Annotated in this window: 52 protein-coding genes and 4 tRNA genes (2 of these 56 running past the window's edge); 26 read left to right on the top strand and 30 right to left on the bottom strand. The window is 63.8% G+C overall.

The window, feature by feature from the left end; genetic code table 11:
* The 4 genes in view from ASE85_RS00280 to ASE85_RS00295 are tightly spaced (at most 20 nt apart) and all read left to right on the top strand, a layout consistent with a single transcriptional unit that may run on beyond the window.
* On the top strand, positions 1-1,293 hold the 3' portion of the coding sequence (locus tag ASE85_RS00280; RefSeq protein WP_056681784.1) for an aspartate kinase. Its footprint begins 147 nt before the window's first position; 1,293 of the gene's 1,440 nt are visible here — the last part of the coding sequence; the start codon falls outside the window, past its left edge; the stop codon is at positions 1,291-1,293.
* Between the two features lie 20 nt (positions 1,294-1,313).
* Complete coding sequence (locus tag ASE85_RS00285) at positions 1,314-2,549, top strand: MFS transporter (protein WP_056681787.1); 1,236 nt, start codon at positions 1,314-1,316, stop codon at positions 2,547-2,549.
* On the top strand, positions 2,546-3,877 hold the full coding sequence (locus tag ASE85_RS00290) for an MFS transporter (protein ID WP_056681790.1): 1,332 nt from the start codon (positions 2,546-2,548) through the stop codon (positions 3,875-3,877). Before ASE85_RS00285 ends, ASE85_RS00290 begins: the two co-directional genes overlap by 4 nt.
* The gene (locus ASE85_RS00295; protein ID WP_156358144.1) at positions 3,874-5,172 is read left to right on the top strand and encodes a mechanosensitive ion channel family protein; all 1,299 of its coding nucleotides are present in this window, start codon (positions 3,874-3,876) and stop codon (positions 5,170-5,172) included. The genes ASE85_RS00290 and ASE85_RS00295 overlap by 4 nt, the downstream gene beginning before the upstream one ends.
* Before the next feature lie 51 nt (positions 5,173-5,223).
* On the opposite strand, the gene ASE85_RS00300 is transcribed toward ASE85_RS00295, so the two are convergent.
* From ASE85_RS00300 to ASE85_RS00345, 12 genes are all read right to left on the bottom strand, one after another.
* Positions 5,224-6,633 (bottom strand): DUF2254 domain-containing protein, encoded by a 1,410-nt coding sequence (locus tag ASE85_RS00300; protein WP_056681794.1) that lies wholly within the window; start codon positions 6,631-6,633, stop codon positions 5,224-5,226.
* A complete protein-coding gene (locus tag ASE85_RS00305; protein WP_235523119.1) occupies positions 6,630-6,824 on the bottom strand; it encodes a cation:proton antiporter domain-containing protein in 195 nt (64 codons plus the stop codon). The genes ASE85_RS00300 and ASE85_RS00305 overlap by 4 nt, the downstream gene beginning before the upstream one ends.
* Complete coding sequence (locus ASE85_RS00310) at positions 6,821-7,726, bottom strand: alpha/beta hydrolase (RefSeq protein ID WP_056681800.1); 906 nt, start codon at positions 7,724-7,726, stop codon at positions 6,821-6,823. Before ASE85_RS00310 ends, ASE85_RS00305 begins: the two co-directional genes overlap by 4 nt.
* Positions 7,723-9,261, bottom strand: a complete 1,539-nt coding sequence (locus ASE85_RS00315) for an FMN-binding glutamate synthase family protein (protein WP_443018469.1) — start codon at positions 9,259-9,261, stop codon at positions 7,723-7,725. Before ASE85_RS00315 ends, ASE85_RS00310 begins: the two co-directional genes overlap by 4 nt.
* 95 nt (positions 9,262-9,356) lie before the next feature.
* Positions 9,357-11,066: a thiamine pyrophosphate-dependent enzyme gene (locus tag ASE85_RS00320; RefSeq protein WP_056684106.1), complete on the bottom strand. Its 1,710-nt coding sequence runs from the start codon at positions 11,064-11,066 to the stop codon at positions 9,357-9,359.
* A gap of 119 nt (positions 11,067-11,185) precedes the next feature.
* The gene (locus ASE85_RS23645; protein WP_235523121.1) at positions 11,186-12,091 is read right to left on the bottom strand and encodes a hypothetical protein; all 906 of its coding nucleotides are present in this window, start codon (positions 12,089-12,091) and stop codon (positions 11,186-11,188) included.
* A 2-nt stretch (positions 12,092-12,093) separates the two neighbouring features.
* Positions 12,094-12,741 (bottom strand): DUF389 domain-containing protein, encoded by a 648-nt coding sequence (locus tag ASE85_RS23650; RefSeq protein WP_235523129.1) that lies wholly within the window; start codon positions 12,739-12,741, stop codon positions 12,094-12,096.
* Positions 12,742-12,757: 16 nt separating this feature from the next.
* Positions 12,758-13,201 (bottom strand): SLC13 family permease, encoded by a 444-nt coding sequence (locus tag ASE85_RS00330; RefSeq protein WP_056681806.1) that lies wholly within the window; start codon positions 13,199-13,201, stop codon positions 12,758-12,760.
* Positions 13,177-13,302 carry a hypothetical protein gene (locus tag ASE85_RS24170; protein ID WP_268795110.1) on the bottom strand — a complete coding sequence of 42 codons (126 nt, stop codon included), beginning with the start codon at positions 13,300-13,302 and terminating at the stop codon, positions 13,177-13,179. The genes ASE85_RS00330 and ASE85_RS24170 overlap by 25 nt, the downstream gene beginning before the upstream one ends.
* Positions 13,303-13,573: 271 nt before the next feature.
* Positions 13,574-13,650: transfer RNA gene (locus tag ASE85_RS00335), tRNA-Ile, on the bottom strand.
* 25 nt (positions 13,651-13,675) lie between these two features.
* Complete coding sequence (locus ASE85_RS00340) at positions 13,676-14,713, bottom strand: polysaccharide deacetylase family protein (RefSeq protein ID WP_056681810.1); 1,038 nt, start codon at positions 14,711-14,713, stop codon at positions 13,676-13,678.
* Between the two features lie 46 nt (positions 14,714-14,759).
* Positions 14,760-16,541, bottom strand: a complete 1,782-nt coding sequence (locus ASE85_RS00345) for a sensor histidine kinase (RefSeq protein WP_056681813.1) — start codon at positions 16,539-16,541, stop codon at positions 14,760-14,762.
* Positions 16,542-16,743: 202 nt separating this feature from the next.
* On the opposite strand from ASE85_RS00345, the gene ASE85_RS00350 reads away from it, so the two are divergent.
* Positions 16,744-17,217: an Lrp/AsnC family transcriptional regulator gene (locus ASE85_RS00350; protein WP_056681816.1), complete on the top strand. Its 474-nt coding sequence runs from the start codon at positions 16,744-16,746 to the stop codon at positions 17,215-17,217.
* 30 nt (positions 17,218-17,247) lie between these two features.
* Here the strand turns inward: ASE85_RS00350 and ASE85_RS00355 are convergent, their stop codons facing one another.
* The gene (locus ASE85_RS00355) at positions 17,248-18,495 is read right to left on the bottom strand and encodes a hypothetical protein (protein ID WP_056684109.1); all 1,248 of its coding nucleotides are present in this window, start codon (positions 18,493-18,495) and stop codon (positions 17,248-17,250) included.
* Positions 18,496-18,592: 97 nt separating this feature from the next.
* Entirely contained in the window at positions 18,593-19,867 is a 1,275-nt protein-coding gene (locus ASE85_RS00360) for a hypothetical protein (RefSeq protein ID WP_056684113.1), read from the bottom strand.
* A 288-nt stretch (positions 19,868-20,155) separates the two neighbouring features.
* On the opposite strand from ASE85_RS00360, the gene gyrA reads away from it, so the two are divergent.
* The gene (gyrA, locus tag ASE85_RS00365) at positions 20,156-22,852 is read left to right on the top strand and encodes a DNA gyrase subunit A (protein ID WP_056681818.1); all 2,697 of its coding nucleotides are present in this window, start codon (positions 20,156-20,158) and stop codon (positions 22,850-22,852) included.
* Complete coding sequence (locus ASE85_RS00370) at positions 22,849-23,196, top strand: DUF952 domain-containing protein (protein ID WP_056681821.1); 348 nt, start codon at positions 22,849-22,851, stop codon at positions 23,194-23,196. Before gyrA ends, ASE85_RS00370 begins: the two co-directional genes overlap by 4 nt.
* Positions 23,197-23,494: 298 nt before the next feature.
* On the opposite strand, the gene ASE85_RS00375 is transcribed toward ASE85_RS00370, so the two are convergent.
* Entirely contained in the window at positions 23,495-24,610 is a 1,116-nt protein-coding gene (locus ASE85_RS00375; RefSeq protein ID WP_056681824.1) for a glycosyltransferase, read from the bottom strand.
* Positions 24,611-24,665: 55 nt separating this feature from the next.
* Between ASE85_RS00375 and ASE85_RS00380 the strand changes: the two genes are divergently transcribed.
* The 7 genes from ASE85_RS00380 (at position 24,666) to ASE85_RS00415 (ending at position 31,271) form a co-directional block, all read left to right on the top strand.
* Positions 24,666-25,538: a lysophospholipid acyltransferase family protein gene (locus ASE85_RS00380; protein ID WP_056684116.1), complete on the top strand. Its 873-nt coding sequence runs from the start codon at positions 24,666-24,668 to the stop codon at positions 25,536-25,538.
* A gap of 32 nt (positions 25,539-25,570) precedes the next feature.
* Positions 25,571-26,212 carry a phosphoribosylanthranilate isomerase gene (locus ASE85_RS00385; protein WP_056681827.1) on the top strand — a complete coding sequence of 214 codons (642 nt, stop codon included), beginning with the start codon at positions 25,571-25,573 and terminating at the stop codon, positions 26,210-26,212.
* 99 nt (positions 26,213-26,311) lie between these two features.
* Positions 26,312-27,553, top strand: coding sequence for a tryptophan synthase subunit beta (gene trpB, locus ASE85_RS00390; protein WP_056681830.1), 1,242 nt, complete (start codon positions 26,312-26,314; stop codon positions 27,551-27,553).
* A 180-nt stretch (positions 27,554-27,733) separates the two neighbouring features.
* The gene (trpA, locus tag ASE85_RS00400; RefSeq protein ID WP_056681836.1) at positions 27,734-28,546 is read left to right on the top strand and encodes a tryptophan synthase subunit alpha; all 813 of its coding nucleotides are present in this window, start codon (positions 27,734-27,736) and stop codon (positions 28,544-28,546) included.
* Positions 28,543-29,391, top strand: a complete 849-nt coding sequence (gene accD, locus ASE85_RS00405; RefSeq protein ID WP_056681839.1) for an acetyl-CoA carboxylase, carboxyltransferase subunit beta — start codon at positions 28,543-28,545, stop codon at positions 29,389-29,391. Before trpA ends, accD begins: the two co-directional genes overlap by 4 nt.
* A 37-nt stretch (positions 29,392-29,428) precedes the next feature.
* Positions 29,429-30,763, top strand: coding sequence for a bifunctional folylpolyglutamate synthase/dihydrofolate synthase (locus tag ASE85_RS00410; protein ID WP_056681841.1), 1,335 nt, complete (start codon positions 29,429-29,431; stop codon positions 30,761-30,763).
* Positions 30,764-30,830: 67 nt separating this feature from the next.
* Positions 30,831-31,271, top strand: coding sequence for a DUF6628 family protein (locus ASE85_RS00415; protein ID WP_056681844.1), 441 nt, complete (start codon positions 30,831-30,833; stop codon positions 31,269-31,271).
* Positions 31,272-31,317: 46 nt separating this feature from the next.
* Here ASE85_RS00415 and ASE85_RS00420 read toward each other — a convergent pair whose 3' ends face one another.
* The 3 genes from ASE85_RS00420 to ASE85_RS00430 all read right to left on the bottom strand — a co-directional run bounded on the left by ASE85_RS00420 (position 31,318) and on the right by ASE85_RS00430 (position 33,924).
* Positions 31,318-32,067 (bottom strand): tetratricopeptide repeat protein, encoded by a 750-nt coding sequence (locus tag ASE85_RS00420; RefSeq protein ID WP_056681847.1) that lies wholly within the window; start codon positions 32,065-32,067, stop codon positions 31,318-31,320.
* The gene (locus ASE85_RS00425; protein WP_056681851.1) at positions 32,064-33,383 is read right to left on the bottom strand and encodes an AmpG family muropeptide MFS transporter; all 1,320 of its coding nucleotides are present in this window, start codon (positions 33,381-33,383) and stop codon (positions 32,064-32,066) included. Before ASE85_RS00425 ends, ASE85_RS00420 begins: the two co-directional genes overlap by 4 nt.
* Positions 33,384-33,465: 82 nt before the next feature.
* Positions 33,466-33,924, bottom strand: coding sequence for a response regulator (locus ASE85_RS00430; RefSeq protein WP_056681854.1), 459 nt, complete (start codon positions 33,922-33,924; stop codon positions 33,466-33,468).
* Between the two features lie 156 nt (positions 33,925-34,080).
* Here ASE85_RS00430 and ASE85_RS00435 point away from each other — a divergent pair, with 156 nt between their 5' ends.
* Together ASE85_RS00435 and rsmD are read left to right on the top strand one after the other, a co-directional pair.
* Complete coding sequence (locus ASE85_RS00435; protein ID WP_443018459.1) at positions 34,081-35,499, top strand: pseudouridine synthase; 1,419 nt, start codon at positions 34,081-34,083, stop codon at positions 35,497-35,499.
* The gene (rsmD, locus tag ASE85_RS00440; protein ID WP_056681857.1) at positions 35,496-36,035 is read left to right on the top strand and encodes a 16S rRNA (guanine(966)-N(2))-methyltransferase RsmD; all 540 of its coding nucleotides are present in this window, start codon (positions 35,496-35,498) and stop codon (positions 36,033-36,035) included. Before ASE85_RS00435 ends, rsmD begins: the two co-directional genes overlap by 4 nt.
* Before the next feature lie 18 nt (positions 36,036-36,053).
* Here rsmD and ASE85_RS00445 read toward each other — a convergent pair whose 3' ends face one another.
* Positions 36,054-36,500 (bottom strand): globin domain-containing protein, encoded by a 447-nt coding sequence (locus ASE85_RS00445; RefSeq protein ID WP_056681860.1) that lies wholly within the window; start codon positions 36,498-36,500, stop codon positions 36,054-36,056.
* Between the two features lie 109 nt (positions 36,501-36,609).
* On the opposite strand from ASE85_RS00445, the gene ASE85_RS00450 reads away from it, so the two are divergent.
* Positions 36,610-37,092: an Rrf2 family transcriptional regulator gene (locus ASE85_RS00450; protein WP_056681862.1), complete on the top strand. Its 483-nt coding sequence runs from the start codon at positions 36,610-36,612 to the stop codon at positions 37,090-37,092.
* On the opposite strand, the gene ASE85_RS00455 is transcribed toward ASE85_RS00450, so the two are convergent.
* Positions 37,055-37,567: a hypothetical protein gene (locus ASE85_RS00455; RefSeq protein ID WP_056684119.1), complete on the bottom strand. Its 513-nt coding sequence runs from the start codon at positions 37,565-37,567 to the stop codon at positions 37,055-37,057. The genes ASE85_RS00450 and ASE85_RS00455 overlap by 38 nt on opposite strands.
* A gap of 127 nt (positions 37,568-37,694) precedes the next feature.
* Positions 37,695-38,093, bottom strand: a complete 399-nt coding sequence (locus tag ASE85_RS00460) for a GFA family protein (RefSeq protein WP_056681865.1) — start codon at positions 38,091-38,093, stop codon at positions 37,695-37,697.
* A gap of 104 nt (positions 38,094-38,197) precedes the next feature.
* Between ASE85_RS00460 and ASE85_RS00465 the strand changes: the two genes are divergently transcribed.
* Positions 38,198-40,474, top strand: coding sequence for an ATP-dependent helicase (locus tag ASE85_RS00465; protein WP_056681868.1), 2,277 nt, complete (start codon positions 38,198-38,200; stop codon positions 40,472-40,474).
* 2 nt (positions 40,475-40,476) lie between these two features.
* Complete coding sequence (locus ASE85_RS22760) at positions 40,477-41,025, top strand: hypothetical protein (RefSeq protein ID WP_156358145.1); 549 nt, start codon at positions 40,477-40,479, stop codon at positions 41,023-41,025.
* Between the two features lie 34 nt (positions 41,026-41,059).
* Here ASE85_RS22760 and ASE85_RS00475 read toward each other — a convergent pair.
* From ASE85_RS00475 to ASE85_RS00485, 3 genes are all read right to left on the bottom strand, one after another.
* Positions 41,060-41,135 (bottom strand) — tRNA-Ala (locus ASE85_RS00475).
* A gap of 88 nt (positions 41,136-41,223) precedes the next feature.
* A tRNA-Ala gene (locus ASE85_RS00480) sits at positions 41,224-41,299 on the bottom strand.
* Between the two features lie 86 nt (positions 41,300-41,385).
* The gene (locus tag ASE85_RS00485) at positions 41,386-41,718 is read right to left on the bottom strand and encodes a TIGR02300 family protein (RefSeq protein WP_056681874.1); all 333 of its coding nucleotides are present in this window, start codon (positions 41,716-41,718) and stop codon (positions 41,386-41,388) included.
* Positions 41,719-41,865: 147 nt separating this feature from the next.
* On the opposite strand from ASE85_RS00485, the gene aroA reads away from it, so the two are divergent.
* The 6 genes from aroA to ASE85_RS00515 all read left to right on the top strand — a co-directional run bounded on the left by aroA (position 41,866) and on the right by ASE85_RS00515 (position 48,234).
* Positions 41,866-43,206: a 3-phosphoshikimate 1-carboxyvinyltransferase gene (gene aroA, locus ASE85_RS00490; protein WP_056681877.1), complete on the top strand. Its 1,341-nt coding sequence runs from the start codon at positions 41,866-41,868 to the stop codon at positions 43,204-43,206.
* Positions 43,203-43,832 (top strand): (d)CMP kinase, encoded by a 630-nt coding sequence (gene cmk, locus ASE85_RS00495; protein ID WP_056681880.1) that lies wholly within the window; start codon positions 43,203-43,205, stop codon positions 43,830-43,832. The genes aroA and cmk overlap by 4 nt, the downstream gene beginning before the upstream one ends.
* 177 nt (positions 43,833-44,009) lie before the next feature.
* Positions 44,010-45,722, top strand: a complete 1,713-nt coding sequence (gene rpsA, locus ASE85_RS00500; RefSeq protein ID WP_056684122.1) for a 30S ribosomal protein S1 — start codon at positions 44,010-44,012, stop codon at positions 45,720-45,722.
* Between the two features lie 179 nt (positions 45,723-45,901).
* Positions 45,902-46,189 carry an integration host factor subunit beta gene (locus ASE85_RS00505; RefSeq protein WP_056681883.1) on the top strand — a complete coding sequence of 96 codons (288 nt, stop codon included), beginning with the start codon at positions 45,902-45,904 and terminating at the stop codon, positions 46,187-46,189.
* A gap of 106 nt (positions 46,190-46,295) precedes the next feature.
* Positions 46,296-46,381, top strand: a tRNA-Leu gene (locus ASE85_RS00510).
* Between the two features lie 68 nt (positions 46,382-46,449).
* Positions 46,450-48,234, top strand: coding sequence for a cation:proton antiporter domain-containing protein (locus ASE85_RS00515; protein WP_056681886.1), 1,785 nt, complete (start codon positions 46,450-46,452; stop codon positions 48,232-48,234).
* On the opposite strand, the gene ASE85_RS00520 is transcribed toward ASE85_RS00515, so the two are convergent.
* From ASE85_RS00520 to ASE85_RS00540, 4 genes are all read right to left on the bottom strand, one after another.
* Positions 48,231-49,175, bottom strand: a complete 945-nt coding sequence (locus ASE85_RS00520; RefSeq protein WP_056681889.1) for a glutaminase — start codon at positions 49,173-49,175, stop codon at positions 48,231-48,233. The genes ASE85_RS00515 and ASE85_RS00520 overlap by 4 nt on opposite strands.
* A gap of 52 nt (positions 49,176-49,227) precedes the next feature.
* Positions 49,228-49,812 carry a nucleoside 2-deoxyribosyltransferase domain-containing protein gene (locus ASE85_RS00525; protein ID WP_235523139.1) on the bottom strand — a complete coding sequence of 195 codons (585 nt, stop codon included), beginning with the start codon at positions 49,810-49,812 and terminating at the stop codon, positions 49,228-49,230.
* The gene (alaS, locus tag ASE85_RS00530) at positions 49,813-52,488 is read right to left on the bottom strand and encodes an alanine--tRNA ligase (protein ID WP_056681891.1); all 2,676 of its coding nucleotides are present in this window, start codon (positions 52,486-52,488) and stop codon (positions 49,813-49,815) included.
* 504 nt (positions 52,489-52,992) lie between these two features.
* Complete coding sequence (locus ASE85_RS00540) at positions 52,993-54,264, bottom strand: M24 family metallopeptidase (protein ID WP_235523141.1); 1,272 nt, start codon at positions 54,262-54,264, stop codon at positions 52,993-52,995.
* A 173-nt stretch (positions 54,265-54,437) separates the two neighbouring features.
* Here ASE85_RS00540 and ASE85_RS00545 point away from each other — a divergent pair, with 173 nt between their 5' ends.
* Positions 54,438-55,484 carry a glycosyltransferase family 61 protein gene (locus ASE85_RS00545; protein WP_056681896.1) on the top strand — a complete coding sequence of 349 codons (1,047 nt, stop codon included), beginning with the start codon at positions 54,438-54,440 and terminating at the stop codon, positions 55,482-55,484.
* Positions 55,485-55,486: 2 nt separating this feature from the next.
* Here the strand turns inward: ASE85_RS00545 and ASE85_RS00550 are convergent, their stop codons facing one another.
* Positions 55,487-56,113 carry a glutathione S-transferase family protein gene (locus ASE85_RS00550; protein ID WP_056684131.1) on the bottom strand — a complete coding sequence of 209 codons (627 nt, stop codon included), beginning with the start codon at positions 56,111-56,113 and terminating at the stop codon, positions 55,487-55,489.
* Between the two features lie 138 nt (positions 56,114-56,251).
* A protein-coding gene (locus tag ASE85_RS00555; RefSeq protein ID WP_056681899.1) for a malate synthase G crosses the window boundary here: on the bottom strand, positions 56,252-57,671 show its 3' portion. The gene runs 692 nt beyond the window's last position; the window shows 1,420 of its 2,112 coding nt (coding positions 693-2,112); its start codon lies off the right edge, out of view — the gene reads right to left on this strand; the stop codon is at positions 56,252-56,254.

The following is a 57,671-nucleotide window of genomic DNA, read 5'->3' on the forward strand; positions in this document are numbered from 1 at the left end:
GACCTGCTGCTGGAGCATAAGAAAAGTGGCGAGCCGGGCGTTTATGCGCGCTTCGTTGCGGATGACAATATCCAGGGCTGGCGCCAGGCAATGGAAAGAGTGCGCCGCGCCATGCAGGATCGCAACGCCATGTTCGTGCGCGCCGACAGGCTGGCGGAGGCGAACGCCTTTGTCGATATACGGATCGACGCAGTCGCCGCGTGCCTGGACGATCTGGCCCGGCTGCGCAGCCATGGCCGTTTCTGCGTGAAGGAACAGTTGATGACGGTGCGCGAATTGCTCGCTGGCCTTGGCGAAGCGCACAGCGCCCATTCGACGGCGCTGTTGTTGCGCGATCGCGGCGTCAACGCGCAGTTCGTTGACCTGACTCTGTGGGACCAGCAGGACATGCGCGAACTGGACGAGCGGATAAGCGAGGTCTTCGCGCCGATCGACCTGGCCACCACCCTCCCGATCGTCACCGGCTATGCCGGATGCAGCGAAGGCATGGTGCGCCGTTATGCGCGCGGCTATTCCGAAATGACCTTTTCGCGCATTGCCGTACTGACCGGCGCGCGAGAGGCGATCATCCATAAGGAATTTCACCTGTCGAGCGCGGACCCGCGGCTTGTGGGCAAGCACAAGGCGCGCAAGATCGGCCGCACCAATTATGACGTGGCGGATCAGTTGGCGAATCTGGGCATGGAGGCGATTCATCCGGGTGCTGGCCGTGGATTGCGCCAGACGGATATTCCGTTGCGCGTGCGCAACACCTTCGACCGGGAAGATGGCGGGACGCTCATTTGCAGCGCTTATGTCTCCGACACGCCCCGCGTCGAGATCGTGACCGGGGTGCGCCATGCGCAGGCGCTGCAATTTTTCGAACAGGACATGGTCGGGGTGAAGGGCTATGACGCCGCCATCCTCGAAGCGCTAACCCAACATGGCGCCTGGATCGTCAGCAAGGCGTCCAACGCCAATACCATCACCCATTATCTGTCGGCGGATGCGGCGACGGTGAAACGGGTGATCGCCGATCTTCAGGCGCGTTATCCCGATGCGGCTGTCTCGGCCCAGCCGGTGGCGATCGTGTCGGTGATCGGCAGCGACATATCGCGACCGGGGTTGATGACCGATGCGTTGCAGGCCCTGGCCGCCGCGCATGTGCCGATCATCGCGATGCAGCACCAAATCCGCAATGTCGATGTCCAGTTCATGGTGGACGTCGATCATTATGATGATGCGGTAGGCGCCCTGCACCATGTTCTGGTGGAAGATGGAACAAGCGAGGCGGAGGATCGGCGCGCGGCCTGATCCGCGTCCCGTCCGATACCATGTTCGCCGCAATCCATCCTGTCCGCAGCCTGCTGCTCGCCATCTTCATGTTGATGGCGGGCAGCGGCTTCCTGTCCACGCTGATCGGCCTTCGGCTGGAGCGGGCGGGGGCTGGCACCATGGCAATCGGCGCAGTCGCCACCGCCTATTTCGGCGGGCTGGTGTTGGGCGCTTTGCGTGCGGGCGACATCGTGCGGCAGGCCGGGCATATCCGCGCCTTCGCCGCCTTCGTCTCGCTGTTGTCGGCCAGTACGCTCGCATATGCATTGCTCCACCACCCGTTATTCTGGACGATGTTGCGGCTGATCGACGGTATCTGCGTCGCCGGCGTGTTCATTTGCCTGGAAAGCTGGCTCAATGACCGGGCCGAGGCGGAAACACGCGGCAGCGTACTCGCCGCTTATATGGTAGCGCTCTATTCTGGGCAAGCGGTCGGGCAATTGCTGCTCGCGGCGAGCGGGGCGCTACCCGCCGTGCCGTTCCAACTGGCCTCCATCCTCATTTCCCTGGCGATCATTCCCCTTTGCCTGACCCGCAGCGCCGCGCCAGCACCGGTCGAGGCGCAGGCCTTTTCGATCCGCGCCCTCTATGCCGCATCGCCGCTCGGCACCTTTGGTGCTGTCACGACCGGACTGATGCTGGGCGCTTTCTACGGCATGGCGGCTGTCCATGTGCGGCGGCTGGGGCTGGATCTGGGCGCGACTGCCAGTTTCATGATGATCGTGATCCTGGGCGGCGTGGCGCTGCAATGGCCGCTCGGTCGCCTGTCGGACCGGCTCGATCGGCGGCGCGTGATCGTGGGCTGCTTCGCCGCCACGATGGCCGTTTGCCTGATGCTGACGATATTGGTGTCGGCCGGGCCGTGGCTTCTTGCCCTGGGAGCGTTGTTCGGCGGCCTCAGCTTCGCCCTTTATCCGCTGTGCGTCGCGCATTGCAACGACCGCCTGCTGGCGACGGAACGGGTAGCGGCCAGCGGGCGACTGGTGCTGCTCTATTCGGTCGGCGCGGCGATCGGCCCGCTGGGCGCGGCCATGCTGATGAGTGTTGCACCGGGCGGCGGTCTTTTCCTTTTCATCGCCTTGTGCGCGGGCGCAACGCTCGCCTTTGGCCTGTGGCGCCAAACCGCCACGCCGTCCGTTCCAGTGCCCGACCAGCAGGATTTTCAGATCGTTCCGCGCACGACGCCGATGGCGTCCCTGCTCGATCCCAATACCGCAGATGGACATATGTCATGACCACCTCCACACCTATCCCGTCGCCAACCCAGGACAGGGTCGATGACGCCACGCTACGCCGCGCCATCGCCGCCTCCGCGCTGGGCAATGCGACCGAATGGTTCGACTATGGCATCTATGCCTATGGCGTCACCTATATTTCGGCCGCGCTGTTTCCGGGCGACGTCGATGACGCCGTGCTGTTCGCGCTGGCGACCTTCGCCATTTCCTTCCTCGTGCGGCCATTGGGCGGTCTGTTCTGGGGACCGCTGGGCGATCGGCTGGGGCGCAAATCGGTGCTGGCGCTCACCATATTGCTGATGTCCGGCGCGACTCTGGCGGTCGGCCTCATCCCGTCCTACGCGCAAATCGGTTGGGGCGCTCCTGCGCTGCTGATCGCGCTGCGCATGGTGCAGGGCTTTTCTACCGGCGGCGAATATGGCGGCGCGGCGACCTTCATGGCCGAATATGCGCCCGACGACCGGCGCGGTTTCTATGGCAGCTTCCTGGAGTTCGGCACGCTGGCGGGCTTTTCGTTCGGTGCAGTGCTGATGCTTGGCTTCTCGCTGTTGCTGGGAGACGCGGCGATGCATGATTGGGGCTGGCGCATCCCGTTCCTGGTCGCAGCGCCCATGGGCCTTGTCGGCATGTATCTGCGATCGAGGATGGAGGACACGCCAGTCTTTCGCGAACAGGCCGTCGAAGGCAGCGGATCGCCTCCGCTTAGAACGGTGATGCGCGACCATTGGCGGCCCATGCTGGTCGTGAGTGGGTTGGTCGTGGCACTCAACGTCGTCAACTATACGCTGCTCAGCTACATGCCGACCTATTTACAGCGGCGCATCGGCCTGTCGCCGGACGAAGCACTTATGGTGCCGATCATCGGCATGGTCTTCATGATGGTCTTCCTGCCGTTCGCGGGCCATCTGTCGGATCGGATTGGGCGCAAACCGATGTGGCGCCTGTCGTTGATCGGGCTTCTGCTGGGCATAGTGCCGCTCTACATGGTCATGGCGACAGGGTTCGTCGGCGCGATCATAGGCTTCGCGTTGCTCGGCCTGCTTTATTTGCCGCAACTGGCGACGATTTCCGCGACCTTCCCCGCGCTGTTCCCGACGCCTGTTCGGTTCGCAGGCTTCGCGATTGCCTATAATATGTCCACCTCGCTGTTCGGTGGCACCGCGCCAGCGATCGGCAGTGGTCTGATCAGCGCCACCGGCAACGACCTGATGCCGGCTTTCTACATGATGATGGCCTGCATCGTGGGCCTTGTCGCGCTCCGCTTCATGCCCGAAACGGCTGGTCGTTCGCTGCATGAAAATGTCTTCGCCGATCGGACGGGCGCATGACATGGATGACTGACAATATCGTGGTTGTCCTGAACGGCGGCCATTTCGATCAACCCTGGTTGCAGGCGATGTTGGCGATCATTCTGTTGATCGCGATCGCCTGGATAGCGAACTGGGTTGCCAAACGGCTAGTCCTCACATTGGTGGTCAAACTGCTGGAGCAGATGCCTTTCGCTTTGGAGGCCCAGCATCTGGGGTCGATGGTCGCCCGGCTTTCGAACATCGTGCCAGCGCTGATTATCCAGATGGGGGTCGAGAGTGTCCCGCACCTTCCCGGCTGGATCGCTCTTTTCATCCGCAGCCTGTGCGCAGCGTTCATCATCCTGACCATCGCGATCGCGCTCAGCGGCGGGCTTGGTCTGATGAACGATCTGTATCAGCGGCGCCCGGATGCGGCCAACCGACCGATCAAAGGCTATGTCCAGGTCGGCAAGCTCATCATCTACGCCGCGGCGACCATATTGGGAATCGCGGCGCTGATGAACCAGTCTCCGTTGCTGTTGTTGTCGGGGCTTGGCGCGATGGCGGCCGTCCTGATGCTGGTGTTCAAGGATACCATATTGTCCCTGGTCGCATCGGTGCAGATCGGTTCCAACGACATGGTCCGTGTGGGCGACTGGATCGAAATGCCGCAGCTCGACGCCAATGGCGACGTGATCGATATCGCCCTGCACACGGTCAAGATCCAGAATTTCGACAAGACCATCACGACCATTCCGACCTACCGCCTGATCACGGAAAGCTTTCGCAACTGGCGCGGGATGCAGGAATCTGGCGGTCGGCGGATCATGCGATCCCTGGCGATCGATCAGAACAGCATTCGGTTTCTGGACGACCGGGAACTCGCGGACCTGTTCCGCTTCGGCCTGTTGCGTGGCCATCTTGAAGCAAAAAGGGACGAGATCGATCGATGGAACCGGGAACATGCCCATGATCAGATACTGGATAGCCGCCGCCTGACCAACATTGGCAGCTTTCGGGCCTATATTCTTGCCTATCTCAAGGCGCGGCCGGATATTGCGGCGGACAAGACCTTGCTGGTGCGCCAACTTGCCCCGACGGAAGATGGATTGCCGCTGGAAATCTACGCCTTCGCTTCCACAGTCATATGGGCGCAATATGAAGATATTCAGGCCGATATCTTCGATCACCTCATCGCCATCATGCCGGAATTCGGACTGCGGTTGTTCCAGCGCCCTGCGGGTTCGGATCTGCAACGTGCAACGGACCGACAACCAAGTCAGGATGTAGGAATTGACCGTGTTCCAGGCATCAGTCGATCCATAAGGGCCTAGCGTGCAACGACCGGGGCATCGATCGACCCGCGCAAGATGCGTTTGCAGCCGTCAGGCCGTCCCACCAAGCCAGGCCGGACTATCACGTAGCCGTCGTTGATAATCGGGTTCGGCGAGCGCCAGCAGCAACTGGTCGGCGCGATCCTGGACAGCCAGAAGATTGGCGCCCGCCAACGACCCACCGGCCAGTTCCTTGAACGCCTCGACCTGGAGGCGCAACGTAGCAATCCGGTTCGGATCGTCGCAGCTCAGTGCCACATCGCCAATGGCATCGAGGAAGCGCTTGCCCGCGATCATGTCGGCACTGGCATATTGGGCGAGCGCGCCGAATGCCTGATCGACAAAGCCCGCAAAGCTTATCGGATGGGCGATCACGCGAAGAGCATCGTCTTCGTCCGCGCGAAGGCGCGAAGGCAAATCCCGGCGCGCAAGATCGGAAAGGGCAGCACCCAGCCAATCGAGACAACTGTTCGCGGTGAAGGGGTCATTGACCCCCGGCGATAGCGCTCGCGCGGCGATCTCGACCAATTCGTCTATGAGGAAACGCAGATCCTGCAGAGCCGTGCGGCGAGAACCCAGGGCGAATGCACCGCGCAGCGCCTTTACCACATCCTCGTCGAGCTGCTCGGCAGGCCACGCCTCGGCCAGCACACTGCCATGATGAGCGAAGTCGCCGGACTGATATTGCAGCCGCACGACCAGATCATGCTTTGCCGCCGTCTGGATCAAACGGTCCTCGTCGATCAGCTGGATGTAGCCGGTGTCTTTGGACCGCACGACCGTCCGTCGCGCATAGGCTTCGACAGGCGCATCGAGCCGGAAGGCTGGCGGGATGCCCGGATCGTCATGTGCCTCCTCCCGAGGTTCGCCGACGAAGACAGGAAAGCGATTGTCGATCTCTACGATCAGCCGTTCCCCGACCTGTTCGATCACGCTGTTGATGTGAATGCGCATGGGGACATGGTGGATGAAGAAAATCAACACAGCGATCGAGCAGAGCACCAGGATCATAGCAACCAGCACCGCCAGTTGCGGCACGAACGCCAAGGTGTCGACGCCGCTTTCGCCCGGCGATCGGATCGTGCGCAGGACGATCATGGAATAGACGAACGTCGCGATGAAGGTGCCGAGCGTCACTTGGTTACCGCGATCGGACATGAAGTTGCTGAGCAGGCGCGGTCCATATTGCCCCGAGGCGTAGACGACCGCCGCGATCGTCACCGAGAAAGTGGTGCCAGCAACACCGATCATCGAACCGCCGATCGACGAAAGCAGGCTACGCGCGCCATCTGGCCGGGCGGCGTAGAGCCAAAGCAGCCCGTCCATCCATTCGCTGCCGAAATGGCTGTCGATATAGATCATCGCCAGAGCAAGCAGCATTGCGCCCACGGCCATGATCGTCGGCACGAACCAGTAGCTTTCGCGCAACTGGTCGGAGAGGCGGAGCAGGCGAGCCTTCATGATGTCGTTTCCGCTTTACGCGCTGTCAGCTTCTCCAGCACCAGCTTGATGGTGCCGCCCTGCACGATGACCGAGAACAGGACGACGATATAGGTAGCCGCCAGCACGACCGATCGCGCAGGGCTTTCCGGCAAACCAAGTGCCAGTGCGATGGACATGCCGCCGCGCAGGCCGCCCCAGATCAATGTCACCGGTGCCACCACAGAAAACGGACGCTGTCGGCGAGTACAGACGCTTTGCCCCTGAAGGGCACGGACAGGGCCATCGCCACATTTTCATGGCTCAGCCCCGGATAATCGACGTGGGTGACCCGGCCATGCAGCGCCTTGATGTGCGCGGTCAGATTGTTCGCATTATGCGCCCTGACCTCGACATCGTCACCGGCCGAGACCAGGAGCAAGGGGGCGGCATCGGCCCGCGCGAACTGGATCGGCTGGGTCAATTGCGGATCGGGCGCACCCTGCATGGCGTCGATCGCGCGCTTTTCGGTAAAAGGATAAAAATCATAAGGGCCGCATAGTCCCACCGCCGCCTTGATGATGCCGGGGTCGACGCCCTGCGCGCGAAGCCATCGCGGGTCGAGCGTCAGCATGGCGACCGTATAGGCGCCAGCCGAATGTCCGGCCACGGCAATACGGCCGACATCGCCACCGAACCCATCGATATGATCACGTGTCCAGCGGACCGCCTCCGCGCCATCTTCCAGAAATGCCGGAAAGCGAACTTCGGGCACCTTGCGATAATCGGGAACGACCACGACAAATCCCTGTTTCGCATAGGCTCTCGCCGCGAAAGCATAGGCCTCACGCGTACCCTTTACCCAACCGCCGCCATACCAGAAGATCAGGACCGGCAAGGACTGCTTTCCACGGCGTATGGGGCTCCAGACATCCAGCCGCTGTCCGTGCGTGCCGAAGGCGATGCCCTGCCCCGCCTTTTCTACGCCCAGTCCGCCGCCCATGGCGCCATCCAGGATGCTGAGCAACATTGGCGGCGAGGTCAGGCTTGCGGCGACGCCCAGCCCGAGCAGGATGGCAAGCGACCCAATGATAAAGAGATGGCGACGGAGAAGTCCGCGCTTCGAAGCGGTCACATCCTTCTCGCAAAGCTGGCTGGATCGGCCGCGTCCCACCAGGCTGCGAGGCGCGGATCGCGTGCGCCTTCCAGCAATTCTCCCGGCGCTACGAAGGGATAAATCTCGTCGATCGAGCGCATTTCCGCCGCGTTGACCCGTTGGCGCAAGCCATCGGGGGTAAATTCGTCCGGCGAGTTCAGTCCCGCGGCCACCACGATGTCATGCAGCGCGTCAAGCGTTGCCTGCTGGAAGCGCGCGACCCGCTCAGCTTTTTCCGGCACGACCAGACCACGCTGGCGCGCGGGCGACTGGGTAGCGATCCCGGTGGGGCATGTGTCGGTGTGACAGCGCATCGACTGCACGCAGCCGAGCGAGAACATGAAAGACCGCGCTGCGTTGCACCAGTCGGCGCCCAGCGCGGCATTCATGGCGATCGCCGCACCCGAATTGACCTTGCCCGAAGCCGCGAGCTTCACCTTGCCCTTGAGGTTCGTGCCAACCAGCGCGTTGCGCGCGAGGATCAAACCTTCGCGCAGCGGCATACCGACCCGGTCGGACAGTTCGGTCGGCGCCGCGCCAGTCCCGCCTTCCGCGCCATCGATGACGATGAAATCGACGAGTATCTCCGTCTCGATCATCGCCTTCACCACGGCGAATAATTCGTGCGGATAGCCCACGCACAATTTGATTCCGACCGGCTTTCCGCCGGAAAGGGCGCGCATCTGCGCTACGAAGCTGAGCAGTTCACGTGGCGTCGAAAAGGCGGTGTGGAAAGGGGGCGAGAGGCAATCCTCCCCTTCGGGAATGTCCCGTATCTTGGCGATCTCCGCCGTCACTTTGGGACCGGGCAGCAGGCCGCCGTGGCCGGGCTTGGCGCCCTGGCTCAGCTTGATTTCCGTCATCACCACCGCGTCGTTGGCAGCGCGATCCCTGAAATGGGAGGGCTCGAAATTACCCTGAGCATCGCGACAGCCGAAATAGCCCGATCCCAATTCCCACACGACATCGCCGCCATGCTTGAGATGATAGGGCGACAAGCCGCCTTCGCCCGTATCATGATAGAACCCGCCGATCTTCGCGCCCAGGTTCAACGCTTCGATCGCGTTGGCTCCCAGCGCCCCGAAGCTCATCGCTGAAATGTTGAGGCGTGCGGCCTCGTAGGGCCGACTACACTGGTCCGTGCCGACGGTGACGCGGGTATATTTCTCGGCATGGCGCGAGGGGGCGATGGAGTGCGCCAGCCACTCATATTCTTCGGAATAGACGTCCAGTTCGGTGCCGAAGGGATGGGTGGAGACATCGCCCTTGGCGCGGGCATAGACCAGCGCCCGTTCGTCATGACTGAACGGGCGTCCGTCCAGATCGCTCTCGACGATATAGGCCCGCAGGAACGGGCGCAGCCATTCGAAGAACCAACGGACGCGGGCTGCGGCGGGATAGTTGCGGCGAAGAGAGTGGCGGGTCTGAAATAGATCGACCAGCGCAACGACCGACAGCGGCGCAAACAACAAGACCAGCCACAAACTATGCGGATGCCGTACAGCGATGAGCATAGACGCGATCGTGCCCGCCAGGCCGACGAGCAACAGGATGTTGCGGGACAGGGCATGGTCGCGGAACAGGGCGTCCGCAACGGTCGGACGCCCGCTCACGACAGCAGGTTCCGCACCATGCCCACGACGTCGCGCCCGCGTCCGCCCAGAACGGCCTTGGCCGAATAGAGCGCCATGCCGGCCACCTGACCCGGCTTTACATTGGGCGGCATCACCAGTTCGAACCGATCGGTGACGACGTCGAGCAAGGCCGGTCCCGGTTCGGCGAGCCAGGCCTGCACGGCGGCGTCGAGGTCTTCGGCTCTTTCGACGCGCCGACCGCTCAAGCCCATCGCGTCGGCCACGCGCGCGAAATCGGGATTGATAAGGTCGGTGTAGGCGTCGAGCAGGCCTTCGACTTTCTGTTCGATCTCCACAAAATCGAGCGCGCCATTATTATAGACGACCACCTTGATCGGCAATTTCTCCTGAACAGCAGTCAGCAGATCACCCAACAGCATAGCGATACCGCCATCACCCGATAGGGATATGACCTGGCGATCCGGGAATGCCGCCTTGGCGCCGAGCGCCTGCGGCATCGCATTGGCCATCGTTCCGTGGCTGAGGCTGACGACCGTGCGGTTCTGGCCGGTCGAGGCGATATGGCGCAGGCACCACACCATCGGCGATCCACCATCCGCCGTGAACACGCCATCGGCGTCCGCATGGCGGGAGATTGTCTCGGTCAGATATTGCGGGTGGATCGCGCCGCCCTTACCGACCGTGGCATGCTTTGCCTGGGCCGCCACGGCCTTTCGGTGATGATCGAGGCATTCTTCCAGAAAGGCTTCGTCGTCGCGCTGCACGATGCGCGGCAGCAGCGCGTCGAGCGTCGGGCCGATGTCGCCGACCACGCCGATATCAACAGGGTGGCGCCGCCCCAGATGCGTACCGTCCAGATCGACCTGCAGGATGGTCGCCTTTTCGGGATAAAATTGCCGCCATGCAAAATCGCAGCCCAGCAGCAACAGCACGTCGCACGACATCAGCGCATGATAGCCGGACTCGCTGCCGAAAATGCCGGTCATGCCGACGTCGAACGGGTTTTCATGCTCCAGAAAATCCTTCGCGCGCGAGGTGCGGGCGACTGGAGCGCGCAGCCGGTCGGCGAGCGCGACGACCGCATCATGCGCGTTTTCGCATCCAGAGCCGCCATAGATCGCCACGCGCTTGCCACCATTGATCGCGCTTGCCAGCCTATCAAGTTCTGTGTCGGCGGGTCGCACGACCGGTGCCGCGCGATGCACGCCGAAGTGCGGTTCGTCCGGTGCCTTGGCGCTCGACACGTCTGCGGGAACGATCAGCACGGCGACGCCGCGCTTCGCAAGGGCAGCCTGCGCCGCCATCGCCGTCATCCGCCGCGCCTGCGCGGGCGTGCGTATCTCTTCGCAAAAGACGCTGCATGAGGCGTAGATCGACTTGAAATCGACCTCTTGGGGGAAATCGAAACCCAGTTCGTCCCTGACAATCTGGCTAGCAATCAGCACGACCGGCGCACGATTGCGATGGGATTCGAACAAGCCGTTGATGAAATGCAGGCTGCCGGGACCGCAGGATCCCGCGCAGGCGGCCAGTTCGCCCGTGAGCATCGCATCGGCACCCGCCGCAAAACCGGCCGCCTCTTCGTGGCGGACATGCAGCCAACGAATGTCGCTGGTCCGGATCGCATCCGTGATGTGATTAAGCGTGTCTCCGGGAATACCGTAACAGCGGCGGACACCGGCAGCCTGCAGCGTTTTCACGATCACTTCTGCGACTGTCGTCATGCCCGCATCCTTCGGATTGTTGCTGTATTTCCGACAGAAACGCATAGGATGCCTCGTCGGATCATGACGATTGCGAAAATATCATCGGTCGGATGAACACAAAGAGACCCAACGCTAGCCTAGCGACCAACCCGGTTTGCGACCGCTAGCCGAAAGTTTTGCCCGGCCGGCGGGGCCGCGATTGCTATTATGCCTCGTTGCTTGAGAAGGTTGGCAATCGCCAGAGCCCGGCGCTGGGACAGGAGCGGCTTTTCCGGCATTTCGGACTGGAAACCGGGCACGGAAAGTTGCGGACTGTTCCACCGCCTTGCGGCCCAGGCAGACAGCAGCACAGCGTCACGAGCGGGCGCGTCAAGGGTGTCGATATTGTCCGCGAAACTGACGACCGGTAGCGGTGCGATCGGCGGAACTATGGCAACGTCCCACCCCTCGACCGAATTCAAGGCACGCTGTTCCAGCGCCCCATAGGTCGCAAGATCCGCGCCTGGCAAGATCGCGGCCGCCGCCGTCACGCGCTGATGATCGCGGTCGATGGTCACCGCATCGGGCGTGACCCCGGCAGCAAGCGCTACCAGGCCAGCCACACCATTCGCATTGCCGATATCTCTTGCTACTGCATCATTGGCCTGTCGCAATTCGGCGCGTTGAGCCTCGACCGAGCCGGCACCGGGATCAAGTAGAACCTGGTCGACCCGCAGCGCCACCGGTCGTCCGAGACGGTCGCTGAGATCGGTCTGAAGCAGCGCATTGCTCTCCGCCCGCGATCGCGGCGCAATCACGACTGTGCGCACAGCCAATGGTGCCCGATCGAAATCGACGTCCAACTGTGTGACCCTTGCCTCTGCGCCGAAGCGACCGGAGAGAAAAGAGCGGATCTGGCTGACCGCCACCGCTTCGCTGGCAATGTGACTGAGCGATATGGCGAGGGGAACGGCCATTGCGACAAACAGGAGCATCAGCAATATGGTCTGGGTCCAACTTTGCTGACTAGATAGATGATGGCCGAATCCATAATAGCGCGCCATGATCATCGCCTAGAGGCGATGGTGACGAAGTTGGTCACGAACAGCGCCAGTGCGCCACCCAGGATCGGCATGTTCCATGTCGCAAGGCCAAAGCCGACGACGGCGAGCGGCGGCATCAACGCGGTCGCGATGGCGACGCCCACGATCGTTTCCCCCTTGCCGCGAATGATCGCAAATGTGCCGGCCAGCGCTGCAAACAGGGCCACCAGAAGGTCGAAGAGATTGGGGCGCGTGCGCGCCAGTATCTCCGCAGTGGGCGCCTTGAGCGGCGACACGAGAACAATGAACGCCGTGAACAGGAGTGCGGCCCCCGCGCCAATTGCAAGCGCAGAGAGCGAGCGACGCATCTCGGCAAAGTCGAACAGGGCCAGGCTGAAGCCCAATCCCAGGATCGGACTCATAAGGGGGGAGATCAGCATCGCGCCGATCACGACGGCGGGGGATGAGAGCAGAAGGCCCAGAACCGCAATGCCGGCCGACATCATGGTCATGAACAGATAGCGCGGCGAGCAACCACTCTCCTCTACGATGCGCCCGACCACCTTTTCCTGATCTACCGATCCGACGACCGATTCACGCCACCAGCGATAGAGCGGGACGTGATCCCAGCGGCGTGGTGCGAACGCATGATCGGGCGAAGAGGCATTCATCGTATCGGGCGATCCTTCAGATCAGACAATAAATGGCGGCGCAGGTTGCCAGACGCACGATCACGTTCATGGGCAGGCCGATCTTCATGAAATCCCCGAACCGATAATCGGCCGCCGCATAGACCATCATATTGGTCTGGTATCCAATGGGTGTAGCAAAGCTGGCCGATGCCGCAAACATAACCGCAATAGTCAGTGGCCGGGTGTCCACACCGCCCTGCCCCGCAATCCCGATGACGATCGGCGTCATGATGACCGCCACGGCGTTGTTGGTCACGGTTTCGGTGAGGACCAAAGTCGCTGCAAAGATTGCAATGATTAGGGTCAGCGGCGGGAGCGCGGACATCCAGAGCGAGACCGTATCGGCGATCAGCGCCACGCTGCCCGCTTTTTCAAGGCCCAGACCAAAGGCCGGCATGGCGAAGATCAGAACGATCACATTGCCGTCATCTTCGACCATGCCTCTTCTGCGTCCAGGCAACGCATAACCAGCACGATCGCCACGCCGATCAGCGCCAGCGCAAAAACCGGCATGATGTTGAGCGCTGCGCCCAAGATCACCAGCCCTGGTGTCAGCGCAGCGATGGGCGCGCGACGCCGCCGGTAGCGGCGAACCCCGCTGGTGTCCTCCGCGATGAAGTTGGCATTCTCGCGCAGTTCCGTCGTCGGCTGTTAATCGGCCGCGACCAACAGGCTATCTTACCCCCAATTTTACCCCGAGTCGCGCGCAACTTTGTGAAACGTCGTGCTACGATCTGAATAAACATCGGCCAATAAACCCTTCAAATTGAAGGGTTTATTGATACCATATATGCTTTATGAATTGAAGCGTTGGTGGGCCCGGCAGGACTTGAACCCGCAACCTATCCGTTATGAGCGGACAGCTCTAACCAGTTGAGCTACAGGCCCCACCTGCGTTTGCCGATAGGCAGCATCAGGCCGCTTGGCAAGCCCGTCCGTGCATAGGCACGGCAGCAATGAACTGATCCAGCGTGGCAGCGGTCACGCCCCGACGGGCCAGATGGGCCAGAACCCCATCCCACCAGGCATAAAAGGCTGTGCGGTCGCTTTCGTCGCGGACATAGGGCGTGTGGCCCGGCTCCAGCGTCGGCGAATGGAAGCTGAAATTGAGCACGGGCACGCCCTCCTCGATCAGCGCATCGATCGCGGCAATCGCGTCATGGAGCGGCACGCCTTCGGGCGTCAGCGGAATGCGGCTGAGCATCCGCGCCCGCGACAGAGCGCCAGCAAGCGGCCCCATCGCCTGGGCGGCGCGATACAGTCGCTCTCCTGCGCCCCGCAGCAGACCGGCAAAGGCGGTTGAGAGCGGCAGTTCGATCAGCGACCGGGTCGGCCCTGCCCAATAGGGCAATTGCGGCAAGCCGTGGAAATCCGGGCCATGCTGATGACTATAATCGAACCGGCTGCGCACCGAGCTGTCGAGGCGGAAGCCCGCCGCCTCCAGCAACCGCGCACTGTTGGGGCCGACACCATAGCGCCCGGCGCGATAGGCGATGGGCCGGCGACCAAAGCGCTGTTCGATACGCACGCACAGCGCCTCCAATTTGGCGCGCTCCACATCCTCCGGCAAAAAGCCGACATAGCTGTTGGCCGCATTCACCGCCTCGACATGCGGCGGATTGACCCAGGGGTGAAGATGCGCGCCGATGTCCGCCGCGCCATCGCTCGCCCATTGCCCCATCATCGCCACGGCGGCATCATCGTCGATCACCGGATAATCGGTGACATAGATCGGTTTCACCCCGGCGGCGGCAAAATAGGCCTGGCCGCGCGCCATGCCCGCCAACGCCGTCACGCCATGGCCGACACGGCTGAACGGCGCGTCCCAGTCAAACTCTTCCTCGGTATCGACAAAGAGCATGAAGCGGGTGCCGAACCCCGGATCGAGCCGGATCATGTCCTGCGCCAGCGGCGGCTGGAGCAAATTGCCATCATGGTGGGGAACTGTCATGCCCAATCTCTATCGCCCAATGGTTGCGATAGGGTTTCCCCGGTCCCTAGCCAATATCCGCCATGCCACCGGCCGCCGCGACGGCGGGGATAGTGAGCAGCAGGCGACCCGGCTCGATGACGAGGCCGCCGCCGCTGGTCGCCGCCAGCCCACGGATCAGGCGCAATGAAAAGCCAAGGCCCAGTAGCGGCCCATCGACCCAGTCGCCCGTGCCATCATAGCCCGGATCGAGCAGTTGCGTCTCCTCCATGCCGGCCAGCGTGGAGGGGCGATTGACGGCGAAAACCACCCGCCCCGCTCCGCCGTCAGGCTGGAACCAGCAGGCGCCGGCAACGGTCTCGGCCGGGGGCGCCACGGACAGCACGGTGCGCAACAAATGCTGCACCATCCGCTCGCCCTGCACCGGGTCGACCCGCACCTGCGGCAGACCGGGCGCGATGGCGATGTCGATATCCGGCGCGCCCTGGTCGCGGAAACGGGTGGCGACCTGCGTCACCAGCAGCGCGGGGTCGATCAATTGCGGCATGGTCGCGCCATCGCCGCGTGACACGCGCGCGGCCAGATCCAGATCGTCGAAGGCGGCAAGCAGATGCCGGGCATCGACCGCAATCTTGCCGGCCATGTCGCGATAGGCGACGCCGGCCGCACCGAACAACTCCTGCTCGATGATCTCGGCAAAGCCCAATATGGCGTTCAGCGGGGTGCGCAGTTCATGCACCAGTTGCCGCAGCGAATCCGCCGACAGCCCGGCGATCGCCATGGCGGCGGGCCGGGGTTCGCTCGCCACCTCATGCAGGAAAGGACGGCGCGCCTGCCCGCGATAGCCCTGGAACCGGCCCGAACGATTATCGAAAAAGGGCGTGGCCGACAGGCGCCATTCACCCGCCATCACGCCCCCGACGATGGTGAAGCGGCCATTCTGGAAAGCGCTGCGGCGCGCAAAGGCGCCCGCGACATGCGCATCGGGACCGCTATCCCCCTCCAGCGCGACGACGCCCAGATCCAGCCCGATCAGCGCCGCGCGCGGCCCCTGGTCGATCCACAGGATCACGCCTTCAGCATCCGTCTCGAACGCGAAGAGGCGCGGTGCGGGCGGGCCGTCGGCATCGGAATTGGCGGCTTCGGGCGGCTTGCGATTGCTGGTGAAGCGGGCGATCCGATCGACCAGGTTGCGGATCTGCCCTTCCTCGCCCGACTGCGCGCGCAACGGCGTGACGTTGGTTGCAGGAGAGGTTGCAGCAGGGGTTTCCACAGAGGCGGCCGCAGGCGCCGCCGGCTGATCGAACGGTGCCGGCCCCCTGGCCGCTTCAGGCTCCCGATCGGCCTGCATATCGGCGCTCAGGATCATGTCCTCGTCACCGACCATGTCCCGCCGCTCGGTGGACAGTACCAGATCGTGCGGACCGAAGGCTTCGAGCGCCTGCCGCGTCGCTGCGCCGATATCGCGCCGGCCACGCAGCACCCCGCGCGCCGTCGGCGTCAGATGCGACAGCAGATCGATCCAGGCACCATCAGGCAGTTGCGCACGCGCGGCCGCAGCCGCAGCGATGGACGGCCGATCATTGGCGAAGAAGGCGACCAGGCTGGGCGAACGCAGCCGTCCCCCCAGTTCCACCACCGTCGCGATTCGCTGCGTTTCGGTCAGGTGCGGCCTCAGGGCGGACAGGCGATCAAGCAAGGCGCCCCGCTCGGACACGTCCATCAGAGCGCGATCGGCCCGGTCGCGCTGCGCCAACAGATCAACGCATTGGCGCCACAACGTCACCGCGCCCAGCCCGCCGCGGTCGTCCGCTGCCAGAACTGTCTGCAAGAGATCGTTGAAACGCACGAAATTCCCCAAATTGGACGGGTTACAGGCCTGTGGTCGACCCTGTGTCGACGCGGCTCTCATCACCGATAGGCGTTCGGGGCAAAAAGGAAAAGGCCCCGATCCCACGAACGAAAGCGATCGTCGCATAGTGGGACAATTGCAATGCCCTGAAATATTATTATGATGGCTCGTACAAACAGGACAGGAAATAATCGAAATAATGGCCGGCCCCAATATCGACGACATCGACATGCAGATCCTGGGAGAATTGCAACAGGACGGCAGGATGACCAATGTGGAATTGGCGCGCAAGGTCGGCCTGACCGCGCCGCCCTGCCTGCGCCGCGTTCGCGCGCTGGAGGAAGCCGGGGCGATCAAATCCTATCATGCCGTCGTCGACCCGGCGATGCTGGGCTACACCATCACCGTCTTCGCCATGGTCAGCCTGAAAAGCCAGGCCGAAGCAGACCTGAAGGCGTTTCAGGACCATGTCGCGTCGCTGCCCGAAGTGCGCGAATGCCATATGCTGAACGGCGAGATCGACTTCATCCTGAAAGTCGTCGCGCCCGACCTGCAAAGCTTCCAGCAATTCCTGACGTCGAAGCTGACGCCGGCTCCCAATGTGGTCAGCGTCAAGACGTCGCTGACCATCCGCACGTCGAAGAACCTGCCCGGCGTCCCCCTGCCCGTCTGAACCGACGGGCAGGCAGGATCGCCGCCGTCATCACCCCGCCTTGCGGTCCTGATGTTCGGCCCACAGGGTCCAGAAGCCCGCAATCGCGGTCCAGTCGCCGGTCACCTGCGCCAGTGTCGCCTGCGCATTGGCCAGATCACCGGACCGCGCCAGCGCCACGCCCAGACGGGCGTTGGTGCGGCCGGCATCGACGCCGCCCTTGCCCAGCGCCAGCCGATATTGTTCGACCGCCTGTGGAAACTGGCTGAGCGAGAAATAGCTGTCCGCCACGGCCAGCGCATCCTTGCCATTGCCAGACGCCGCCGCTTTCTTGGCCTGCGCCGGCAGCGCCGCGATTTCCTTGACCGCCTTGGGCGTGACGCTCTTGAGCAACTGGCTGGTCACGCTTTGCGTCGGGGTCAGCTTGCCGGCGCTGCGGCCGGACTCGATGATCGCCTTGGCCTCCGCATAATAGCCGGACTTTTCCGCCGCCTGCGCGTAATTCTGATAGTCGCGTTCGCTCGCCATCGCGCCATTCGCCGCCTGCAAGCGGTACAGGTCGAGCTGCAATTGCGGCTCCAGTTCGGCCGCTGCCTGATAATTGACCAGCGCGGACCGCCATTGTTCCTTGCCGTCCTGCTGGTTCAGCCGCTCCCGATAAAGCTGACCCACTTCGGTCCAGTCGCCAGCCTGATAGGCCATGGAAATCGCTCGGTCGGTCCAGGCGAGCGGCACCGGCTGGCCGGCCGCCTTCTGCTGCGCGATCGCCGCCTGGACGAAGGGACGGGCTTCCTTGGGCTTGTTGCGGCGCAGGGCGATGTCGGCACGCAACATGGTCGCATCGACGCCGTCATAGCCCAGCGTCCTGGCATAATCGAGCTGGGCGGTCGCGTCCTGATAATTGCCGACCAAATAGGACAGATAGCCGGCGACATAGCGCAACCGGGGCGCCTCGCTGCGCGGCAATGCGGTGGTCTTGAACAGGTCGGTCAGTGCGATCCGCTGCGCCTGCACGTCACGACGCTGGACCGCCAGTTGGAACCGCAGTCCCGCCGCAATGTAGGATTCGAAATCATTGCTCGGCATCAGCGCGGAGATTCGCGTGCCGGCGGTCGTCGCGTCGCGCGCCTTCAGCGCTGCCTCGGCCGCCTGGACGCTGGCACGAAAGTCATCGGACATCGTAATCGGCGGACCGCTCACCACCAGCTTCTTTTTCGCGATGGCCGGGGTCGCGATCGTCATGGTCGCGAGCAGCAGCGCCGCCATCGGCAGGCGGGAAATCAGGATAGAATTACGCATGGCCGCCCCGGCCTCCCCCAAATCAATCATAGTAAAAAACAGGAAAGCGAAGGCGCCATGGCCGCACGCGACCATGGCGCCTTCGCTTTGAAAGATATCAGGCGCCCTTGGTGCTCAGATAGGCGAGCCAGAGGTTGGCGACCTGCTTGCGCGATCCGGCCTGCACCGCTTCGAACGAAGCCTTGGCACCGGCATTGTCGCCGCTCAGCGTCTTGGCGATGCCGATGCGCGTATTCACTTCGTCCGCGTCGACGCCGCCCTTCTGCTTGGCCAGTTCGAACATCGTCACGGCCTTGGCATAGTCGGCATAGCCCAGATAGGCGTCACCGGTCGCTGCGGCGATCTTGCCGTTCGCGCCCTTCTTCGCATCGGCTTCGGCCGAACCCAGCGAAGCCTTGTCACCCGCGATCTTCGACGTTGCCGCCTGATAGATGTCGCCGGCAGCGCTGGCATTCAGCACGCCCTTTGACCGGCCCTTGTCGATCACCGACTTCACTTCGCCATAGATGCCGGTCTTCGACGCCATTTCGGCATATTCGGTAAAGTCGGCCGCGATCACCAGACCATCCGACGCACCCAGGACGCGCAGCACGTCGAGATTTTCGCGGTTCGAAATGGTCGGATTGGCGCGCTGGAACAAGCGTACGAGCGTGCGCAAATTCTGGCCACTGGGTTCCGCCTGATAGGCCATGGTCGCCCATTCGGTCACTTCCGGGAGCTTGGCGGCCTCGGCGCGGCTGACGCCGATCTGATACCATTGTGCCGGCACCGGCTGACCCGCCGCCTTGGACGCGGCGGCCGCAGCCTTCAGCGCGGCCAGCCCCTTCTGGTTGAACCCACGCGCCGGTTCGACCGAACCGTTGCCGGTGCCTGCCTTGCCGAAATAGGCCTGCGCCAGCGTCGGCTGCACCGCCTCGGCCTTGTAACCCGCTGCCAGCGCCGCTTCGCCGCGCTGGATGGCGAGGTCGTAATTTTTCGCCTGCATCGCCTGATCGGCGGCGATGGCGTTGAACTGGCCGGCCTGTTCGGGCGGGGTCAGGCCGCTGTCCAGCATCTGGGTCAGCGCTTCGCTTTGCAGCGCGCTGTCCTTGGAAGCAATCGAAGCGTTCAGCTTGATCGCGCCGATCTGATATTTGTCGTCATTCGACGTCGCCTTGCTGTCCGCTTCGGCCAGTGCCGCCTTGGCGCCGGCAAAATCCTGCGCTTCGGCGGCCTTCTGCGCGACCTGAAGCGCCTTGATGACGTCGGGCGAAACGTTGAGCTTCGGTCCGGCCTTCTTCTCTTCCTTCTTCGCGGCAAAGGCGGGCGCCGAAACGGCGCCGCTCGTCATCGCCAAAGCCAGCGCGAGCGCCACCGGGGTAACAAAACGCATGATCCTCATCTCCTCTGCGCGCCTGTCGGAGGACGACAGGCGATATTTCGCGATTGAACGCCGATTAGGGGGCGGCGCGTGAACGGCCATTGAACAGCCTATATCGTCCGATTTTGCAACAGTTATGCGCCCCTTTCGTTCCGCCTGCGATCATATCCGTGCATCATGGCGTCCTGCATGCACATGCGGGCGCGACGGGTCATGCGCCCTACGGGCCAAGGGGTGACAGATTTGTTTCGCTCGGCTAGGGATCGGGCAACAGAGTCCATCCTGAAAAAGAGAATCGCATTGACCGACGAGACTGTCCTCGCCGACCCTTCGGACATCAGCCCCATCTCCATCGTGGACGAGATGAAGGCCAGCTATCTCGACTATGCCATGTCCGTCATCGTCGCCCGCGCCCTGCCGGACGTGCGCGACGGGTTGAAGCCGGTGCATCGTCGCATTCTCTTCTCAGCCCAGGAATCGGGCTTCGTCTACAACCGCCCCTATCGTAAATCCGCGCGTCTGGTCGGTGAAGTCATGGGTAAATATCATCCCCATGGCGACAGCTCGATCTACGACGCATTGGCCCGCATGACGCAGGACTGGTCGATGCGGGTGCCGTTGATCGACGGTCAGGGCAACTTCGGTTCAATGGACCCCGATCCGCCAGCCGCGATGCGCTACACCGAAGCGCGCCTGGCGAAGGTCGCGACGGCGCTGCTGGACGATCTCGACAAGGACACGGTCGATTTCACGCCGAACTATGACGCCTCCGAAAGCGAGCCGCAGGTGCTGCCCGCGCGCTTTCCCAACCTGCTGGTCAACGGCGCAGGCGGCATCGCGGTCGGTATGGCGACCAATATCCCGCCGCACAATCTGGGCGAAGTGCTGCGGGCGTGCTTGGCCTATATCGACAATCCCGGCATCACCACGGACGAACTGATCCAGATCGTCCCCGGCCCCGATTTCCCGACCGCGCCGCTGATCCTGGGCCAGTCGGGTGCGCGCAGCGCCTATCATACCGGGCGTGGCTCCATCATGATGCGCTCGCGCCATATAGTCGAAAGCGGACGCGGCGACCGGGAATCCATCGTCCTGACCGCCATCCCCTATCAGGTCGGCAAGAACGGCCTCGTTGAAAAGATCGCCGAAGCCGCCAAGGACAAGCGGATCGAAGGCATCAGCGACATTCGCGACGAATCCAGCCGCGAAGGTGTGCGCATCGTCATGGACCTCAAGCGCGACGCCACGCCGGAAGTCGTGCTGAACCAGTTGTGGCGCAACACCCCTGCCCAATCGAGCTTCCCCGCCAACATGCTGGCGATCCGCGGCGGCCGCCCCGAACTGCTGGGCCTGCGCGAGATTATCGAAGCCTTCGTCAAGTTCCGCGAAGAGGTCATCACCCGACGCACCAAGTTCGAACTCAACAAGGCGCGTGACCGGGCGCATATCTTGCTGGGCCTCGTCGTCGCGGTCAGCAATCTGGACGAGATGGTCAAGATCATCCGTGGGTCGTCCAGCCCGGCCGAAGCCCGCGAAAAGCTGTTGGCGCGCGAATGGCCGATCGGCGAGATCGCACCCTATCTGCGTCTGGTCGAAGCGATCGAAACGGACGTCCATGGCGACGTCTACAAGCTGTCGGACATTCAGGTTCGCGCGATCCTCGACCTGCGCCTGCATCGCCTCACCGCGCTGGGCCGTGACGAAATCGGCAAGGAACTGGCCGAACTGGCCGAAGCCATCGCCGAATATCTCGCCATCCTGGGCGACCGGGTGAAGCTCTACGCCGTGATGCGCGAAGAGCTGGAAGCGATCGAGAAGGAATTCGCGACCCCGCGCCTGTCCGAAATCACCGCTGCCGCCGACGGCATCGAGGACGAAGACCTGATCGAGCGTGAGGAGATGGTCGTCACCGTCACCGTGCAGGGCTATATCAAGCGTACCCCGCTCGAAAGCTTCCGGGCGCAGGCGCGCGGTGGCAAGGGTCGTTCGGGCATGGCGACCAAGGATGAGGACGCCGTCACCGAAATGTTCGTGACGTCGACCCATACGCCGGTGCTGTTCTTCTCCACCGCCGGCAAGGTCTATCGCATGAAGGTATGGCGCCTGCCCGAAGGCGGTCCTGCCACCCGTGGCCGTCCGATGGTCAACCTGCTGCCGCTGGGTCCGGGCGAAACCATCCGCACCGTGCTACCGCTGCCGGAGGACGAGGATAGCTGGAAGGATCTGCACGTCATGTTCGCGACTGCGAACGGCACCGTGCGCCGTAACAGCATGGACGCCTTCGCCAATGTGCCGTCCAACGGCAAACTCGCCATGCGTTTCGACGAAGGCAGCGATGACCGTCTGATCGGCGTGGCGTTGCTGACCGAAGAAGATGACGTTCTGCTCGCCACCCGCCAGGGCAAGGCGATCCGCTTCGCCGCGACCGATGTGCGCGAATTCCAGAGCCGCACCTCGACCGGCGTGCGCGGCATGACGCTAAAGGCCGATGACGAGGTGATCTCGCTGTCGATCCTCAAAGGCTTCGACGCCACCCCGGACGAACGCGAAGCCTATCTGCGCGCTGCCCCGTGGAAGGACAATGACGCCGAATCCACTCTGCCGGCGGAACGCGCCGCGCAATTTGCTGCGGCGGAACAGTTCATCCTGACCGTCTGCACCAATGGTTATGGCAAGCTGTCATCGGCCTATGACTATCGCCGCACCGGCCGTGGCGGTCAGGGCATCACCAATATCGACAATATCGCCCGCAACGGCAATGTCGTCGCCAGCTTCTCCGCCACGCAGGCCAACCAGTTGATGCTCGTCACCGATCAGGCGAAGCTGATCCGAATGGGCCTCGACAGCCTGCGCGTCATCAGCCGCAATTCGGCTGGCGTGCGCCTGTTCGATGTGGCCAAGAACGAGCATGTCGTCAGCGCCGCGAAGATCGAGGAAAGCGAAGAGGGCGAAACGCCGGATGTTCCGGAAGCCGGTTCGGAAACAGGCGAAGCGTGAGCGACCTCTTCGCCTACAAGGTGCTGACGGCGGATCAATATGACCAGTTCAAGGCCGACGGCGTGTTCAAGGGCGCACCGATCGACCTGACGGACGGCTATATCCATATGTCGACCCGCGATCAGGCGGCCGAAACGGTCGCCAAACATTTCGCGGGTCAGGATCGCCTCGTCATGCTGATGATCGACCTCGCGCCTTTTGGCGATGCGATCAAATGGGAAAAGTCGCGCGGCGGCGCGCTCTTCCCCCACCTTTATGGCGACCTGCCGATCAGCGCGGTCGCCGGTAAGGTCGTGCTGCGCATCGGTGATGACGGCGCGCATCTGTTCCCGGCGGGGTTTTGAAACCCGTTCTCGCGGCTGCGCTGTCCTACCGAGCCCGCTGCTGATATGTCATCCAAACGCTGGAGCATCGTGCGAAAAAGTGGGAACCGGTTTTTCGCTTAAAACGATGCGAAAACAAAAAACTAGAGCGCACGACCTGCATCGGATTTAACGCAGCGCGCTCTAGTATACGCTTTCCCTGGCACAGGCCGGGGAACGCACCATACATTAACGAAGGGAACGGGTAACGTAGGCGCGGGTGACATAAAATATCCTATTCCCGCATCGAAATTTCAGGATCAGCGGGAAATGTGCGAAGTTAAGCGTTGCGTACCATGTCCACCACCTTGCCACGCCTGACCCGATAGGCCCAGCCACCCCAACGGATACGACTGGAAAGGGCGGCCTGCCCCTGCACCGCCAGATGCGCCCATGTCACCACAAAGGGCGCAACCAAGTCCCAAAAGAGTGAGCGCCGGGCCTGCGCCATTTGCGCCGGTTCCAGCACAGCCGCGATGATCCGCCGCCGCACCAGCGCCCGACTCCAGGCGGCGCCATAGCCGATCGCAATCGCCGTCCAGCCGCCCCAGACCAAGGCCCACAGCCAGAACGCCGCCTGTACCGCGACCACGCCCGTCGCCAGCGCCCACATGCCGACGCTGTTGGTGACGATATGCCGATATTGCCGCACGCCAAAGCCCAGCAACTCCGCGATGCCGCCCTCCAGCGGACTGGCCACCAGCAGGTCCCGCACCGGCCGCAGCCGCAGCTTCGCACGCCAGCCGGCCAGCCCGATGCTCATATCATCGGACAGGCGCCCCGCCAGCGCCGCATCCAGATCCAGCCGGTCTGCAACCGCACGGGACAGCGCCATGGCGCCCCCCCATGGCATCGTCGCACTGGCAAATCGGGGCAGTGTCGCCAGTTGCATTTCCACCGCCCCCACCAGAGCCGCCATGCCTCCCTGCCCCGGCAGCAACAGCCGATAGCCGGTCGCGATATCCGCCTTGCCCCGCACCAGCGGAAAGAGCAGCCGACCGACCAATCGGGCGGGTGGCGCGATATCGGCGTCGATGAAGACCAGCCACAGGTCGTCCGGCCGCAACGCCCGCAGCGCTGCGCGCAGCTTATGGATTTTCTGCCCCTCATCCTGCGCCACGCCGGCCGCGACGACCTGTACCCAGTTGCCTTCCCGCGCCGCCAGCGCTTCGGCCGCCGAACATTGCCCCGATGTCGCGATCAGCAAACGGAAGGGCACGGTCTGCGCCTTCAACCGGGCGATCAGGTCCGCCCCGCCATCCCAATGGTCGCGAACGCTCAGGATCACCACCGTGCCCTCCGGCGCCTCGATCTTGCGGTCGGCCGGCAGGTTACGCCAGTAATTGACGACGCCCAGCACGGTCAGTGCCTGAAAGCCGATCCAAACCCAAAGCATCACCGTCGCCCGTGCCCCTTTACCGCTGCATGTGCTGCTGTATGACGCTTGGACGATGCTCTCCAACCCCTTTCTCTTCTCCCTGATGCGTCATTTGCCTGCGCCGGCCGCAAGCCGGCTGGGCGGATGGCTGTCCGCCAACGTCGCACGTCGCAGCATGAAGCTGCGCGACGCCCGCGCCCGCACCAACCTCGCCATCCTGCGACCCGACCTGTCGGAGGGCGAGCGGGAGGCGATATTGACCCGGCGCTGGGTCAATATCGGCCGAACCATGGCGGAATTGGCCAATATCGACCGGTTGGTGAACGAAGCCCATGTGACGGTGATCGACAAGCCTGCCTATCAGGCCGTGCTGGATGGCCCCGGCCCGATGGTCGCCTTCACCGCCCATCTCGGCAACTGGGACTTGCTGGCCGCCCATATCAAATGGTCGACCGACCGGCCCGGCCTTGGCGTCTATGAAGCGCCCGAAGACCCCAAGATCGCAGCCCAACTGAAAAAGGCCCGGTCCAGTTACATGGGCGAGGCGATCGGCGGCGAAGGCGCAGCGCGCGGCGTGCTCAAGCATCTGACGCAGAAGGACCGCGCGACCCTCTATATATTGGCGGATGAGCGGCGCGACCGGCAGGTCTGGTTCCCGACCTTCGGCCGACCGATCGAACCGTCGGGCAACCTGTCGATCGCATTGCGGCTCGCCCGCAAAGTCGGTGCCAAATTCCTGCCCTTCTATCTCGTCCGCACCAGCGGCCCGTATTTCGAACTACATTGGCACCCCCCGCTCGACCCCGCGACGATGAGCGAAGCGGAGATCGTCGCCGCGCTCGACCGCTTTCTCGGCGACGCCTGCGTCACTCACGCCGATCAATGGCTGGCTTTGCACGACATGGACCTCACCAAGCCGGGCCACCAGCCAGCCAGCGGCATGTGACTTCCCCGCGCTGACGGGTTAAAGGCTCGCCCATGTCCCGACTCGCGATCAAGATTTGCGGCCTGTCGACGCCGGAAACCGTCGGCGCCGCCATACAGGCGGAGGCGAGCCATCTTGGCTTCGTCCATTTCGCCAAAAGCCCGCGCCATGTCGCACCGGACCAGATCCGGGCGCTTGCCGCCGCCATCCCCGCTTATGTCCAGCGCGTCGCCGTCGTGGTCGATCCGACTGACGAGATGCTGGCCGAACTGGTCGCCACCGGTGCGCTCAGCGCCTTCCAGTTGCATGGCAAGGAAAGCCCGGAGCGTGTCGCCGCCATCCGCGCACGCTTCAACCTGCCGGTGTGGAAGGCGATTTCGGTCAAGGCCCGTGCCGACATCGATGCGGCCAATGCCTATGCAGGGGCCGCCGACCGGCTGCTGTTCGACGCCAAGACGCCCGATGGCGCAGCGCTGCCCGGCGGCATGGGGCTGCGCTTCGACTGGACGCTGCTGCGCGGCGCGGCCATCGCTGCGCCCTGGGGTCTGTCAGGCGGACTGGGCATCGACAATGTGGCCGAAGCCGTGCGCATCACCGGCGCGCCGATGGTCGACGTCTCGTCGGGCGTGGAAGACGCGCCGGGCATCAAGAGTGTGGACAAGATCATGGCCTTCTGCAAAGCGGTTCAGTCATGATGATACCGAACATCCCTGCCATGCGTATCGAAGGACGATGGCGCTGATCGCTTCCTGACCCGAACGCGAACGCCTCCTATTTGTCCCGGAAAGATTGTCATGACCGATACCTTCGCCCTGCCCAACAGCCTTCGCAGCCAGCCTGACGCAAACGGCCATTTCGGCGCCTTTGGTGGCCGCTATGTCGCCGAAACGCTGATGCCGCTGATCCTGGAACTGGAGAAGGTGTATAAGGAAGCGAAGGCCGATCCGGCCTTCGATGCCGAATATGCCGAACTGCTGCGCTCCTATGTCGGTCGCCCCAATCCGCTTTATTATGCCGCGCGCCTGACGGAAGCGCTGCGCGCCAAGGCTGCTCCCGGCAAGGGCGCCAAAATCTACCTGAAGCGCGAGGAACTGAACCACACAGGCGCGCACAAGATCAACAATTGCATCGGCCAGGCGCTGCTTGCCCGCCGCATGGGCAAGAAGAAGGTCATCGCCGAAACCGGCGCGGGCCAGCATGGCGTCGCCACCGCGACCGTCGCAGCCCTGTTCGGCATGGAATGCAAGATCTTCATGGGTGCCAAGGACGTCGAGCGGCAGAAGCCCAACGTCTTCCGCATGAAGCTGCTGGGCGCAGAGGTGATCCCGGTCCATTCGGGGTCGTCCACACTCAAGGATTCGATGAACGACGCCCTGCGTTACTGGGTGTCGAACGTGCATGACACTTTCTACATCATCGGCACCGCCGCCGGCCCGCATCCCTATCCCGAACTGGTCCGCGATTTCCAGTCGATCATCGGCAAGGAAACCCGCGCCCAGATGCTGGAAGCCGAAGGCCGCCTGCCCGACATGCTGATCGCGCCGGTCGGCGGCGGTTCCAACGCAATCGGCATGTTCCACCCCTTCCTGGATGACACGGAGGTCGCGATGATCGGCGTGGAAGCCGCCGGCGAAGGCCTGGACAAGAAACATGCCGCCTCGCTCGCCGGTGGCAAGTCCGGCATCCTGCACGGCAACCGCACCTATCTGTTGCAGGACGAGGACGGTCAGATCACCGAAGCGCACAGCATTTCCGCGGGCCTCGACTATCCCGGCATCGGCCCGGAACATAGCTGGCTGCACGAAATCGGCCGGGTGAAATATATGCCCATCAAGGATGACGAGGCGCTGGAAAGCTTCCAGACGCTCAGCAAGCTGGAGGGCATCATCCCTGCCCTCGAATCCGCCCATGCCGTCGCCGCAGCCGAACAGGTTGCGCCCACGCTGGACGCGGACAAGATCATCGTGGTCAATCTGTCGGGCCGGGGGGACAAGGATATCTTCACCGTCGCCGACGCGCTGGGAGTGGAGATGTGAGCGCTGACCAGAAAAGAGGGCTGCGCGCGGCAAGCCTAGGGTTCATTGTTGCCTTGTGCGTTGGATTGGGTCTCGACCTTATCATGGGTCGGTCAATCAACCTCATCATAAGCCTCATCTCGGCGGTCGCGTTGGCGCTGATATTGGGACTTAGTGAAACGCTGCGGGAACCTGCCAACAATGACTGACCGCCTCACCACCCGCTTCGCCGCCTGCAAGGCGCAGGGCCGTGCCGCCCTCATCACCTTCGTCACCGCTGGTGATCCCGACATCGCCGCCATGCCCGCCATTCTCGACGCGCTGGTCGCGGGCGGCGCGGATATCATCGAACTGGGCATGCCCTTCACCGATCCGATGGCCGATGGCCCGGCGATCGAGCTGGCGAACCTGCGCAGCCTCGGTTCCGGCACGAAGACGAAGGATATCTTCGCCCTCGCCGCCGATTTCCGCGCGCGCCATGCCGACACGCCGATCGTCCTGATGGGCTATGCCAATCCGATGCTGATCCGCGGAGCAGACTGGTTCGCCGATCAGTGCAAGGCAGCCGGTGTCGATGGCGTCATCTGCGTCGACATCCCGCCGGAGGAAGATGCGGAAATCGGCCCCGCCCTGCGCGCCGCCGGCGTCCACCTCGTTCGTCTCGCCACGCCGACCAGCGACGCGGCGCGCCTGCCGGCGGTGCTGAAAAGCGCCAGCGGCTTCCTCTATTATGTGTCTGTCGCCGGCGTCACCGGCAAACAGTCGGCAGCCCAGGCCTCGATCGACATCGCCGTCGGCAAGCTGAAGGCCGCCACCGACCTGCCGGTCGCGGTGGGCTTTGGCGTGCGCGGGCCGGAACAGGCCGCCGCTATCGGCCGGATCGCCGATGGCGTAGTCGTCGGCTCCGCCATCGTGGATATTATCGGGTCGCATGGCGATGCCGCCGCACCCTTCGTCCAGGACTTTGTCGCCACATTGCGCGACGCCCTTCATATTCGGGAGACCGCCGCATGAGCTGGATCAACCGCGTTCGTAACGCTTTGCCCTTCACCAGGAAGGAAACCACCGCCGAAACGCTGTGGCACAAATGCCCCTCTTGCAAGGAGATGATCTTCATCAAGGAGTGGGAGGAGAATCTCTCCGTCTGCCCGCGTTGCGATCATCATGGCCGTATCGGCCCGTCGGAACGGTTCGAGCAGATACTGGACGCCGGCTTCATCCTGCTGCCCACGCCGCATGTGCCCGAAGATCCGCTCAAGTTCCGCGACTCCAAGCGCTATCCCGACCGGATCAAGGCCGCCCGCGCATCGACCGGGGACCAAGATGCCCTCATCAACGCGCGCGGCGCGATCGACGATGTGCCTCTGGTCATGGGCGTGCAGAATTTCGCCTTCATGGGCGGCTCCATGGGGATGGGCGTAGGCGCAGCCTTCATCCAGGGCGTCAATGACGCGATCGCCCATAATTGCCCCTATGTCATCTTCACCGCCGCCGGGGGCGCGCGCATGCAGGAAGGCATCCTGTCCCTGATGCAGATGCCGCGTTCCACCGTGGCGATCCAGAAGCTGCATGCAGCGGGCCTGCCCTATATCGTCGTGTTGACGGATCCGACCACGGGCGGCGTCACGGCCAGCTACGCCATGCTAGGCGATATCCAGATTTCGGAGCCCAATGCCCTGATCGGTTTCGCTGGCCAGCGCGTGATCGAAAGCACGATCCGCGAAAAGCTGCCCGAGGGGTTCCAGCGCGCCGAATATCTGCTCGATCATGGCATGATCGACATGGTCGTGCATCGCAGCGAATTGCGCGATGCGCTGGCCCGCGTAATCGGCTATTTGACGCCGCGCGCAGCAGCCTGAATCTGACATAATCGCGCGATAGGGGGAGCAGCGCGCCATGGCCGACCACGCCGTTTCGGACGATCGCCAGGTTCAGGCGCAACTGGACCGCCTATGGTCGCTTTCCCCCGGCGCGGATGTGCTGGGACTGGAGCGGATAACCCAGTTGATGGAGCGATTGGGCAATCCGCACCGCTCCCTGCCCCCCGTCTTCCATGTCGCCGGCACCAACGGCAAGGGATCGACCTGCGCCTTTCTGCGCGCGGGACTGGAGGCGGACGGCAAGAGCGTTCATGTCTTCACCTCCCCTCATCTGGTGCGCTTCAATGAGCGTATCCGGATCGCAGGGCAGTTGATTTCGGACGAACAGCTTGCCCGCTATCTGGAACGGGTGCTCGATATCGCCGAAGGCGTGAACGCCAGCTTCTTTGAGGTCACGACCGCCGCCGCCTTTCTCGCCTTTGCCGAGCATGAAGCGGACGCCTGCATCATCGAAGTAGGCCTGGGCGGGCGGCTGGACGCTACCAACGTCATTACCGATCCCGTCGTGTGCGGCATCGCGCAACTGGGCATCGACCATCAGGCGTTCCTTGGCGACACGTTGGACAAGATCGCCGCGGAAAAGGCCGGCATCGCCAAGGCCGGCGCGCCACTGGTGACGCAGCGCTACGCCGAATCGCTCTTCCCCGTCATCATGGATGCAGTGGTCAAGGCGTCGACCCGCTGGATCGGGCAGGGCGACGGGTGGGACGCGGCCGTCTATCGCGACCGGATCCATTATCGCGATGATCTGGGTCGGCTGGAGACGCCCTTGCCGCGTCTGGCCGGCGCGCATCAGGTACAGAATGCCGCCCTCGCCTTTGCCATGCTGCGGCATCAGGATGCGGTGCCTTTGTCGGAAGCGGCACTCAAGGCCGCCCCGCTCTGGGCGCATTGGCCCGCTCGCCTGCAACGGCTGGAGCATGGCCCGCTCCTGCGATCGCTGTCGGACAAGGCAACCGTTTGGTTGGATGGCGGCCACAATGCCGGTGCTGGCGAGGCAATCGGCGCCTTCTTTACCGCCGAGCGGCTGGAGGGGCAGAAGTTGCACCTCGTAATCGGCATGCTGGCGAACAAGGAGTTGGACAGCTTTCTCGCGCCCTTCGCCGGCAAGATCGGCCATATTCATGCACTGCCGGTGCCGGGCCATGACCATCATCCGCCGGAGCGCTTTGCCGCGATCGCGGCAAAATGGGGTATCGGCTGCACTGCGCATGACGATGCGAGCCAGGCACTTGGCACCATCGCCACCAGATGCGCCGTAGCGGGCGAACATGCGCCAAAGCTGCTGATCGGCGGTTCGCTCTATCTGGCGGGTGAAATTTTGCGACTGAACGATCAATTGCCAGACTGATAAAACTTGCGACTGACTCGCAATAGCCCATTATGCCATCTCGAACTACGGCAGAAGGCGCGATTCTATGGCTTATGGAGAGACCTCCCCCCTCGACCTCCCCCGGCCCATTCCGGGTGGCTATGGCAATCGCCTGTTCCTGTTCGTGATGCGCCGGATGGCAACCGCCGGCGTCAATGACGCCCATGCCGCCAATGCGATGCTGGGTGCGTTCGGCCGCAGCTATCGTCGGCCGCTGGTGCTGATGCGCGCAATGATGCTGGAACTGGCGCGCGCGTCGAGCCGCAAGATATTGGTCGCCCCCTGCTGCTGCGCGCGCATGACAGCCGACGAAGCGCTGATGATGCAGGCGACCGGCGATGCGCTGCGCGATCCCAACGCCGCCTATGATCAGGTGAGCGCGTTGCTGGGCAATGACCATGCGCTGGGCGCACTGACCTGCCTGCAAGCGGTGGCGCAGGCCCATAGCGACCTTGGCCGGCCACTGGACCTGTACGCCGCCGGTTAGAGCAAAAACTTAGAGCAGCCGGTCCGATGTAATCGGATCGGTTGCTCTAGGCCTTCCGCAATTCGGCCAGTTGCTCGCCGGCCCAGCGATACATGTCGGCCTGGGCCGCGCGCTGGGTCCGGTCCATTCGGCTGGCGCGCCGCTCCACTTCCTCCAGGATCGACCGGGCGCGGTAGCGGTCGCCCTGTTGCAACAGGAAGGCCACATAGTGGCAGCGCGCTTCCTCACCCGCGATCCGCTCGATCACATCCTCGAATAGCAAGCGCGCCTCGGCCGCGCGGCCGAGATCGGCCAGTATCCGCGCCTTGAGCAGGGCACGCCGGTCCCGCTCGCTGCCCGGTACCAGGTCCGGCGCGCCATCGAGCAGACGTAGAGCCTCCGCGTTTTCGCCTCTTTCGAACAGGACGCCCGCCAGCTTGACCTGCGTGCCCCAGTCACCACCCGGCCCCATCGACAGCGCCTTGCGATAGGCGCTCTCCGCCTCCCCATAGCGATGGCGCACCGCCTGCGCATCGCCCAGCGCGATATAGTTTGCGGCGGTTTCGGCGAGGTCCAGACTGTGCTCAGCATCCCGCACCCCCCGTTCGGGATCGACCTTCCCCACCACCTGCGCTCGTGCGGTGCGGACATGGCGGTTGTTCCAATGCTGCGGCAACACTTCCAGCATCAGATAGGCAAAACAGCCCAGCAGCGAGAAGAGCATGATGAACAGCAGCCAGATCTGGTTTCGCCCCGACCGGATGACATGGACGGCGCAAAGTATCTGGACGCAAAGCGATGTGACGATGAAGATCATGGTGTGTCACGCACCTCCGTTGCAGCCGTGCCGACGCTGGCGTCGATCAGGCCAGCACGCATCATCAGCCAGAAAAGTATAATGCCAGGCACAGCCAGCGCAGTGGTCAGCAGGTAGAAATCGACATAACCGAATCGCTCAATCAGTCCCCCGGCCGTGGTGCCGGTCAGGAAGCGGCCCACGATGCTGGCTGCGGCGGAGATCAGCGCATATTGGGCGGCCGTGAAACGCAGGTCGCACAGGGCGGAGAAATAAGCGACCACGGTGACGCCACCGATACCGCTGGCGAAATTCTCGAAACCGATGGCGCCGGCCATGCCCCAGTTGCTCTTCCCCAGCGCGGCGAGTGCGGCGAAGCTGAAATTGGATACGCACATGAGGATCAGGCTGAGCAGCACCGAGCGCTTCATCCCCATGCGGGCGTAGAGGACACCGCCGATGAAAATGCCGATCAGATAGGCCCAGAAGCCTATGCCGACATCATAGATGGCGATCTCGTCATTGCTGTATCCCATATCATCGAACAGCAGGCGAAAGGTCAGATTGGCCAACGTGTCGCCAATCTTGTGCAGCAGGATAAACAGAAGGACCAGAAACGCGCCACGGCGGCGGAAAAACTCCACCAGCGGTCCGGCGATCGACTGCCAGACCTCGGCCGTGCCACGCCGCTCGACCGGATCGCGATACCGCTCCGGTTCACCCAGCAGCAGGCCGGTCAGCATCGCGGGCAACGCAAAAACGGCGCAGGCGAGATACGCGCCCTGCCAGCCGATGCGTGACGCCAGCACCAGCGCCAGCGCGCCCGCCGCGACCGATCCGATGCGCCAGCCATATTGCGACATGCCAGACCCGACGCCCAACTGCTCCGGCTTCAGCGTTTCGATGCGGTAGGCATCGATCACAATGTCGAAGGTCGCGCCGGCCGCGCCCACAAGGATGGCGGCATAGGCCGTCTGGATAAGGCCGGTCGAAGGATCTACGAACGCCAGATTTACCACTGCCGCCATGACGAGGATGCCGGCGACCAGCAGCCAGGAAACGCGCTGCCCCAACCGGCCGATCACCGGTAGCCGAACGCCATCCACCACCCAGGCCCATAGCCATTTGAGATTATAGACCAGGAAAGCCAGGGTGAAGGCGGTCACCGCTTTCTTGTCGATGCCATCCTGCGCCAGGCGCGTAGTCAACGTCGCACCGATCATCGCATAAGGAAAGCCGGACGACACGCCCAGAAAGAAGGCGGCGAGTGGCCCTTTCTGCGCATAGGGCCTGACGGCATCCAGCCAACTGCGGTTGCCCTGTATGGCGTCAGTCATAAATATGCGCGTCCCCCGGTAACGTCAGTCCGGGCGCCACCATATGGCCAGATCGCCGTCAGGCAAGCCCGCTGTGCGGCGATCAGCCCGGCAGTTCAAACAGGCTGAGGCCCGGCGGCAGTTTCGGCCGCCTTGCGCCGCGCAGCAACGCATCGACCACGCCGATCGCAGCGATCAGGTCGCGGGGAGCATAGGGTTTGGCAAGGCAGCCGATCGCCAGCGTGCGCGCCTCGACCGGGCAGTGGCCAGTGACGAACAGGACCGGCAGCCCGTGCCGGGCGGCATGGCGAGCAACGTCGATACCGCTCTTCTCGCCATGAATGGCAACGTCCGCGATGACGAGGTCGACGCCGCCTTCGTTCATGACCCGGACGGCATGGTCGTGATCGTCCACGGTGGCGGCAATCCGATAGCCGGCCTGTGCCAGAGCATGTTCATTGTCGAAGGCGACGAGTGGCTCATCCTCCACCACCAGCACGGTGCGGATCGCCTTGCGACGCTTCGTGACAGCGCCTCCCTCTTTCACCAGCCCGAAAAACATTTGCCGATCCGCCCTGATTCCGCCATGCACCCGATGAAACGCCGCGCCCCCGCACCGGGTTGCCTGACGGACGGTCAGTCCCCCTCGCCCAAGCGCCGGAGTGGCACATCTCAGCCTGTTGCTGGCTTTTGTCCCATATGGGAATGGCCAGTGCTCATGAAAAGGAACCCGACCTTGCAACCGCCGAAAAAATCAGGACCGCCCCGCCGGGGAGGACCAGGCGGCCCGAAACGCCCGACCGGCCCCGGCCGGGGTGGCGCGGGCCAGGGCGGATCGGGCCGGCGTTTCGGCGCTTCGCCGGATCGCGGTGCTGGCCGGGATGCCGAACGGGGCGATGTGAAGCCACGCTTCTACAAGGGCGACGACAGTCGTTCGGAGCGTCCGCGCGGTGAGCGCCCGGACCGGAGCAGGACCGACACCAGCGCGGGTCCGACCCGTGGTCCCGGTCCGCGCGACGCTGCGGCCAGGCCACGCGGCCCCCGTGCCGAAGGCGCACCGAGCGAGCGCCCCCGTAGCGATCGTCCCAGGGCCGAACGTACCGGCACCGATGGTTTCCGCCCGAATGGCGTACGGCAGGAGCGTGCGCGCTCCGCTGGCCCGGATGGTCCGCGCCAGGAGCGCGTGCGGACCGATCGCCCGGACGGCCCGCGCCAGGATCGTGGCCGCCCAGATCGTCCACGCAACGACGTCGTCAAATCCTATCCGCCGCGTCGTCCGCGCGGAAAGGGGCCGACGCCGACCACCAATCCGCATCCGGCGCATGCCGCCGCCAGCGAGGGCAAAGGCGAACCGCAGCGCATCGCCAAGCTGCTGGCCCGCGCCGGCGTGGCGTCACGTCGCGAGATCGAGCGGATGATCGAGGAAGGCCGCATCGCCAAGGATGGCGTGGTCATCGATACGCCCGCGACGTTGCTGACGTCGCTGCACGGCGTGACGGTCGATGAGGTCGCGATCGCTGCGCCCGAACCCACGCGCCTGTTCCTGTTCCACAAGCCGACCGGCTACCTGACCACCGAGCGTGATCCGGCGGGACGTCCGACCATCTACGACCGGCTGCCCGCGGACCTGCCGCGCGTCATGCCGATCGGCCGGCTGGACATGAATACGGAGGGCTTGTTGCTGCTGACCACCGATGGCGGTTTCAAGCGCGAGATGGAATTGCCCGCGACCGGCGTGCCCCGCACCTATCGCGCGCGCGCCTTTGGCGAGGTCAGCCAACAGCAGTTGGAGGATCTGTTCGACGGACTGGAAATCGACGGCATCCGCTATGGCGCGATCGAGGCGAATCTGGAACGACGTACCGGCCGCAACCAGTGGATCGAAATGACCCTGACCGAAGGCAAGAACCGTGAGGTTCGCCGTGTGCTCGAACATATGGACCTGAAGGTCAACCGGTTGATCCGCACCAGCTATGGCCCCTTCCATCTGGGCGAACTACCCGTCGGTGCGGTCGAGGAAGTGCGCGAGCATGAGCTGGCGCATTTCCGCAAGAGTTTGAGAGACGCGGGGAAGAACGCGGAAAAGGCAGAAAAGAACGCAGACCGGAACGGTGCTGACGGAGACGGCGAGGCATGAGGATCATTTCGGGCCAATGGCGTGGCCGGCCGCTGAGCGCGCCCAAGGGTGACGCCACGCGTCCCACTGGCGACCGAACGCGCGAGACGCTGTTTTCCATGCTGTTGAGCCGCCTCGGATCGTTCGAGGGGCTTGCCGTGGGCGACTTCTTCGCCGGGTCCGGCGCGCTGGGGTTCGAGGCCCTGTCGCGGGGCGCGGCGTCCTGCCTGTTCGTGGAGCAGGACAAGCCGGCGCTGGACGCGATCCGCGCCAATGGCGACCGGCTGGGCATCCGCCCGGATATCCGCGCCTCCAGCGTATTGACGCTTGGGTCGGCGGCCAAGCCGCTGGACCTGATCTTCATGGACCCGCCTTATGGCACCGGCGCGGGTCAGGTTGCGCTGGACAAGCTGGCGCGGCTGGGCTGGACCAGCCCGGCTAGCTGGATCAGCATCGAAACCGACCGGCGTGAGGATGTGTCGGTAAAGGGGTTTGCCGTCGACGCGGTGCGCGATGTCGGGAAGGCCCGGATCACCCTGTTGCGGGCGGAGGATTGACGCTCCGCCCTGTGGCGATCAGGCCGCTTCGGCGTAAGCCTTCGCTTCTTGCCCGATGAGGATGTCGGCCAGATACTGATAGGCCTCGGCCCAGGCCGCCAGCACCTCGTCCGTGGCGACGTCTTCGCCCAGCACGTCGCGGATGGCGGGCAGCAGCGCGGCGGCGACCTTGGGATAATGGTCCGGCTTTACCCCGGTCTGGACATGGCGCGCCACCATGCGTGCGACCGCGCCACCCAGAACCTCCAGTCTGTCGATATTTTCCGCATAACCCAGGATCGCCGCGGCCAGCCTTTTGGGCTGCTCGCCGCTGTCCTGTGCCGCCTGATCGAACATAGCCTTTACTTCTTCATCCTCAAACAGGCGGGCATACATGGCCGTGGTGATGGCAACCCCATGTTTTCGCAGCGCGGGACCAGTGGATTTCACGATGGCGATGGTGGTTTGAGACAGCGAGTTGGACACTTTATTGACCTCTTTGATGAGTCGATAAGGTGTATTTAATTTGCATGTTTTAACATGTAAATAGAATATATGTTTGAACACGACCTGCCGCGCCGGTATCGGAACAGCCATGCAATTGACCCGCCATACCGACTATGCCCTGCGCATGCTGATCCACCTCGCGGCCGCCCCGTCCGGGCGGGCGACGATCCCGGAGATCGCCGATGGCTATGGGCTGTCGCGCAACCATCTGATGAAGGTGGTGCATCATCTGGCGCAGGGGGATTTCATCCATACCCGGCGCGGGCGCGGCGGCGGCTTCGCGCTGGCGCGGCCGGCGGCGGATATCAGCATCGGTGCGGTGGTGCGGCATAGCGAGCCGGACATGAAAATGGCGGATTGCGCCAGTTGCGCCATCCGCCCATCCTGTGGCCTGACCGGCATATTGGCCGAGGCGACGCAGGCCTTTCTGGCGGTACTCGACCGCCATAGCCTGGCCGATGCGGCGCGCGACCGGGCCGGGCTGGCAGCGTTGATCGCTGCCCTGCCCGCCCCGGCCAGAGCGCTTCAGCCGGTTAGCGCTTGCGCCCCTTCGACGCTTCGCCGCGATTGATGCAGCTATCCTGCACCGTGCGGGTGCAGGTGGGATAGTCCTTCGCCTCCATCGGTGGGGGGCTCATATTGCCGCCCACCGTCGCCGGATTGGACGCGGAGCCGATCGGTGCAGACGGGTCCTTCGGCACGCCGGCCGGGGCCGGCATCATGCCGGGGTCCGCAGGAACCGCGCCCTTGGGCTGGCCGGCATTGGGATCACCTTGCGGTGGGGCGGGTGGTGCCGGAGGAGACGGTGCTGGCGGAGGGGGTGCGGGCGGCGCAGCAGACGGCGCGAATGGTTCGGCCGGGGCGGCAGGCGGAACTGGCGCCGATGGCGGCGTGGCGGCCGGATCGGCAGGCGCAGGCTGTGCGGGCGGCGTCATGGCGTCAGCGGGTGGCTGACCGCCTGGTGCGGGGGCATCCTGCGCGGTGGCGGCTCCGCTCAGCGTGGCAAAACTCAGCATTGCCACGCCGGCCAGCATGATGGATCTCATCGGGATCATCCTTTCCTATTTTATTCTTCGCCCCGTTCGGAAAGGAAAACCGACGTCGTGACAGCCCCGTTCCGCCCCTGAGACGAAATGGGGCGTGCACACGACCGGACGAGTGCCCGAAAATCCGTCACGGTCCTTCGGGATAGCGGTCGAAGGCCGGCACATCATGCAGCTTCGCAACCCATGGCAGGGCCTCTGCCATCTGAATCTGCGCCTGTGGCGGCAGCGCGCCGGGATCATCCAGCGTAGCGGTCTGGATGTCGATCGCGCCGGGGAAAGCCACCGGATTGGTATAGAAAAGGCCGGTACCGCAGGTACCGCAGAAATGCCGCGTCGCATTGTCGGAACTTTGATAACGTACCGCCTTGCCCTCGATCGTCACCGCATCTTCCGGGAACAACGCCCAGCCGACCATCGGCGCGCCGGTGCTGGCGCGGCAATCCTTGCAATGGCACAGCGCGCTATAGGCCGGATCGCCGGTCGCTTCGTAGCGGATCGCCCCGCACTGGCATCGTCCCGTCAGCATCGCTCTTGCTCCCTTGCATGATTCGCCTTTTGTTCTCATAGAAGGCGCGTCGCTGCAAGCGCCTGCCCTTGCCCCTGCTCCCTCCCATGCCTAGTTGATCCATCATGACCGTCCCTGCCCCCTCCCCGAACGATCCGCCCTATATGGATGGACTGAACCCTCCGCAACGCGAGGCGGTATTGACGACGGAGGGGCCGGTGCTGGTGCTGGCCGGCGCGGGAACCGGCAAGACGGCGGCGCTGACCGCGCGGCTCGCCCATCTGATCGGCACGCGCCGGGCCTGGCCGTCCGAAATATTGGCGGTGACCTTCACCAACAAGGCGGCGCGCGAAATGCGCGCGCGGGTCGGGCGGATGATCGGCGATGCGGTGGAGGGGATGCCGTGGCTTGGCACCTTTCATGCGATCGCGGCGAAGATGCTGCGGCGCCATGCCGAACTGGTCGGGCTGCAATCCAATTTCACCATCCTCGACACCGACGACCAGTTGCGGTTGCTGAAGCAACTGGTGCAGGCGGACGGGATCGACGAGAAGCGCTGGCCGGTGCGGCAACTGGCCGGCCTGATCGACCAGTGGAAGAACAAGGGATGGACGCCCGCCGATGTCGGCGCGGGCGAGGCAGAGGGCTATGCCCATGGCAAGGGGCAGACGCTCTATGCCGCCTATCAGGCGCGGCTGCGCGATGTAAATGCGTGTGATTTCGGTGACTTGCTGCTGCATACTCTCACGATTTTGAAGACGCATCGCGACGTGCTGGAGCAATATCAGCAGAAATTCCGCTATATCATGGTGGACGAATATCAGGACACCAACAGCAGCCAATATCTGTGGCTGCGGCTGCTGGCGCAGACGCGCAAGAATATCTGCTGCGTGGGCGACGACGATCAGTCGATCTATTCATGGCGCGGCGCAGAGGTCGCCAATATCCTGCGGTTCGAGAAGGATTTTCCTGGCGCGACGATCATCCGGCTGGAGCAGAATTATCGCTCTACGCCGCATATATTGGGTGCCGCGTCGGGGGTGATCGCGGAAAATGGCAATCGCCTGGGCAAAACGTTGTGGACCGATATCGACGTCGGCGAAAAGGTGAAGGTCGTCGGTGTATGGGACGGGCCGGAGGAAGCCCGGCGCGTCGGCGAGGAGATAGAGGCGGTCGAGCGCAGCGGCGGGTCGCTGGACGAGGTCGCGATCCTCGTCCGCGCCCAGCACCAGACCCGCGAGTTCGAAGATCGCTTCATCCAGATTGGCCTGCCCTATCGCATCGTCGGCGGCTTTCGCTTCTACGAACGCGCCGAAATCCGCGATGCGCTGGCCTATCTGCGGCTGGTGAACCAGCCTGCCGACGATCTGGCGTTCGAGCGGATCGTCAATGTGCCCAAGCGCGGTCTGGGCGACAAGGCTGTGGAGAAGCTGCACCGGCTGGCGCGAGCGGAAGGCATACCGCTGGCGCTGGCGGCGGCGCGCATCCTGGACACCGACGAACTGACGCCGCAGGCGCGGCGGTCGCTGGGCAACTTCATCGGCGATCTGGCGCGCTGGCGCGACCGGGCCGGGCAATTGCAGCATGCGGAACTGGCGCGGCAGATATTGGACGAGAGCGGTTATACCGCGATGTTGCAGGCCGAGCGCACGACCGAAAGCGCGGGGCGGCTGGAAAACCTGTCCGAACTGGCGCGAGCGATGGAAGAATATGAAACGCTGGGCGCTTTCCTGGAGCATGTCAGCCTCGTCATGGACAATGAGGCGCAGGCGGACGAGCGCAAGATCACCATCATGACCATCCACGCCGCCAAGGGACTGGAGTTCGACACGGTGTTCCTGGCCGGCTGGGAGGAAGGCATCTTCCCGTCACAACGGGCGCTGGACGAAGGTGGCCTGAACAGCCTGGAGGAGGAGCGGCGGCTTGCCTATGTGGCGATCACGCGGGCGCGCAAGCGCTGCACCATCCTGCATGCCGCCAACCGCCGCATCTATGGCCAGTGGACCAGCAGCATCCCGTCGCGGTTCGTCGGCGAATTGCCGCCCGAACATGTCGAATCGGAAAGCAGCATGTCCGGTGGCGCATCGCTGTGGCGGGCCAACTGGTCGGAACGGGACGATCCCTTCGCCAATGTCGCGCGCGGCACCGGACGCGGGCCGGGCTGGCAACGGGCGCAGTCTACCGGACAGTTCAGCAAGGAACCGGTGCGAATCGTGGAGGCACGGGCATCGGCCGTGTCGCTGGGCAACAAGGGGCGCAGCGACATGAGCGTGGGGCTGCGCGTGTTCCACCAGAAATTCGGCTATGGCACGGTGGCTGAGATCGAGGGCAACAAGTTGGAGATCGATTTCGAGACGGCCGGGCGGAAGCGGGTGATGGATAGTTTCGTCAGCGTGGGGTGATCGTGGACAAAAGCGTTTATGGATACAAAGAGCATGTTTATGCTGCCGCTTTCGCCGACACGCTGCGCGATAATTCCGCTTTTCTAAATTGGTTAATCGGACAAACGATTTTCGCCGATCGCAACGGCTGTCGCGTTCTTTGGGAAGAAATGACTGCCAAACGCCCGAACGCAAAATTCTGGTGGAAGAATTATTGGACGGGCAGTTGCGCTTGCGAAGGATGTTCTGGAAGCGAAACAGATATTTTCGTTGTGGTGGCTGATGATGTAGAGCGGCGGTTTGCGCTGCACATTGAGGTCAAGCAGCCCACTGATAGGTTTGATCCGCTGAAGCGGCAAGGTCAGCGCTATCGAACCAGAGCGCTATGTTGGGCAGGGAAAGCCCCCAAGACCGTTCCGGCGCATGAGCAAGCCACGACGATTTTGCTGTTCAGCGAACTCAAGCGCAATGCCTTTATACATGAAATCGCCGAGTTTGACGTAGCCATGACTTTTGAGTCCGTAAGGCGAGTATTTCCAACGGCGGTCCCGCTTGATTCATCTAAAATATGACAGGGAGCATGCTTAGCATCGTCGTCGAAAAATTTGGTGGAGCCTAGCGGGATCGAACCGCTGACCTCCTGCATGCCATGCAGGCGCTCTCCCAGCTGAGCTAAGGCCCCATCCTGTCGCGGTGCTGCCGCAACCCTTTGGGCGAACCATGTCCGGCGATGCCGTCGGTCGCATATATATTTCGCCATACGCGAAAATTGGTGGAGCCTAGCGGGATCGAACCGCTGACCTCCTGCATGCCATGCAGGCGCTCTCCCAGCTGAGCTAAGGCCCCGTACCAATGAAGCGCCGTTGGGTCCGGCGCTTCGGAGGTCGCTGCCTCTAGGATCGTGCGACCCCGTTGGCAAGCAGAAATTTTACTTAATTGTCGTCGCTGTCGTTATCGCTGCCAGCGTCGACACCCAGGTCGTCGTCACCGCCCAGATCGACGTCATTATCCGGCGAATCATCGTCTTCATCGACGTCGATATCCAGATCGTCGTCAGCCGTTTCCAGCTCGCCATCTGCGGTTTCGATCACCTTCTTGGGCGCTGCCGCCTCATAAGGCAGCGGCTGCTTCGACTTCAGCACCGGTTCCGGTTCCCAGGCGCTGTTGCAATTGATGCAGATGACCGGATCGTCCTTGCCCAGGTCGTAGAAGCGTGTCGCGCATTTTGGGCAAGTCCGCTTCGTGCCCCATTCAGCCTTCACCATGTCCGGCCTGTTCCTTCTTCGATGCTTCAAACAGAAATCACGCGGCGCAACGCTTGTTGCCCGCGAAACGTCGGGCGCCTTGCCATAGCGGGATCGCGCTGTCAAAAGCCGCTCGCATTTTTTCGGTTCCAACACAATGGATACCCCGTGACCCAGCATGACGATCAAGCCACCCCCCGCACCTTCACCGCCGCGCCCGCCTTGTCCGGCAGCGTCACCGTGCCGGGCGACAAAAGCATTTCCCACCGCTCGCTGATGCTGTCGGCGCTGGCCGTGGGCGAAAGCCGGGTCGAGGGCCTGCTGGAGGGCGAGGATGTGCTGGCCACCGCTGCTGCGATGCGGGCGATGGGCGCACAGATCGAGCGCGACGACGACGGTGTGTGGCATATCCATGGCGTGGGCGTGGGCGGGCTGCTCCAGCCTGAAACGGCGCTCGACATGGGTAATAGCGGCACGTCCACCCGCCTGCTGATGGGCCTGCTGGCCAGCCATGACCTGACCGCCACCTTCACCGGCGACGCTTCGCTGAGCAAGCGGCCGATGGCCCGCGTGACCGAGCCGCTGTCGCGCACCGGCGCCAGCTTCACCACGAGTCCGGGCGATCGCCTGCCGCTGACCATGAAGGGCGCCTGCCCCGCCGTGCCGCTGGACTATAGCCTGCCGGTCGCGTCGGCGCAGGTGAAGTCGGCGATCCTGCTGGCCGGTCTCAACACACCGGGCATCACCCGCGTGGTCGAGCCGATCCCGACCCGCGACCATAGCGAGCGCATGCTCAAGGGCTTCGGCGCGGACCTGAATGTCGAAGTGCAGGCGGATGGCACGCGCGTCATCACGCTGGTCGGCGAAGCGGAACTGAAGCCGCAGAATATCGTCGTACCAGGCGACCCCTCCTCCGCCGCCTTCCCGATGGTCGCGGCGCTGCTGGTGCGGGACTCGCAGGTGACGATCGGCAATGTGGGTCTGAACGGTACGCGCGCGGGCCTGATCGACCTGCTGCGCGAGATGGGCGGGTCGATCGAGGTCGTGAACGCCCGCGAAGTGGGCGGCGAACCGGTCGGCGACCTGATCGTCACCGCCTCCGCGTTGAAGGGCGTCGAGCCGGACCCGGCGCGCGCGCCCAGCATGATCGACGAATATCCCGTCGCCTTCATTGCCGCCGCCTTTGCGGAGGGGCGCAGCATCTTCCGCGGCCTTGAGGAACTGCGCGTCAAGGAATCGGACCGGATCGCAACCATGGCGCAAGGGCTGCGCGCGATCGGCGTGACCGTGGAGGAACTGGAAGACGGCATCATCATCGAGGGCAGCGGCGGCGCGGCATTGCCCGGTGGCGGACCGGTTGCCACGAAGCTGGACCACCGCATCGCGATGAGCTTTGCCGTGGCGGGCCTCGTATCGAAGGAGGGCGTCACCATCGACGACATGCGCCCGGTCGCCACCAGCTTCCCGACCTTCCTTCCCCTCCTCCAGTCTCTGGGAGCGATTGCATGATCATCGCCGTGGACGGCCCCGCCGCATCGGGCAAGGGCACCATCGCCAAGGCGCTGGGGCAGCATTACGGCCTTCCCGTTCTGGATACCGGCCTGCTCTACCGCGCGGTCGGCCTGTCCGTGCTGAAGGCGGGCGGCGATCCGGATCATGAGGATGACGCGCTGGCCGCCTCCGGTTTCGATGACGCGATCCTGGCCGACCCTGCGCTGCGCAGCGAAGCGGTCGGCAGCCTTGCCTCGCGCGTGTCGGTGCATCAAAGCGTGCGCGACGCACTGGTCCAGCGCCAGCGCGATTTCGCTACACAGCCGGGCGGCGCCATCCTGGACGGACGCGACATCGGCACGGTCATCGCGCCCGATGCCGACGCCAAGATCTTCGTCACCGCCAGTGTCCATGTGCGCGCCGAGCGCCGCTTCAAGGATGCGCTGAGCCATGGCGGCCATCCCGACATGGACAGCCTGATCGCGGACATTCAGGCGCGCGATACCCGCGACATGAGCCGCGACCATGCCCCGTTGAAAGTGGCGCAGGGCGCGGACTTGCTAGATACGAGCGATTTGACTATAGACGCGGCCGTCCAGCGGGCCATCGCGCTTGTGGACGCCCAGCTTGAAGGTCGCCCCTAGGGTGTGACCCGATAAGGCGCGCGGTCATGCCGGGCGCCCTTTTCGCTTATCCGGCCTGCGCGTTCCCATAAGCCGTAACTCTTTGGATACGCGCCGGATATTCGGTCCTGCGCGTGGTTTGGCCAAAGACCATCGGACACAACCGATTGGCCAGCAATGATGTTTGAAGGACCAACCATGGCCTCTGTGGCATTCCCCACGCGCGACGATTTCGCCGCGCTTCTCAATGATTCTCTCGGTGGTGAAGACGGCGGCTTTGAAGGCCGCGTCGTCAAGGGCACCGTTACCGCCATCGAAAACGACCTGGCCGTCATCGACGTAGGTCTGAAGTCCGAAGGCCGCGTGCCGCTGCGCGAATTCGCCGCGCCGGGCCAGAAAGCTGACCTCAAGGTCGGCGACGAAGTCGAAGTCTATGTCGATCGCGTCGAAAACGCCCATGGCGAAGCCATGCTGTCGCGTGACCGCGCCCGCCGCGAAGCCGCCTGGGACAAGCTGGAAAGCGAGTTCACCGAGAGCGCGCGCGTCGAAGGCGTCATCTTCGGTCGCGTCAAGGGCGGCTTCACCGTCGATCTGGACGGCGCCGTGGCGTTCCTGCCCGGTTCGCAGGTCGATATCCGCCCCGTGCGCGACGTCACCCCGCTGATGGACATTCCGCAGCCTTTCCAGATCCTGAAGATGGATCGCCGCCGCGGCAACATCGTCGTGTCGCGTCGCGCCATCCTGGAAGAAACCCGCGCCGAACAGCGCAGCGGCCTCATCCAGACGCTGGCCGAAGGTCAGATCATCGAAGGCATCGTCAAGAACATCACCGATTATGGTGCGTTCGTTGACCTGGGCGGCATCGATGGCCTGCTGCACGTCACCGACCTGTCGTACAAGCGCATCAACCACCCGAACGAGATGATCAACATCGGCGACACCGTCCGCGTGCAGATCATCCGCATCAACCGCGATACCCAGCGCATCAGCCTCGGCATGAAGCAGCTGGAAAGCGATCCGTGGGAAGGCGCATCGGCCAAATATCCGATCGGCGCCAAGCTGTCGGGCCGCGTCACGAACATCACCGAATATGGTGCGTTCGTCGAGCTGGAGCCGGGCATCGAAGGCCTGGTCCACGTGTCGGAAATGTCCTGGACCAAGAAGAACGTCCACCCCGGCAAGATCGTTTCGACCAGCCAGGAAGTCGAAGTTCTGGTGCTGGAAGTCGATCCCGAAAAGCGCCGCATCTCGCTCGGCCTCAAGCAGGCCCAGTCGAACCCGTGGGATTCGTTCGCAGAACGCCACCCGATCGGTTCGACCGTCGAAGGCGAAGTCAAGAACGCGACCGAATTCGGCCTGTTCATCGGCCTGGACGGCGATGTGGACGGCATGGTCCACATGTCGGACATCGCGTGGGGCATTTCGGGCGAAGACGCGCTGGCGCTGCACCGCAAGGGTGAGGCGGTTCAGGCCGTCGTTCTCGACATCGACGTCGAGAAGGAGCGCATCAGCCTGGGCATGAAGCAGCTTGAGCGTGGCGGCCCGGCCGCTGGTGGCACCGCTGCTGCGGCTGCCGGCCTCAACAAGAACTCGATCGTCACCGTGACGGTTCTGGAAGTGCGCGACGGCGGCCTGGAAGTCCAGGCTGGCGAAGACGGCGCTGCCGGCTTCATCAAGCGCAGCGACCTTGGCCGCGACCGCGACGAACAGCGTGCGGAACGCTTCCAGGTCGGCCAGAAGTTCGACGCCATGGTGACCGGTTTCGACCGGGCCAAGAAGCCGACCTTCTCGGTCAAGGCGATGCAGATCGCCGAAGAGAAGCAGGCTGTGGCACAATATGGCTCGTCCGACAGCGGCGCGTCGCTGGGCGACATCCTGGGCGAAGCGCTCAAGGCGAAGAGCGAAGGCTAAGCCCTTTACGCTTTCGAAGTGACAGAAAAGCCCGCCGGACCATCGTCCGGCGGGCTTTTTCATATCCTTGATCGCATCATCCTTCTGGAAACGTAACGACCCCTTGTTCGCCGATTGTCAACGCCTTCCAGATTATCTATAACGGCGCAGGGGCACAGCAGAGGGGCGCTGGAGATCCAATGATCCGTTCGGAATTGATCCAGAAATTGGCCGATGAAAATCCAGGCCTGAGTCTGCCGGAAGTGGAAAAGATCGTCGATCTTTTCTTCCGGGAGATTGTCGACCGCCTGTCTGCGGGCGGCCGTGTCGAATTGCGCGGTTTCGGCGCGTTCACCACGCGCGCACGCGATGCCCGCACCGGGCGCAACCCGCGTACGGGCGAGCAGGTGCCGGTGGATGCCAAGCGCGTACCCTATTTCAAGCCGGGCAAGGAAATGCGCGAACGGTTGAACGGCAAGGACGCCTGAAGCCCTCATCCCGTCGATCCTGATGGCGATCGAGCTGGCACGCTCGATCGCGCTTGACCTGCCGCGCGCCAGCCGCCACTGAGACGCGGCCTGGCTATGCCGGCATGCGGACGTGGCGAAATCGGTAGACGCAGCGGACTTAAAATCCGCCTCCCCCTGGGAATATGGGTTCAAGTCCCATCGTCCGCACCAGCAAAGATGACAGGTTTTTTCCTGTCAAAGGACTGGATATTACGGCCAGTTGCCGCGATGGTGCCGATATGGCCGGTGCAATCAATCCCAACAGTTTCAGCGACTCCCTCGTCATCCTGGGGGCGGCGGGACTCGTCATCCCCGGATTTGCCCGTTTCCGCATCAGCCCTGTCATCGGCTTCATCCTTGTCGGGCTGGCGGTCGGGCCGGCCGGTCTGGGATCGCTGGTCGGCCAATATCCCTGGCTTTATCATGTCACCATATCCAACGGGGCGGCGATCGAGCCGTTCGCGGAACTGGGCGTCATATTATTGCTCTTTTCCATCGGGCTGGAGCTGAGTTTCCGGCGATTGTGGACGATGCGGGCGCAGGTGTTCGGCGTAGGCGCGACCGAATTGATCGGCGGCGCGCTGTTGATCGCGATGGGCCTCTATTTTCTGGGCCAGCCCACCGCCGGGGCGATTGGCCTCGGTCTGGCGCTGGCGCTGTCCTCCACCGCCGTCGTGCTGCCAATGGTCGGCACGCAAAGCGCGGTCGGCCGCGCGGCCTTTTCCATGCTGTTGTTCGAGGATCTGGCGCTGGTCCCGATCATCTTCATGCTGGGTGCACTCGCCCCCTCCGTCGCGGCCAGCCCGGACGGCGCCTGGAGCGAAATGGCCAATACGCTGATGAAGGGCGGCATCACCATCGCCGTCATGCTGGTGCTGGGTCGGGTGTTTCTGCCCCATATGTTCAGCCAGGCGGCGCGGACGAAAAGCCCCGAAGTGTTTCTGGCAGCCAGCCTGCTGGTGGTCATCGTGTCCAGCCTGGCGACGTCGATCGCTGGCCTGTCGCCGATCGTCGGCGCGCTGCTGGCGGGGATATTGATCGCAGAAACCGACTATCATAGCGAAGTCGAGGTGATGACCGCCCCGTTCAAGGGGCTGGCGCTGGGCGTGTTCCTGATCACCGTGGGCATGAGCCTGGACATTCGCGTGATCCTGGCCAACTGGCCCAGCCTGATGCTGGCGGTGGTCGGCGTGGTGCTGGCCAAGACGCTGGTGACCGGCGCGCTGCTCTACTTCTCCGGCGCGCGCAAGGGCGTGGCGCTGGAGGTCGGCGTGCTGATGTCCAGCCCGTCGGAAACCACCCTGATCGTGCTGTCGGCAGCCTCGGCGGCACAACTGATCCTCCCTTCCACCGCCGCCTTCTGGCAGATCGTGACCGCCATTGGCCTCACCATCACGCCGCTGCTGGCGCGGATCGGCCATGATATCGCCCGCCGGCTGGAAACGGCGCTGGGCGAGGAGACGATCGAAGCGACGGAAGAACATACCGAAGCGGCGGCGGTCATCATCGGCTTCGGTCGGGTCGGGCGCATGGTGTGCGACCTGCTCAAGACTCACAAGCAGCGCTTCATCGTCGTCGAATCCGATCCCGATGTCGTCGCGGAAGCGCGGCGGCTGGGCTATCCGATCCTGTTCGGCGACGTCGCGCGGGCGGAAATGCTGGATCGGTTGCGGCTGGGCCATGCCCGTGCGCTGATCCTGACCATGGACGATCCGGTACTGTCCGTGCGCGTGACCAAGCGGGTGCGCGGCTGGGTGCCCGACCTGCCGATCATCGCGCGCGCCCGCGATACCGATCATGCCGCGCAACTCTACAGGGCGGGCGCCAGCGATGCCGTGCCTGAAACGCTGGAAAGCTCGCTGCAACTGGCCGAAACCGCGCTGGTCGACCTGGGCGTCGCGATGGGTCCGGTGATCGCGTCGATCCACCAGACGCGCGAGGATCTGCGCGTGGGGATCAAGGAAGCGGCGCAGATGGAAACCGCGCCCAAGCTGCGCCGCCTGCGCCCGGACGAGGTGCCTTAATCTCCCTCTTCGGGCGGACTGAACACAGACCAGCCGGTACGTCGTGCCAGCATTTCGAGCGCCTGCGTACCAAGCTGGCTGTTGCCGTTGTCATTGAGGCCCGGCGACCAGACCGCGATCGAGGCGCGGCCGGGCACGATGGCGAGGATACCGCCCCCCACGCCCGACTTGCCGGGGATGCCGACGCGAAAGGCGAAATCACCCGACGCATCATAATGGCCGCAGGTCAGCATCAGCGCATTGATGCGGCGCGCACGACCAGGCGACACCACCCGGCCTCCGTCGGGATGCCGCCCGTCCAGCATCAGGTAGCGGCCGGCGAGCGCCAGTTGGCGACAGTTCATCTCGATCGCACATTGGTGGAAATAGTTGCCCAGCACCAGATCGACCGGGTGACGGACATTGTTGAACGCGCGCATATAGTTGGCGAGCGCCATGTTGCGAAAACCGGTGGCGGTTTCGGACGCCGCGACATCCTCGTTGATGGCGATGCTGTCGTCACCGGCCAGATAGCGCATGAAGCGCAGCATCTCGCCGATCGCCACGCGCGGCTGATGGCCACCGAGATTCACGTCCGACACGACGATGGCGCCGGCGTTGATGAAGGGATTGCGCGGAATCCCCTCCTCCCGCTCCAGTTGGGTGATGGAATTGAAGGCGTTGCCCGAAGGCTCCCGCCCGACCCGATCCCATAGCTGGTCGCCGACCTTGCCCAGCGCCAGCGTCAGGGCGAACACCTTGGATATGGACTGGATCGAAAAGCCGGTCTCCGCATCGCCCCCCGTCAGCAAGCCTCCGTCCGCCGTCGCGATGGCGATGCCGAATTGCGCGGGGTCGACCTTCGCCAGTTCGGGGATGTAGCTGGCGACGGCACCGCGATGGTCGGCGGCGGCCATGGCGGCGGTGATGTCAGCGAGCAGAGCGGGAAGATCAATGGCCATGGCACAGCTTTAGCCCAAGCCAGCCCGGATAGAACAGAGGAAGAAAGCGCTATCAGCCGAGCGCGCGGTTGACCATCGCAATGCGCGCGCGCACCGCGCTGAGCAATTCGTCAAAGGACGACACCTGCTGCGCGCCATAACGCGCCGCGGTGATATCCACATTGCCCTTTCGCCAGAAACCATCCGGGCAGAAGATGATGAGCTTCCCCGACCGGGCATGCAGACCCATTTCGAGCAGGCTGACCGGGCTTTGCGATCCCGGCGCGAAATAGAGGATGATGATGTCCGCACTGTCGAGCGCGGCCAGTTCCCATTCCACCTGTTGCCGGAAATTCTGGTCGCTGGCCTCCGGCTTCCATGCAGGATTCCAGTCGGGCCGGCGCGGATTGAGGATGGCGACCCGCTCAGTGGTCAACGCCGCGATCATGGCGCGCTGCCAGTCCGTCGCCTTGCCCATGTCGATGCTGCCGCCCAGAAACAGGCGGGCGCGATCATGGTTGGCCGGCAGGGGCGCGGGCGACGTGATCGTCACCGCTTCGGCCGCCTGCGCGGCAACCGGGACCGCCAATAACAGCGATGTGAGGAACAGCCGCAGCATGAAGGAGGCGGCGTCAGCACCGACGCCGCCCTCGCCCATTCAGGCCGGGACGTTGGCGAGCGCCGCCTTGACCGCGTCGATCGCGGCCTGCGCCTTCTCGCCGTCGGGGCCGCCGCCCTGCGCCATGTCGGGACGGCCGCCGCCGCCCTTGCCGCCCAGCGCTTCGACGCCGGCGCGGACCAGATCGACCGCGCTGAACGTCCCGGTCAGGTCATCGGTGACGCCCACGGCAATGGTGGCGCGACCGTCGATCACGGCCAGCACGGCGGACACGCCGCTGCCCAGGCTCTTCTTGTTGCCGTCCACGATGCCGCGCAATTCCTTGGGGTCCAGGCCGTCGATGACCTGGCCCAGGAAATCGACATTGCCGACCTTTTCCGGGCCGGCCGCCTGCGCGGAACCGCCGCCGGCACCGGCGCCGGAAAGCGCGAGCGCTTTCCTGGCATCGGCCAGTTCGCGCTCCAGCTTGCGGCTCTGCTCGACCAGCGCGGCGATGCGCGCGGGCACTTCGTCGGGCGAGGTTTTCAGCGCGGCGGCCGTCTGGCGCAGTTTGTCGTCGCGGTCGATCAGCCACAGGCGCGCGGCTTCACCGGTCAACGCCTCGATCCGGCGGACGCCACTGGACACGGCGCTTTCCGATATGATCTTGAACAAGGCGATATCACCGGTCGCGCGAACGTGGGTACCGCCGCACAGTTCGACCGAATAGCTATTGCCACCCGGTTCGCCCGGCAGGCCCATCGACAGGACGCGCACCTCGTCGCCATATTTTTCGCCGAACAGCGCCATCGCGCCTGCGCCGATCGCATCGTCCGGGGTCATGAGGCGGGTCGTGACCTCCTCATTATGGCGGATCTGCGCGTTCACATCGGCCTCGATCTTCGCGATCTGGGCATGGGTCAGTGCTTCGGGATGGCTGAAGTCGAAGCGCAGACGCTCCGCCGCGACCATGCTGCCCTTCTGCGTCACATGCGCGCCCAGTTCCTTACGGAGCGCGGCGTGCAGCAGATGGGTGGCGCTGTGGTTGGCGCGGATGCGGTCGCGACGTTCGACGTCCACGACCAGATTGACCGTGTCGCCGACCTTGACGCTGCCCGCGTTGATCGTCGCCTGATGGGCGTGGAGGCGGCCGAGCGGCTTGGACGTATCCGCCACATCGGCGGACAGGCCGCCCAACGATGTGATGGTGCCGGCGTCGCCATTCTGGCCGCCGCTTTCGCCATAGAAGGGCGTCTGGTTGGTGATGATCGCAACCGTGTCGCCGACCGTGGCGCACTCCACGCGAGCACCATCCTTGAGGATGGCCAGCACTTCGCCTTCGCCCTTTGTCGAGGCGTAGCCGACAAATTCGGTGCTGCCGAGCGTCTCTGCGATGTCGTACCAGATTTCGTCCGACGCTTTCTCGCCCGACCCCTTCCACGCGGCGCGGGCGGCGGCCTTCTGCTCCGCCATGGCGGCGTCGAAACCGGCGCGGTCGACGGACAGGCCTTGCGTGCGCAGCGCGTCTTCGGTCAGGTCATAGGGGAAGCCATAGGTGTCGTAGAGCTTGAACGCGGTTTCGCCCGGCAGGGATGCGCCTTCCGACAGGCCAGTGGTCGCTTCGTCCAGCAGACGCAGCCCGTTTTCCAGCGTCTTGCGGAAGCGGGTTTCCTCCCGCAGCAGCGTTTCCTCGATCAGCGGCTGGGCGCGGACCAGTTCGGGGAACGCCCCGCCCATTTCGGAGACGAGGCTGGAGACGAGCCGATACATCAGCGGGTCTTTCGCGCCGATGATATGCGCGTGACGCATGGCGCGGCGCATGATCCGGCGCAGGACATAGCCACGCCCCTCGCTGGCGGGCAGGACGCCGTCGGCGATCAGGAAGCTGGTCGAGCGGAGATGATCGGCGATGACGCGATGGCTGGCCTGAAACTCGCCATCGGTCGCGGTGCGGGTGATCGCCGCGGACTCTTCGATCAGCGCCTTGAACGTGTCCGTGTCATAATTGTTGTGGACGCCCTGCATCACCGCCGCGATGCGCTCCAGCCCCATGCCGGTGTCGATCGACGGCTTGGGCAGTTCCGAGACGATCTCGTTGGCTTCCTGCTCATATTGCATGAAGACGAGGTTCCAGATTTCAACGAAACGGTCGCCGTCCTCCTCCGGGCTGCCGGGATGGCCACCCCAGATATGGTCGCCATGGTCGTAGAAGATTTCCGAGCAGGGACCGCAAGGGCCGCTGTCGCCCATCGCCCAGAAATTATCCTTGGTCGGGATACGGATGATCTTGTGATCGGGCAGGCCGGCAATCTTCTTCCACAGGTCGAACGCCTCGTCGTCCGTGTGGTAGACGGTGGCGGTCAGCTTGTCCGCAGGCAGGCCCCATTCCTTGGTCAGGAGCGTCCAGGCGTGGGTGATCGCCTGTTCCTTGAAATAATCGCCGAAGCTGAAATTGCCCAGCATTTCAAAGAAAGTATGGTGGCGCGCGGTGTAGCCGACATTGTCGAGATCGTTATGCTTGCCCCCGGCGCGGACCGACTTCTGGCTCGACGTCGCGGTCTTGTAGGGGCGCGTTTCCAGACCCGTGAAGACATTCTTGAACGGCACCATGCCCGCATTGACGAACATGAGCGTCGGATCGTTGTGCGGCACCAGCGGCGCGGACGGGACGATGGTGTGGCCGTTGGCCCCGAAATAGTCGAGGAAGGAGCGGCGAATGTCGTTGGTCGAGGTCATGGGGGCGATTTAGTGGGAAGCGGCCCGCCGCACAAGCGGGGGATTTGGTCGTGGGTGATTGGGAAGGGGGATCAATTTGGCGTGATGCCTCAAACAGCCATCGAGGCTGCATTTACTCATCCGCATCACCTGAGCGTATTCGTCTGACTTGGCGCTTGGCTCCCAGATAAACCCTCCAGCCCCAAATCGCGAAAAGCGAGAAGGTCAAAAAAGCAATGACTACTACCTCAAGGGTAGAAGGAGGATTGCCTTGGCCGTAAAAAATTAGGCCAGCGATCGCTGCGACTCCGAGAGGGATGATCGGCACCACGCTGGATAACCCGTTCATGCGAGGCCAAGTATCGCCGAGATCCGTGTCGATCCAGTCTATATAACGCCGCCAAAGACTCATTGTGCAGATTAGTCCCGCCATCCGTTCGCCCTGAGCTTGTCGAAGGGCCGCAGTTCTTGAAATCGAAAAGAGGCTTCGACAGGCTCAGCCCGAACGGAAAAGAGTTAATTCCATTACCCTATCGGCTCTTCAATCGACACCGGCGGCTTGGAAAACCACGCCGGTCCCTGCGCGGTCATGTGGAAGCAGTCTTCCATCCGCACGCCCATCACGCCGGGCAGATACAGCCCCGGTTCGTTGGAGAAACACATGCCGATGTCCAGCTTGGTCGTCTCGCCATGGACGAGGTTGACCGGCTCGTGCCCTTCCATGCCGATGCCGTGGCCGGTGCGATGGGACAGGCCGGGAAGCGCATAGCCGGGGCCGTAGCCCTGCGTCTCATACCAGCCGCGCACCGCGTCATCGACCGATCCGGCCGGGACGCCGAGTTTCGCGGCGGCGAACGCGATCGTCTGGCCGTGGGATACGTCGTTCCAGACCTTGCGCTGCTGCGCGGTGGGGGCTGCGCCATGGACGAAGGTACGGCTGATGTCGGACTGATAATCCTCGACCGTACAGCCGCAGTCCATCAGCACGACCTCCCCCGCCTTCACCGCCTGCGGCTTGCCGGAACCGTGCGGATAGGCGGCCGCTTCGCCCATCAGGATCAGGTTGAACTCCACCTGCCCGCCCAGTTGCTTCGTCGCCGCGCTCATCAGCGCGCCGATGTCGGCGGGGGTCATGCCGGCCTTCACCTGGCGATAGGTCCAGCGATAGGCCGCCATGGTGACGTCAGCGGCGGTCTGCATCAGGGCGATCTCGGCCGCCGTCTTTCGCATGCGGATGGCGCGGGTGACGGGGTCTTTCACCAACGTCGCGGCGGGCAGCGCGGCCTTGATACCATCCACCGCGAAATAGCGGACCGTTTCCTCGATGCCGATGCGCCCCTTGGCCAGCCCCTTCGCGGTCAGATAATCTGCGATCGGCGCATAGGGGCTTTCATGCTCCTGCCAGACGCGCACCTCCGCGGGGATGGCGAGCGATTCGTCGATCGAGGGTTTTTCGAAGAAGGGGCAGACGACCAGCGGCGCGCCGCTCGCCGGGATCACCAGCGCGGTCAGGCGCTCCGACCGATGCCAACGGATGCCGCTATAATAGATGAGGCTGGCGCCCGGCTCGACCAGCAGCGCGTCGATGCCGGCCGCCTGCATCATCTTCTGCGCGCGCGCGAGACGGTCTGCGCGCTCGGCCTTGCCGATCGGCGTAATAGCGCCGGTCAGGGATTTGAGCGCTTCGCCCGCCTTGTCCTGCGCAAAGAGGCGCGGGCTTATCAGCGCTGTGGCGAGACCGGCGGCGACGGTGCGCAGCAGGGTACGGCGGTCTGGATGATAGGCGTTCATGGTCATAGGATTTCCCCGGCTGCGTCGACCAGATGGCTAACGCAGCGCACGCGCGATCACAACAGCCGCCTCCCCTGTCGACACGCAATCTGCCGGGCCTGCACGATGTCAAGCCTTGCCATACTCCGCTGGCCCTGCGAGGGCGTGTCTCAAACGGCAATATTCGGAGTCACGGCCGCATGGCGGAGCAACTTTTTTATGATTGGCCCAGCAGCCGGCAAATTCCGCCCATGCCGATGCTGTGGAATGACGGACTGACTCATGCGATCGAGCAAAATCATGCGCTGAAGCTGGACGCGCCGCCGGCGGGCATCTGGGCCTTCGACGATGCGCAACTGATCGGCCCGTGCATCCCGCCGGTCCTGCAAAGCCTGTCGGAAGACATGAAGAATGCGCTGTTTCCCGGCTATATCATCCGCAAATATGCCGATGAAGGCTATACGGGCCAGTTCCTGCAAGGCGGCGGAGAGCATAGGACGATCGACACCGCCTGGACCGTATGGAACTATAATTGCGTCATCTACGGCCATTTCCTGCTGGAAGTGATGCCTCGCCTGCTGGTCATGCGCGCGGCGCATCGGCTGGATCCGTCGCTGGCCGCCATCCCGATCATCCTGCCCGCCAACGCCCCTTCCTACGCGCTCAAATGGATCGACCTGCTGCTGCCCGACTTCCATGTGGAAACGAAGGAATTGCAGGACGTGCTGACGGTGCGCCGCCTGCTGATCCCCGGATGGGGCAACCGCTTCGTCTATTCCGATGTCGTCCATGACGAACTGGAATGGCTGACGGCGCCCTATCGGCAGGACGGGGCCGCCCGAAAGCGCATCTTCGTGGACCGGCGCGTGCAATCCTACCGCATTCTGGCCAATGCCCAGCAGCTACAGGATATCGCGGCCAGTTACGGCTTTGAAAGCGTCAGCCCGGAACATCTGACGCTGGAACAGCAGATCGCGCTCTTCGCGTCGGCCGACGATGTGATCGGCGAATTTTCCAGCGCGCTGCACAACAGCATCTTCTCGCCCGCCGGGTGCCGGGTCATGGCGATGAACTACATCACCGAATGCCAGTCGCGCATCGGCAATTTCCGCAGGCAGCGGGTCGGCTACATATTGCCGCGCGAAGGCCCGATCGGCTTCGATCCCAGCATAAAGGGCGAGCGCCATTTCGAAATCGACGCCGCCACCTTCGAGCGGAAACTGAACATCATGCTGAAGAGGCAATAGGGTCAGGCATAGGCATAGGGGCCGCCGGCTGCCAGCCCCGCCGCGTAGGCAGGCCGCGCGTGGATGTCTGCCAGCCAGCGGATCAGATGAGGACGGCTGCTGTCAAGGCCACCGCGTGCACGCGACGCCTCCAGCGGGAAACTCATCATCATGTCGGCGGCAGTGAAGGCGTCGCCGGCAAAATAGGGCCGGGTCGCCAGTTCGCTTTCCAGCCAGTCGAGATGATCGTCCAGCATGCGCTGCACCGTCGGGCGCGCGGGACGACCGAGCAGGCCCAGCTTGCCGATGATGAGCAGCGCCAGCAGCGGCGGCATCATCGAGCCTTCGGCATAATGGAGAAACTGGCGGTAGAGAATGGCCCCCTGCGCATCGGCCGGCGGGCCGAAACGGTTGCCGGCGCGGGCCACCAGATAGTCCATGATCGCGCCCGTTTCGATCAGGCGATGGCCGTCCACCTCCACCACCGGGGAGCGACCGAGCGGGTGGATGGCGCGCAGGCTGTCGGGCGCGCGCATGGTCTTGCGGTCGCGCTCGTAGCGGCGGACCTCATAGGGTTCGCCCAGTTCCTCCAACAGCCAGAGAATGCGTTGCGACCGGCTGTTGTTCAGATGATGGACGATGATCGTCATGATGGCTCCCATGGCATTATGCCGAAGGCTAGCCCAGCGGCCACGCCCTGCCAACCCGTTCCCCGGCGCAGGCCGGGGTCCAGAGCGGCCAAGCACGGCTCTCAAAAACTGGACCCCGGCCTGCGCCGGGGAACCGGCTTATGCCGGCTCCAGCGCCTCCGCCTTCTGCTCTGTGCGGAAGGCATGGAGTAGCGGTTCGGTATAGCCGCTGGGCTGCTCGACACCCTCGAACACCAGCGCGCGGGCGGCCTGATAGGCCAGGCTCTCCGCTTCGCGCCCACTCATCGGCTGATAAAGCGGATCGCCTGCATTTTGCGCATCGACCTTGGCCGCCATCCGTGCCAGCGCGGCGTCGACCTGTTCCGCCGTGCAGACGCCATGCAGCAGCCAGTTGGCCATATGCTGCGAGGAAATGCGCAGCGTCGCACGATCCTCCATCAACCCGATATCGTGAATGTCCGGCACCTTGGAGCATCCGACGCCCTGATCCACCCAGCGGACGACGTAGCCAAGGATGCCCTGCGCATTATTGTCCAGTTCCTGCGCGATTTCCTCGTCCGAAAAGTTGCGGCCGACCGCGACCGGAATGGTCAGAAGTTTCTCCAGCGGCGCGATGCCTTCGGCCTTGCGTTCTGCCTGCCGGGCGAAGACGTCGATACGGTGATAATGGGTCGCGTGCAACGTCGCGGCCGTGGGCGACGGCACCCATGCGGTGTTGGCCCCGCTCTTGGGGTGGCCCGCCTTCTGCTCCAGCATGTCGGCCATGCGATCGGGCGCGGCCCACATCCCCTTGCCGATCTGCGCCCGGCCCGACAGGCCGCAGGCGAGGCCGATCTGGACGTTGCGATCCTCATAGGCGGTGATCCAGTCGCTCGCCTTCATCTCGCCCTTGGGGATCATCGGGCCAGCCTGCATCGAGGTGTGCATCTCGTCCCCGGTGCGGTCGAGGAAGCCGGTGTTGATGAAGACGATGCGATCGCGGACGGCACGGATGCAGGCGGCAAGGTTGGCGGAGGTTCGGCGCTCCTCATCCATGACGCCGACCTTGATCGTGTGGCGCGCCATGCCCAGCATATCCTCGATCGCATCGAACAGGCGGTTGGTGAAGCCGGCCTCTTCGGGGCCGTGCATCTTGGGCTTGACGATATAGACGCTGCCGGCGCGGCTGTTGCCACCATGGCGCTTCAGGTCGTGGATCGCGATCAGGCTGGTGACGATGCCGTCCAATATGCCTTCGGGCGCTTCGTCGCCATTGCTCAGCCGGATCGCCGGGTTGGTCATCAGATGGCCGACATTGCGGACGAACAGCAAACTGCGGCCCGGCAGGGTGAAATTGCTGCCGTCCGGCGCTGCATAGGCGCGGTCGGGGTTGAGCGTGCGGGTCATCGTCGCCCCGCCCTTCTCGAACGTCTCCATCAGGTCGCCGCGCATCAGCCCCAGCCAATTGGCATAGGCGCCGACCTTGTCCTGCGCATCGACGGCGGCGACGGAGTCCTCCAGATCGCAGATGGCGGTCAGCGCGGATTCCAGGATGACGTCGGATATGCCGGCGGGATCG

Source organism: Sphingobium sp. Leaf26, from assembly GCF_001421665.1.
GTDB lineage: Bacteria > Pseudomonadota > Alphaproteobacteria > Sphingomonadales > Sphingomonadaceae > Sphingobium.

Coding starts and splice junctions, on each gene's coding strand:
- ASE85_RS00285 (WP_056681787.1), top strand. CDS start 1,314: ATGTTCGCCGCAATCCATCCTGTCCGCAGCCTGCTGCTCGCCATCTTC.
- ASE85_RS00290 (WP_056681790.1), top strand. CDS start 2,546: ATGACCACCTCCACACCTATCCCGTCGCCAACCCAGGACAGGGTCGAT.
- ASE85_RS00295 (WP_156358144.1), top strand. CDS start 3,874: ATGACATGGATGACTGACAATATCGTGGTTGTCCTGAACGGCGGCCAT.
- ASE85_RS00300 (WP_056681794.1), bottom strand. CDS start 6,633: ATGAAGGCTCGCCTGCTCCGCCTCTCCGACCAGTTGCGCGAAAGCTAC.
- ASE85_RS00315 (WP_443018469.1), bottom strand. CDS start 9,261: ATGCTCATCGCTGTACGGCATCCGCATAGTTTGTGGCTGGTCTTGTTG.
- ASE85_RS00320 (WP_056684106.1), bottom strand. CDS start 11,066: ATGACGACAGTCGCAGAAGTGATCGTGAAAACGCTGCAGGCTGCCGGT.
- ASE85_RS23645 (WP_235523121.1), bottom strand. CDS start 12,091: ATGGCGCGCTATTATGGATTCGGCCATCATCTATCTAGTCAGCAAAGT.
- ASE85_RS23650 (WP_235523129.1), bottom strand. CDS start 12,741: ATGAATGCCTCTTCGCCCGATCATGCGTTCGCACCACGCCGCTGGGAT.
- ASE85_RS00330 (WP_056681806.1), bottom strand. CDS start 13,201: ATGGTCGAAGATGACGGCAATGTGATCGTTCTGATCTTCGCCATGCCG.
- ASE85_RS00340 (WP_056681810.1), bottom strand. CDS start 14,713: ATGACAGTTCCCCACCATGATGGCAATTTGCTCCAGCCGCCGCTGGCG.
- ASE85_RS00350 (WP_056681816.1), top strand. CDS start 16,744: ATGGCCGGCCCCAATATCGACGACATCGACATGCAGATCCTGGGAGAA.
- ASE85_RS00355 (WP_056684109.1), bottom strand. CDS start 18,495: ATGCGTAATTCTATCCTGATTTCCCGCCTGCCGATGGCGGCGCTGCTG.
- ASE85_RS00360 (WP_056684113.1), bottom strand. CDS start 19,867: ATGCGTTTTGTTACCCCGGTGGCGCTCGCGCTGGCTTTGGCGATGACG.
- ASE85_RS00375 (WP_056681824.1), bottom strand. CDS start 24,610: ATGCTTTGGGTTTGGATCGGCTTTCAGGCACTGACCGTGCTGGGCGTC.
- ASE85_RS00380 (WP_056684116.1), top strand. CDS start 24,666: ATGCTCTCCAACCCCTTTCTCTTCTCCCTGATGCGTCATTTGCCTGCG.
- ASE85_RS00385 (WP_056681827.1), top strand. CDS start 25,571: ATGTCCCGACTCGCGATCAAGATTTGCGGCCTGTCGACGCCGGAAACC.
- trpB (WP_056681830.1), top strand. CDS start 26,312: ATGACCGATACCTTCGCCCTGCCCAACAGCCTTCGCAGCCAGCCTGAC.
- trpA (WP_056681836.1), top strand. CDS start 27,734: ATGACTGACCGCCTCACCACCCGCTTCGCCGCCTGCAAGGCGCAGGGC.
- accD (WP_056681839.1), top strand. CDS start 28,543: ATGAGCTGGATCAACCGCGTTCGTAACGCTTTGCCCTTCACCAGGAAG.
- ASE85_RS00410 (WP_056681841.1), top strand. CDS start 29,429: ATGGCCGACCACGCCGTTTCGGACGATCGCCAGGTTCAGGCGCAACTG.
- ASE85_RS00415 (WP_056681844.1), top strand. CDS start 30,831: ATGGCTTATGGAGAGACCTCCCCCCTCGACCTCCCCCGGCCCATTCCG.
- ASE85_RS00420 (WP_056681847.1), bottom strand. CDS start 32,067: ATGATCTTCATCGTCACATCGCTTTGCGTCCAGATACTTTGCGCCGTC.
- ASE85_RS00425 (WP_056681851.1), bottom strand. CDS start 33,383: ATGACTGACGCCATACAGGGCAACCGCAGTTGGCTGGATGCCGTCAGG.
- ASE85_RS00430 (WP_056681854.1), bottom strand. CDS start 33,924: ATGTTTTTCGGGCTGGTGAAAGAGGGAGGCGCTGTCACGAAGCGTCGC.
- ASE85_RS00435 (WP_443018459.1), top strand. CDS start 34,081: ATGAAAAGGAACCCGACCTTGCAACCGCCGAAAAAATCAGGACCGCCC.
- rsmD (WP_056681857.1), top strand. CDS start 35,496: ATGAGGATCATTTCGGGCCAATGGCGTGGCCGGCCGCTGAGCGCGCCC.
- ASE85_RS00450 (WP_056681862.1), top strand. CDS start 36,610: ATGCAATTGACCCGCCATACCGACTATGCCCTGCGCATGCTGATCCAC.
- ASE85_RS00455 (WP_056684119.1), bottom strand. CDS start 37,567: ATGAGATCCATCATGCTGGCCGGCGTGGCAATGCTGAGTTTTGCCACG.
- ASE85_RS00460 (WP_056681865.1), bottom strand. CDS start 38,093: ATGCTGACGGGACGATGCCAGTGCGGGGCGATCCGCTACGAAGCGACC.
- ASE85_RS00465 (WP_056681868.1), top strand. CDS start 38,198: ATGACCGTCCCTGCCCCCTCCCCGAACGATCCGCCCTATATGGATGGA.
- ASE85_RS00485 (WP_056681874.1), bottom strand. CDS start 41,718: ATGGTGAAGGCTGAATGGGGCACGAAGCGGACTTGCCCAAAATGCGCG.
- cmk (WP_056681880.1), top strand. CDS start 43,203: ATGATCATCGCCGTGGACGGCCCCGCCGCATCGGGCAAGGGCACCATC.
- rpsA (WP_056684122.1), top strand. CDS start 44,010: ATGGCCTCTGTGGCATTCCCCACGCGCGACGATTTCGCCGCGCTTCTC.
- ASE85_RS00505 (WP_056681883.1), top strand. CDS start 45,902: ATGATCCGTTCGGAATTGATCCAGAAATTGGCCGATGAAAATCCAGGC.
- ASE85_RS00515 (WP_056681886.1), top strand. CDS start 46,450: ATGGCCGGTGCAATCAATCCCAACAGTTTCAGCGACTCCCTCGTCATC.
- ASE85_RS00520 (WP_056681889.1), bottom strand. CDS start 49,175: ATGGCCATTGATCTTCCCGCTCTGCTCGCTGACATCACCGCCGCCATG.
- ASE85_RS00525 (WP_235523139.1), bottom strand. CDS start 49,812: ATGGGCGAGGGCGGCGTCGGTGCTGACGCCGCCTCCTTCATGCTGCGG.
- alaS (WP_056681891.1), bottom strand. CDS start 52,488: ATGACCTCGACCAACGACATTCGCCGCTCCTTCCTCGACTATTTCGGG.
- ASE85_RS00540 (WP_235523141.1), bottom strand. CDS start 54,264: ATGACCATGAACGCCTATCATCCAGACCGCCGTACCCTGCTGCGCACC.
- ASE85_RS00545 (WP_056681896.1), top strand. CDS start 54,438: ATGGCGGAGCAACTTTTTTATGATTGGCCCAGCAGCCGGCAAATTCCG.
- ASE85_RS00550 (WP_056684131.1), bottom strand. CDS start 56,113: ATGACGATCATCGTCCATCATCTGAACAACAGCCGGTCGCAACGCATT.